The sequence below is a fragment of the Mycolicibacterium llatzerense genome, assembly GCF_025331195.1.
Lineage (GTDB): Bacteria > Actinomycetota > Actinomycetes > Mycobacteriales > Mycobacteriaceae > Mycobacterium > Mycobacterium llatzerense.
Genome location: NZ_LXOV01000001.1, coordinates 2224544 through 2282214 on the forward strand (window position 1 = coordinate 2224544; position 57671 = coordinate 2282214).

General features: G+C 68.2%; 50 protein-coding genes (2 of these 50 running past the window's edge). 21 read left to right on the forward strand and 29 right to left on the reverse strand.

Going from position 1 to position 57671, the window contains the following annotated elements; all coding sequences use genetic code 11:
* The 5 genes in view from A7G45_RS10970 to A7G45_RS10990 are tightly spaced (at most 18 nt apart) and all read right to left on the reverse strand, a layout consistent with a single transcriptional unit that may run on beyond the window.
* Positions 1–655, reverse strand: partial view of an alpha/beta hydrolase gene (locus A7G45_RS10970; protein WP_260936767.1) — the 5' portion only. Its footprint begins 353 nt before the window's first position; only the first 655 of its 1008 coding nucleotides appear in the window; the start codon lies at positions 653–655; the stop codon falls past the left edge of the window.
* Complete coding sequence (locus A7G45_RS10975; protein ID WP_260936768.1) at positions 656–1441, reverse strand: exodeoxyribonuclease III; 786 nt, start codon at positions 1439–1441, stop codon at positions 656–658.
* 10 nt (positions 1442–1451) lie between these two features.
* The gene (locus A7G45_RS10980; protein WP_260936770.1) at positions 1452–4793 is read right to left on the reverse strand and encodes an ATP-binding protein; all 3342 of its coding nucleotides are present in this window, start codon (positions 4791–4793) and stop codon (positions 1452–1454) included.
* Positions 4786–5454, reverse strand: coding sequence for a DUF4194 domain-containing protein (locus A7G45_RS10985; protein WP_043401156.1), 669 nt, complete (start codon positions 5452–5454; stop codon positions 4786–4788). Before A7G45_RS10985 ends, A7G45_RS10980 begins: the two co-directional genes overlap by 8 nt.
* 18 nt (positions 5455–5472) lie before the next feature.
* Positions 5473–6945: a DUF3375 domain-containing protein gene (locus A7G45_RS10990; RefSeq protein WP_260936773.1), complete on the reverse strand. Its 1473-nt coding sequence runs from the start codon at positions 6943–6945 to the stop codon at positions 5473–5475.
* A gap of 651 nt (positions 6946–7596) precedes the next feature.
* On the opposite strand from A7G45_RS10990, the gene gjpA (A7G45_RS10995) reads away from it, so the two are divergent.
* Together gjpA (A7G45_RS10995) and gjpA (A7G45_RS11000) are read left to right on the forward strand one after the other, a co-directional pair.
* The gene (gene gjpA / locus A7G45_RS10995; RefSeq protein ID WP_260936775.1) at positions 7597–9168 is read left to right on the forward strand and encodes an outer membrane porin GjpA; all 1572 of its coding nucleotides are present in this window, start codon (positions 7597–7599) and stop codon (positions 9166–9168) included.
* Between the two features lie 129 nt (positions 9169–9297).
* Entirely contained in the window at positions 9298–10785 is a 1488-nt protein-coding gene (gjpA, locus tag A7G45_RS11000; protein WP_260936777.1) for an outer membrane porin GjpA, read from the forward strand.
* Between the two features lie 68 nt (positions 10786–10853).
* Here the strand turns inward: gjpA (A7G45_RS11000) and A7G45_RS11005 are convergent, their stop codons facing one another.
* Positions 10854–11723 (reverse strand): N-acetylglutamate synthase, CG3035 family, encoded by an 870-nt coding sequence (locus A7G45_RS11005; RefSeq protein WP_260936779.1) that lies wholly within the window; start codon positions 11721–11723, stop codon positions 10854–10856.
* A complete protein-coding gene (locus tag A7G45_RS11010) occupies positions 11723–12316 on the reverse strand; it encodes a peptide deformylase (RefSeq protein ID WP_043401167.1) in 594 nt (197 codons plus the stop codon). Before A7G45_RS11010 ends, A7G45_RS11005 begins: the two co-directional genes overlap by 1 nt.
* 221 nt (positions 12317–12537) lie before the next feature.
* Between A7G45_RS11010 and A7G45_RS11015 the strand changes: the two genes are divergently transcribed.
* From A7G45_RS11015 to A7G45_RS11040, 6 genes are all read left to right on the forward strand, one after another.
* On the forward strand, positions 12538–12846 hold the full coding sequence (locus A7G45_RS11015; protein ID WP_029105136.1) for a nucleoid-associated protein NapA: 309 nt from the start codon (positions 12538–12540) through the stop codon (positions 12844–12846).
* A gap of 41 nt (positions 12847–12887) precedes the next feature.
* Positions 12888–13355 (forward strand): LytR C-terminal domain-containing protein, encoded by a 468-nt coding sequence (locus A7G45_RS11020; RefSeq protein ID WP_043401170.1) that lies wholly within the window; start codon positions 12888–12890, stop codon positions 13353–13355.
* A gap of 10 nt (positions 13356–13365) precedes the next feature.
* Entirely contained in the window at positions 13366–14085 is a 720-nt protein-coding gene (gene sodC / locus A7G45_RS11025; RefSeq protein ID WP_260936790.1) for a superoxide dismutase[Cu-Zn], read from the forward strand.
* Positions 14066–15214 (forward strand): glutamate--cysteine ligase, encoded by a 1149-nt coding sequence (locus A7G45_RS11030; protein ID WP_043987978.1) that lies wholly within the window; start codon positions 14066–14068, stop codon positions 15212–15214. The genes sodC and A7G45_RS11030 overlap by 20 nt, the downstream gene beginning before the upstream one ends.
* 2 nt (positions 15215–15216) lie before the next feature.
* The gene (locus A7G45_RS11035; protein ID WP_260936792.1) at positions 15217–15852 is read left to right on the forward strand and encodes an LON peptidase substrate-binding domain-containing protein; all 636 of its coding nucleotides are present in this window, start codon (positions 15217–15219) and stop codon (positions 15850–15852) included.
* A gap of 237 nt (positions 15853–16089) precedes the next feature.
* Positions 16090–17268, forward strand: a complete 1179-nt coding sequence (locus tag A7G45_RS11040) for a hypothetical protein (RefSeq protein ID WP_260936794.1) — start codon at positions 16090–16092, stop codon at positions 17266–17268.
* Here the strand turns inward: A7G45_RS11040 and A7G45_RS11045 are convergent.
* The 7 genes from A7G45_RS11045 to A7G45_RS11075 are packed head-to-tail and all read right to left on the reverse strand — an operon-like array spanning position 17261 to position 24189.
* A complete protein-coding gene (locus A7G45_RS11045) occupies positions 17261–18172 on the reverse strand; it encodes a class I SAM-dependent methyltransferase (RefSeq protein WP_260936795.1) in 912 nt (303 codons plus the stop codon). The two genes, A7G45_RS11040 and A7G45_RS11045, sit on opposite strands and share 8 nt — an antisense overlap.
* Positions 18159–18494: a monovalent cation/H(+) antiporter subunit G gene (mnhG, locus tag A7G45_RS11050; protein WP_043401176.1), complete on the reverse strand. Its 336-nt coding sequence runs from the start codon at positions 18492–18494 to the stop codon at positions 18159–18161. The genes A7G45_RS11045 and mnhG overlap by 14 nt, the downstream gene beginning before the upstream one ends.
* On the reverse strand, positions 18491–18778 hold the full coding sequence (locus tag A7G45_RS11055; RefSeq protein WP_260936798.1) for a monovalent cation/H+ antiporter complex subunit F: 288 nt from the start codon (positions 18776–18778) through the stop codon (positions 18491–18493). The genes mnhG and A7G45_RS11055 overlap by 4 nt, the downstream gene beginning before the upstream one ends.
* The gene (locus tag A7G45_RS11060) at positions 18775–19305 is read right to left on the reverse strand and encodes a Na+/H+ antiporter subunit E (protein ID WP_260936800.1); all 531 of its coding nucleotides are present in this window, start codon (positions 19303–19305) and stop codon (positions 18775–18777) included. The genes A7G45_RS11055 and A7G45_RS11060 overlap by 4 nt, the downstream gene beginning before the upstream one ends.
* Positions 19302–20891, reverse strand: a complete 1590-nt coding sequence (locus A7G45_RS11065; RefSeq protein WP_260936802.1) for a Na+/H+ antiporter subunit D — start codon at positions 20889–20891, stop codon at positions 19302–19304. Before A7G45_RS11065 ends, A7G45_RS11060 begins: the two co-directional genes overlap by 4 nt.
* Positions 20888–21358 carry a Na(+)/H(+) antiporter subunit C gene (locus A7G45_RS11070; protein ID WP_043401188.1) on the reverse strand — a complete coding sequence of 157 codons (471 nt, stop codon included), beginning with the start codon at positions 21356–21358 and terminating at the stop codon, positions 20888–20890. Before A7G45_RS11070 ends, A7G45_RS11065 begins: the two co-directional genes overlap by 4 nt.
* Positions 21355–24189 carry a Na+/H+ antiporter subunit A gene (locus A7G45_RS11075; RefSeq protein ID WP_260936804.1) on the reverse strand — a complete coding sequence of 945 codons (2835 nt, stop codon included), beginning with the start codon at positions 24187–24189 and terminating at the stop codon, positions 21355–21357. Before A7G45_RS11075 ends, A7G45_RS11070 begins: the two co-directional genes overlap by 4 nt.
* A 160-nt stretch (positions 24190–24349) precedes the next feature.
* Between A7G45_RS11075 and A7G45_RS11080 the strand changes: the two genes are divergently transcribed.
* The gene (locus A7G45_RS11080) at positions 24350–25363 is read left to right on the forward strand and encodes a VWA domain-containing protein (RefSeq protein ID WP_260936806.1); all 1014 of its coding nucleotides are present in this window, start codon (positions 24350–24352) and stop codon (positions 25361–25363) included.
* 15 nt (positions 25364–25378) lie between these two features.
* Positions 25379–25828: an SRPBCC family protein gene (locus tag A7G45_RS11085; protein ID WP_260936808.1), complete on the forward strand. Its 450-nt coding sequence runs from the start codon at positions 25379–25381 to the stop codon at positions 25826–25828.
* Between the two features lie 170 nt (positions 25829–25998).
* On the opposite strand, the gene A7G45_RS11090 is transcribed toward A7G45_RS11085, so the two are convergent.
* Together A7G45_RS11090 and A7G45_RS11095 are read right to left on the reverse strand one after the other, a co-directional pair.
* Positions 25999–26907, reverse strand: coding sequence for an ankyrin repeat domain-containing protein (locus A7G45_RS11090; protein WP_260936810.1), 909 nt, complete (start codon positions 26905–26907; stop codon positions 25999–26001).
* Entirely contained in the window at positions 26889–27290 is a 402-nt protein-coding gene (locus A7G45_RS11095) for a hypothetical protein (RefSeq protein ID WP_260936812.1), read from the reverse strand. Before A7G45_RS11095 ends, A7G45_RS11090 begins: the two co-directional genes overlap by 19 nt.
* A gap of 195 nt (positions 27291–27485) precedes the next feature.
* Between A7G45_RS11095 and A7G45_RS11100 the strand changes: the two genes are divergently transcribed.
* The 4 genes from A7G45_RS11100 (at position 27486) to A7G45_RS11115 (ending at position 31607) form a co-directional block, all read left to right on the forward strand.
* Positions 27486–27971, forward strand: coding sequence for a hypothetical protein (locus A7G45_RS11100; RefSeq protein WP_260936813.1), 486 nt, complete (start codon positions 27486–27488; stop codon positions 27969–27971).
* 223 nt (positions 27972–28194) lie between these two features.
* A complete protein-coding gene (locus tag A7G45_RS11105) occupies positions 28195–28482 on the forward strand; it encodes a hypothetical protein (RefSeq protein ID WP_260936815.1) in 288 nt (95 codons plus the stop codon).
* 45 nt (positions 28483–28527) lie between these two features.
* Positions 28528–30096, forward strand: a complete 1569-nt coding sequence (locus tag A7G45_RS11110) for a S53 family peptidase (RefSeq protein ID WP_377042054.1) — start codon at positions 28528–28530, stop codon at positions 30094–30096.
* Positions 30093–31607, forward strand: coding sequence for a zinc ribbon domain-containing protein (locus tag A7G45_RS11115; RefSeq protein ID WP_260936817.1), 1515 nt, complete (start codon positions 30093–30095; stop codon positions 31605–31607). Before A7G45_RS11110 ends, A7G45_RS11115 begins: the two co-directional genes overlap by 4 nt.
* Here A7G45_RS11115 and A7G45_RS11120 read toward each other — a convergent pair.
* Positions 31570–32319: an NAD(P)-binding protein gene (locus A7G45_RS11120; RefSeq protein WP_260936819.1), complete on the reverse strand. Its 750-nt coding sequence runs from the start codon at positions 32317–32319 to the stop codon at positions 31570–31572. The genes A7G45_RS11115 and A7G45_RS11120 overlap by 38 nt on opposite strands.
* Positions 32316–33590 (reverse strand): NADH:flavin oxidoreductase/NADH oxidase family protein, encoded by a 1275-nt coding sequence (locus A7G45_RS11125; protein ID WP_260936821.1) that lies wholly within the window; start codon positions 33588–33590, stop codon positions 32316–32318. Before A7G45_RS11125 ends, A7G45_RS11120 begins: the two co-directional genes overlap by 4 nt.
* An 88-nt stretch (positions 33591–33678) precedes the next feature.
* Between A7G45_RS11125 and A7G45_RS11130 the strand changes: the two genes are divergently transcribed.
* Positions 33679–34257 (forward strand): TetR/AcrR family transcriptional regulator, encoded by a 579-nt coding sequence (locus tag A7G45_RS11130; protein WP_260936823.1) that lies wholly within the window; start codon positions 33679–33681, stop codon positions 34255–34257.
* A gap of 14 nt (positions 34258–34271) precedes the next feature.
* Here the strand turns inward: A7G45_RS11130 and A7G45_RS11135 are convergent, their stop codons facing one another.
* The 5 genes from A7G45_RS11135 to A7G45_RS11155 are packed head-to-tail and all read right to left on the reverse strand — an operon-like array spanning position 34272 to position 40225.
* Positions 34272–36470, reverse strand: coding sequence for an AAA family ATPase (locus tag A7G45_RS11135; protein ID WP_260936825.1), 2199 nt, complete (start codon positions 36468–36470; stop codon positions 34272–34274).
* Positions 36467–37357, reverse strand: a complete 891-nt coding sequence (gene pssA / locus A7G45_RS11140) for a CDP-diacylglycerol--serine O-phosphatidyltransferase (RefSeq protein WP_043401210.1) — start codon at positions 37355–37357, stop codon at positions 36467–36469. Before pssA ends, A7G45_RS11135 begins: the two co-directional genes overlap by 4 nt.
* The gene (locus tag A7G45_RS11145) at positions 37354–38082 is read right to left on the reverse strand and encodes a phosphatidylserine decarboxylase (RefSeq protein WP_260936828.1); all 729 of its coding nucleotides are present in this window, start codon (positions 38080–38082) and stop codon (positions 37354–37356) included. Before A7G45_RS11145 ends, pssA begins: the two co-directional genes overlap by 4 nt.
* A 30-nt stretch (positions 38083–38112) precedes the next feature.
* Complete coding sequence (gene moeA / locus A7G45_RS11150) at positions 38113–39300, reverse strand: molybdopterin molybdotransferase MoeA (RefSeq protein WP_260936831.1); 1188 nt, start codon at positions 39298–39300, stop codon at positions 38113–38115.
* Between the two features lie 4 nt (positions 39301–39304).
* Entirely contained in the window at positions 39305–40225 is a 921-nt protein-coding gene (locus tag A7G45_RS11155) for an SDR family NAD(P)-dependent oxidoreductase (RefSeq protein WP_043401219.1), read from the reverse strand.
* A gap of 67 nt (positions 40226–40292) precedes the next feature.
* Here A7G45_RS11155 and A7G45_RS11160 point away from each other — a divergent pair, with 67 nt between their 5' ends.
* The gene (locus tag A7G45_RS11160) at positions 40293–41108 is read left to right on the forward strand and encodes an HAD-IIA family hydrolase (RefSeq protein WP_260936834.1); all 816 of its coding nucleotides are present in this window, start codon (positions 40293–40295) and stop codon (positions 41106–41108) included.
* 4 nt (positions 41109–41112) lie between these two features.
* On the opposite strand, the gene A7G45_RS11165 is transcribed toward A7G45_RS11160, so the two are convergent.
* A complete protein-coding gene (locus A7G45_RS11165) occupies positions 41113–42834 on the reverse strand; it encodes a DEAD/DEAH box helicase (RefSeq protein WP_043401225.1) in 1722 nt (573 codons plus the stop codon).
* A 30-nt stretch (positions 42835–42864) separates the two neighbouring features.
* Complete coding sequence (locus A7G45_RS11170; RefSeq protein ID WP_260936836.1) at positions 42865–43506, reverse strand: TetR/AcrR family transcriptional regulator; 642 nt, start codon at positions 43504–43506, stop codon at positions 42865–42867.
* Between the two features lie 112 nt (positions 43507–43618).
* Here A7G45_RS11170 and A7G45_RS11175 point away from each other — a divergent pair, with 112 nt between their 5' ends.
* A complete protein-coding gene (locus A7G45_RS11175) occupies positions 43619–46387 on the forward strand; it encodes a helix-turn-helix transcriptional regulator (protein ID WP_260936840.1) in 2769 nt (922 codons plus the stop codon).
* Positions 46388–46468: 81 nt separating this feature from the next.
* Here the strand turns inward: A7G45_RS11175 and A7G45_RS11180 are convergent, their stop codons facing one another.
* Both A7G45_RS11180 and A7G45_RS11185 read right to left on the reverse strand, forming a co-directional pair.
* Positions 46469–47935, reverse strand: a complete 1467-nt coding sequence (locus A7G45_RS11180) for a hypothetical protein (RefSeq protein WP_260936841.1) — start codon at positions 47933–47935, stop codon at positions 46469–46471.
* Between the two features lie 346 nt (positions 47936–48281).
* Positions 48282–48779, reverse strand: a complete 498-nt coding sequence (locus A7G45_RS11185) for a cupin domain-containing protein (protein ID WP_260936843.1) — start codon at positions 48777–48779, stop codon at positions 48282–48284.
* 137 nt (positions 48780–48916) lie between these two features.
* Between A7G45_RS11185 and A7G45_RS11190 the strand changes: the two genes are divergently transcribed.
* On the forward strand, positions 48917–49678 hold the full coding sequence (locus tag A7G45_RS11190; RefSeq protein WP_260936845.1) for a polysaccharide deacetylase family protein: 762 nt from the start codon (positions 48917–48919) through the stop codon (positions 49676–49678).
* 31 nt (positions 49679–49709) lie between these two features.
* The gene (locus A7G45_RS11195; protein WP_260938111.1) at positions 49710–50387 is read left to right on the forward strand and encodes a M24 family metallopeptidase; all 678 of its coding nucleotides are present in this window, start codon (positions 49710–49712) and stop codon (positions 50385–50387) included.
* A gap of 77 nt (positions 50388–50464) precedes the next feature.
* Here the strand turns inward: A7G45_RS11195 and A7G45_RS11200 are convergent, their stop codons facing one another.
* The gene (locus A7G45_RS11200) at positions 50465–55078 is read right to left on the reverse strand and encodes a PGRS repeat-containing protein (RefSeq protein ID WP_260936847.1); all 4614 of its coding nucleotides are present in this window, start codon (positions 55076–55078) and stop codon (positions 50465–50467) included.
* A gap of 826 nt (positions 55079–55904) precedes the next feature.
* On the opposite strand from A7G45_RS11200, the gene A7G45_RS11205 reads away from it, so the two are divergent.
* Complete coding sequence (locus tag A7G45_RS11205; RefSeq protein WP_260936850.1) at positions 55905–56240, forward strand: pentapeptide repeat-containing protein; 336 nt, start codon at positions 55905–55907, stop codon at positions 56238–56240.
* 77 nt (positions 56241–56317) lie between these two features.
* On the opposite strand, the gene A7G45_RS11210 is transcribed toward A7G45_RS11205, so the two are convergent.
* Positions 56318–57223 (reverse strand): SDR family NAD(P)-dependent oxidoreductase, encoded by a 906-nt coding sequence (locus A7G45_RS11210; RefSeq protein WP_260936852.1) that lies wholly within the window; start codon positions 57221–57223, stop codon positions 56318–56320.
* A 102-nt stretch (positions 57224–57325) separates the two neighbouring features.
* Here A7G45_RS11210 and A7G45_RS11215 point away from each other — a divergent pair, with 102 nt between their 5' ends.
* A protein-coding gene (locus tag A7G45_RS11215; RefSeq protein ID WP_260938114.1) for a TetR/AcrR family transcriptional regulator crosses the window boundary here: on the forward strand, positions 57326–57671 show its 5' portion. The gene runs 215 nt beyond the window's last position; only the first 346 of its 561 coding nucleotides appear in the window; it begins with the start codon at positions 57326–57328; the stop codon falls past the right edge of the window.

The window sequence follows — 57671 nt, forward strand, 5'->3', positions numbered from 1 at the left end:
TCGACGCGGTCGAATGCGCAGCGCGCGCGGTGTTGTTCAATTCCAGCAGGGGCGAAATGCCGACCACCCCTGCGGGACTCGGGAGCCCGTGCTTCGGAGCCTGCTGCGCGGTGGCGAACGCCAGGAATCCGCCGGCCGAGTCGCCGGCGATGATGACTTTGGCCGGATCGACGCCCCGGCTCAGCAGCTCGCGGTAGGCGCCGAGGCAGTCCTGGATCGTCGTCTCCAGATCGACCTCGGGGTACTGCCGATACTCGATGTGTACCAACGGCAATCGTGTGACGCGCGATAGGGCGGCGACGGCGCGCAGGTGGGTGTTCAGATCACCGAGGACGAATCCGCCGCCGTGGAAGTAGAGAATGACCCCGTCGGTGATCGGCGCGTCGACGTCAGCGGGCGAAACCCACTCGGCCGGCAGATCGTTCCAGGGTTCGGCGACCAATCGAACGCCGCGCGGCAGTCGACGCCGCTGCAGACTGGCGAGCCGGTTGACGTTGTGTCCCACCCGCACGATCCGGCGTGACGTGGCCTCGTACCCTGCCCTGGTCAGCGCGCGAATCAGGATGCGGGCCAAGAACAATGACGCAAAAAAGTGGATGATGCGGGCGCGCAGGCTGGCCGGTTCGGTGGCATAGACAATCGGGAGGGCTGCCATCTACTTCTCCAATTCCACGAGCACGGGTGCATGATCGCTGGGCTGCTTGCCCTTTCGTTCCTCGCGGACGATCTCGCCGTGAGTGACGCGGGCTGCGAATTCCGGTGAGCCCAGCACGAAGTCGATGCGCATGCCCTGCTTCTTGGGGAACCGCAGCTGGGTGTAGTCCCAGTAGGTGTAGACCCCCGGGCCCGGGGTGAACGGGCGCACCACGTCCGCGAATCCGGCGTCGTTCATGGCGCGGAACGCGGCGCGCTCCGGCTCGGAGACATGCGTCGAATCCTGGAACTCGGCCATGTCCCAGACGTCCTCATCGGTCGGCGCGATGTTCCAGTCGCCCGTCAGGGCCAGTGGCAACGACGGGTCGTCCGCCAGCCAGCCGGTCGCGGTATCCCGCAGGGCGGAAAGCCATTTCAGCTTGTACGGCAGGTGCGGGTCGTCCAGCGTCCGGCCGTTGGGCACATACAGGCTCCACACCCGGACCCCGCCGCAGGTGGCGCCGATGGCGCGGGCCTCGTCGGCGTCCTGCCACTGAGGTTGACCGGTGAAACCGACCTGCACGTCATCGAGGCCCACGCGGGACGCGATCGCCACACCGTTCCACTGGCTGAGTCCGACATGCGCCACTTCGTATCCCAGCGCCGCGAACGGCATGGTCGGGAACTGGTCGTCCTTGCACTTGGTTTCCTGCATGGCCAGCACATCGACGTCCGCGCGGGACAACCAGTCCGTGACCCGGTCAACCCGGGTGCGGATGGAGTTGACGTTCCAGGTGGCGATACGCATGACGCTCCGATCAGACGGGTTCGGGAACTTTCAGTTCCCGACGCAGGGCGGTGAAATCGGTGATGGTTTTGGTGGCGACATTGGCGACGGGCCGGGCATTGCGACCGGTGGCCTCGGACTTGGACACCATCACCACGCCGTCGATGTACGGCTGAATGGTGGTGGCGTTCTGCACCGTTGCGACGATCACCAGCTGGAAGCCGAACTTGCGGAACGCCTGCAGGGCCTGCGAGGCGAACTGCGGGTCGGATTTGGAGAACGCCTCGTCGAGCATCAGCTGCGCGAAAACCGGTTTGTTGTCGCCGCTTTCGGGGTTGGCCAGGTTGAAGCTGAGCGCGCCGGCCAGGCAGAAGGCCATCAGCTTCTCCTGCTCGCCGCCGGAGTTGTCGCCGGCGTTGCTGTGCGTGCGGATCAATTCGTCGTTGGCGACATCCCACTCGGCACAGTCGAACGTGAAGCGGTTACGCACGTCGAGTGCGTCGCGGGTCCAGGCCCGGTCCTCGGGGTTGTTGCCGGCCAACCGGTTTCGCAAGCGCAGGATGTCGGCGTACTGGTCGAGGATGGCCTTCTTGTCGCCCAGCCCCACCTCCGCGATGCGCCGCGAGATGGCCTTGACGATGTCGGTCAGCTCGGAAACAGCGACCATGCTGCGCGGGTTGGCGCGCAGCGTGAGTCGGGTGCCGCGGTTGAATTCCACTGCGCCCAAACCGGTGTTGACCCGATCGATCTGCTCGCTGATCCGCCGGGTCTCCTGCTCGGCGACGCGGTGCAGCGTCAGGATCGCGTCGGGCGCCTGTTCGGTGATCAGCCGCATCATGCGGTCGTAGGCGTCGGGTAGCTCGCGCTCGTCGATGTGGCGGCAGACCGCGACGTAGTCGTAGATGCGCTCGTCGAAGTCATCCGAGTCGTTCGGGATGGCGTCCGGGAACGAGGTGTCGAACGTCGCGACGATCCGCGACAGTTCCTCGTAGGAGCGCCGGCGGCTCTCGGTGAGCTGGTCGCGTTCGCGGCGGATGGCCGCGAACAACGCCTCGCGGTGCGGCTCGGGGTTGAGCAGTTCCAGCGGCACCGGAACGTCAGCGGCGTAGCGGCGCAACAGATCTGTCGCGTGCTCCGACACGTGGGCGGGGGACAGCCGGTCCTGCAGGTCCATCAGCTTGGTACGACGGCCGTCGAGATCGTCGCGCCGGGTCTGGATGGCGCCGCGCCGGGTCATCAGGGTCTGGATGTCGACCCAGCATTCCTCGGCGCGGGCCGACAGCGCCTCGATGTCGGGGTGGTCGGCGAGCAGCAGGTCGTACTGTTCGCGGAGCCGGTCGGCATGGCCTTCGGCGGTGTCGGTGTCGATCTGGCTCCACTGCGGGAACTGCTCGTACACGGCCTTACAGGCCGCCGTCCGGTCGCGCCAGCGTTGCCGCTGCGCCGCAATCTCATCCGCGGCGCGACGGGCGGCGCCGAAGGCCTCCTCGGCCTCGGTGAGTTCGGTGTGCAGCGCCTCCAGCTTGGAGCTGATGTCGCCCTGATAGATGTACTCGGACGGCTTGATCGGGCGCCGGTCGTCCTTGATGGCCAGCCGGTCGGAGTCCTTGTACAGACCCGTATCGGTGACGGCGCGGCGGAACCGCACGAACACGTCGGGGGTGTCCACGCAGATGTGGTCACCGGCCGCGGCGATCACATCTACGGCCTCGGCGGCGCAGGCATGCTTCGGCTTGACCAGGAACAGCTTGCCCGCCAACGTGTTCGGTTCTGCCTCGCGACCGGAGGAGCCGGCCCGGACGTGGTGCAGCGCCAGGCGTCCGCGCATGTTGGTCTCGTTGACGAACCGCAGCACCTTGGCGTAGTGCTGATCCGGCACCAGCAGCCGCAGGCCGACCGAGCGCAGCACCTTCTCCACCGCGAGGCGCCACCGCGTGTGCTCGGGCTGCAGATCGAAAAGCTCGGCGACATAGGGTAGTTCGGTGGGGTCGATGCCCACACCCGCGCAGATTTGGTCGCGCATCGTGACCGCGGACTCGGGCAGCGCCGAGCCCACGTGCTCGACGCGCTTGAGCTCCTTGGCCGCGTTGTCGCGCAGGATTCGCGCCGACTTCTGCGCGTACTCGGCGTCGGTGGAGGTATCGCGGCCCCACTCCAACTTGCCCAGCATCTCGGTGGCCTGCCGGGTCAACTCCTCGCGCAGATTCCAGAATTCGTCGGCGCTGTCGGGCACTTCCACGCCAAGGGCCGCGACCATCTCCTCGTAGCCCGCGCGCCGGCGGGCCACATCGTCGGCCTGCGCCTCGGCCGCGGTTACCTGCGACTGCAGCGGGGCGACATTCGCCGACGCCCCGTTGATCTGGGCATTGAGCGAATCGCCCTCGGCCTTGGCCAGATTCAGCTGCCGGGTCAGGTCGGCGTTCTCGTGCTCCAGCTGGTCGATGGTCGCGTCGAGCGTCTCGATCTCGGCGGGACAGTGCCGCAGCCGGACGTGGTCGGTGTAGGCCCGCACCATCGGCAGGTCGACCAGATCGATGATGCCGAGGTCGGTCGACTCGGAGGCGTAGCGCACCTGGATCGCCTCGATGTCACCGAGGATCTTGCGCTTGCGCTGGGCCACTGCGAGCAGTTCACGGGCCTCGACGAGGGGATCGATCTGCTTGAGGGCCTCGGGCAGCCGGGCCAGGCTGTCCGGTTCGTCCAGCATGAACTCGCGGACGAACTGCTCCAGTCCACCAACGCTTTTCAGTGACTTGGCCTTGCCGAGCAGCTGCTGCGCGGCGTCCGAGGCCCGGATGCCGATCGAGGCGTACAGCTGCGCGAGGTACTGCGACTCGACCTTGGTGGTGAACCGCCAGCCGTTTTCCTTGAACACCCCGGTGTCGAACCGGCCCGCGGCCCACCGGTTGCACACGTCTTCGATGTCCAGATCGCCGTCGCCGATGACGAACCGGCTCGAGGAGTCCGAACGTGATTCTCCGGTAAGCCATTTGAGCACCAGGCCGGTGATGGTGCGGCCGGTGTTGCTGGTGTAGCTGACCGCGACCGCGGACCACGTGGTGCCGTCGCCGCGCAGGTACATGACCTGACTGGTGCCCGCGTCGCTGCGCTGGCCCCACGCGCCGCGGACGTACTTGTCGACGGTGCGGCGGCCGGCGCTCGAGCCGGCTGCGGTGTTGTCACCGGAGGCGTTGAAGTTGCGCCGGTTGAACGGCAGGAAGCCGAGTGAGATGGCGTCCAGCAGTGACGATTTGCCGCTGCCGGAGGCGCCGGCGACCAGCGAACCGCCGGCACTGAACGGAATGGTGTGGTAGCCGTCGAACACACCCCAGTTGATGATCTGGAGCCGGGACAGGTGGAACTGCTCAGACATCTGTATCGGATCCCCCAGTGCCCGTGAGTTGTTCGAACTGCTGTTGCAACTCGGTGATCACCGAGGCCGTCATCACTGCGGTGATCACCGGGCTCACGGTGTAGCTGTCTTCGTCGTCGCGGCTGCGGCGCAGGATGTCGAGACCGGTGAGACGCGCGATGGCGGCGTCGATCCGGGCGGTGAAAGTCACGGCGTCGCGGTCGGTTTCGTTGAGCACCCCGGTGAACATGCCGTGCATTTCGTCGCGGCTGATCAGGAAGCTCTGGTCTCCGCCGGCGCGCATCATCTGCGCCAGGTGCAGCGCCAGAATCGAGTCGTAGGTGCCCAGCGGCTCGCGCCGCAACACCTTGATGCCCTTGGCGGACTCGTAGCGGGCCTGCTCGATGAACGCGATGTCGACGCCTTCGGAGATGCGCAGCTGCAGGTCGAGTTCGGACAGCCGCACCGATAATTCGTTGCGGTACTCCAGGATCCAGCTGTAGATGTCGCGATCGGATTCGCTGCTGATGTAGCGGCGGGTCAGCAGGTGCTGCAGTGCCCAGCAGGCTCGGTCCGGCATGGCGCTGACGTCGCCGTCGAACCGGGGCCGACGCTGCTGCGCCACCCGGCTGGCGCCGTCGACCTCGGGAAGCGAGGCGAAATCGATTGGGCTGTCGGTCATTATTGGCCTCCGCCAAGGCTAGTCATGTAAGGCTCCCGCCACCGCAACTGGCTCGGTGAACATCAGATACGGCACCTCGATCTCGCGGTCTCGGCCGTCGAGCGAACGGAAGCGCACCGACATGGTGTTGTCACCCGGGTCGCCTGCTCCCGAGGGTTGCTTGAGGGCCCACGACCACAACACGATGACGTGGCCCAGGTATGCCGAATCGAGCAGTGCGACGGCCTCGGCCAGCGACACCGGTCGGCGGGCGACCGCGGAATTGAGCATCTCGGACATCGCCGGTGCATCGACCTGGGTGGTCAGCGCCGCGAAGCTGGACAGGTCGACGTCGCCTTGTGCCGCTTCAGCCTGCCTGGGTGCTGACAGGTCGCCGATCTTGAAGCTCAGCGCGCCGATCGAGCTGATGGCGTGACGCGCCAGCGGGACCTCGATGTCCAGCCGGGAGTCGGTCAGTGACGACTTCAGCAGCGTCCGGGCCGCGCCGATCGCCTCGTTGAGCTGCCGGGCGACGCCGCGGCTGGACTCCATGGTGCCGACCGCGGTGAACCGCTTGACCCGCTGCGCGCAGCGCTGCTGGATGCGTTCGACCTCGTCGATCTGATGTCCGATCAGCTCGAAGAACCCGGCCATCACCTTGCGCATCGCCGGGTCCAGTTCCGGGAGGGCAGAGGCGACGGTGGCGATGTCGGTCTCGAATTCGGCGCGCTGGTCGGGGTCGTTGATCATCCGCAGGAACGCCCGGTGCGAATCGCGGCCCGCCGAATCCCACGCCGCCTGGTAGTCGGCGTACATCTGGCGCTGCCGGTCGCGGTACTCGATGTTGGTGTCGATGGGATCGTCCAGCGCCTGCGTGGCTTGCTCGATCATGGTGCCGTACAGCCCGATGTCGGTGATCAACCGTTCCATCTGCAGCGCGATGGCGCGGGCCTCGTCGTACATGTCGGTGACGTCGGGCTCGGGTCGCAGGCCGGCTTCCAGCTCGTCGAGCTCGCGGTGCAGCGCGGCGATGTCGGCTTCGATGCCGGCCCGGATGCGGTCGGGGTCATTGCCGGCGCGGGTGGCGATCTGGCGCATGCGGGATGCGATGCCGCTGATCGAGCCGCCCGTGGCGATGCTGTCGCCCCGGCGCATGCCGCGGACGAAGTCGAGTGCGCGGCGCGCGTCCTGGGTCAGGTAGCAGACGTTGCGTTCTGCTCCGGCACGGTTCTCGGCCACCCGATGCAGCCAGCCCTGGCTGGCCCACAACTTGATCAGGGCGAGGCCGGACTGGCCGAGCTGGTCGTCGGTCTCGCCGAGGGTCGCCAGATCGCGTTCCAGCCGGACCACCAGCTCGGTCTCGGCGACCATGCCGTCACTGAGGTGCCGTTCCATCAGGGTGGCGTACACCCCGAGGTTGTTGGTGGCCAGCAGCCGGACTGCGCGCGAGCCCTGAACGTCACGGTTGAGTTCGAGCAGCTCGGCGGCCGACAGCGCCGCATTCTCTTGCACCCGCAACCCCTGACCAACCTGACTCTTCGGTGAGTTCCACCGCCGGTCCAAGATACTTGGCGAACTGCCGGTCGGCGTCAGCGGTGGCTCCGGTTTGAGGCCCGAAAGGTGCTTGCTGATATTGCCGGGGACACCCCGTCCCACATTTGGTCTCAGTATGTGGACACTGGCCGGTGCCCGCACCGCCGTCGGCGCGGGCGGGTGCAGCAACTGCTCCGAGACGCCGATCCGGCCCGTATCCGATTTGCTCGGGACGGGTACGGGACGTCCCGGACGAGCCTCACCGGCCGCGGTTGGTGGATGTGAGATCCGAGTCACGATCACGATGTGGTGTGTTGCCGGTCACGACGTAAATATGGCGCCTGAGCATTACTAATCGGAATATATCGGGGTGGTGGGCGCGTGCGCTCGGGGCCTCGCGGAGCGGTCGCTCAGCCACGTAAATGGGTTTGCCGACTGGCCATTTGCCTGGAAGGTTAGCCGGACTATTAATGGTGGTTTACCGGCTAAGACCGCGACCGGCATGGCATGGGCCGTGAAGTAACGGTGGTCGCTATTGATTCGTTACGACTTCGTCAAAAACCCTGGATTAACTGAGTTACTCGTCGGTAAATTACCCGCCAGTAAGCAGACAACTGGAGGAGTTTGTTCATGAATGTTGCGGTCCGTCGCCATACCAAGGCGGGTATCTGTGCAGCGACCACGGCGGCCATCGTGGTCAGCCCGCTGCTGCCGTCGATGCCTGCCGCCGCCCACCTTCCGGCGCTGCCTTCGGTCAGTACCGCGGCAGTGCAGCTGACCGCGGCGTACAACCCGCTGCAGCCATGGCTCGCCGCGTTCAACACCGCGTCGGAGAACGCGAAGCGCATCGGTGCCGAGGTTTCCGAAGCGCCGGCGGTGCTGCTGCAGCAGTTCCTGGCGAACCAGATCAGCCACGTGGGGGCGATCCTGCAGAACCCCGGCAACATCGGCGCCGTGATCCAGGACGTCGGCCAGAACGTGAAGTCGGCGATCACCGCTGCCACGCTGCTGGGGACCAAGCCAGAAGACTGGACCATCGCCGATTCGAATGACATCTGGCACGGGCTGGTGGCACAGATGATCCCGAACATGCTCCCGACGGCGGGCAACCCGCAGGCGTCCGCGATCGTCACGCAGGTGGTCAACGTGCTGGCGTCACCGCTCAGCGGCGTCCTGATGGGTCTGGTGGGTCCGGGCATCAGCCCGGTGGTGGCGCTGGTCAACAGCATCACCAAGATTGCCACCTCGCTCGCCAGTGGTGACGCGATGGCCGCGGCGCAAGCTGCCATCAACATCCCGGCTGCCATGGTGAACGGCTTCCTCAACGGAGCCAACCTCAACCTGGATGTGCTGGCACCGCTGATCACCAAGACCATGCCCGCCGGCAACGAGCTGCAGAAACTCAACATCCAGTTCGGCGGCCTGTTCACTGCCGGCGTGACCGGCATGGACATGAGTGGCATCGGTGGCTCGATCCTGAACTCCCTCGGGCTGACCGCTCTCACGTCGCTTGCCCCGAACGATCCTCTGACCATCGCCGGCCAGGGCATCGGGCCGATCGGTGCGCTGGTGAACCTCAGCCACCTGCTGGCCAAGGCCATCGGCTGGAGCGGCACCGGTAATCCGCTGGCCCCCAAGGCGCCCGACGCGAATCCGACTGCCGCCACCCAGGTGTCGGTGACCAAGGCGGCCACGGACAACTCGATCACCTCGATCCCGCAGCCCGCGTTGTCGGTGACCCCGGTGAAGGCCGTCGCCCCGGCCGCGGCCAAGCCGGAGACCCCGGTCAAGGCAGAGACGCCAGTCAAGGCCGAAACCCCGGCCAAGGCGGAGACCCCCGCAACTCCGGCCACGCCCGCGACTCCCGCGACCCCGGCGACCCCGGAGACGCCTGCCACGCCAGCGACCCCGGCGACGCCCGCCACACCGGCGACGCCGACGAAGGCCGATGACCACAAGTCGGACACCAAGTCGGACTCGACCAAGCCCGACTCGACCAAGTCGGATACCAAGTCCGACACGAAGTCGGAAACGAAGTCCGAGACCAAGAAGTCCGAAACCAAGGCGAGCAAGCAGAAGTCGGAGAAGCCGAAGCCCGTCAAGAAGCCGGCTCCGGCGAAATCCACTGCAAGCCAGGGTGGTTCGACTCACGGTGCCGATAGTGGTGCCGGCTCGCACGCCTCGGGCGCTTCGAGCAAGTAGTCAGCAGTCGGTGGGTCTCCCTGCTCGGGGGAGGCCCACCGATTCCCGCCAGAACTCTCCGTCAGTCAACCGAGCGCTTTGTCGTGCCCACATCAACCCCAATCAGCTCGGAAAGAAGGAGTCGTTCTCATGGATTCAGCGGTCCGTCGCCATACCAAGGCGGGTATCTGCGCAGCGACCACGGCGGCCATCGTGGTCAGCCCACTGCTGGCGTCGACACCCGCCACGACCCACCTGCCGGCGCTGCCTTCGGTCAGCACGGCCGCGGTGCAGCTGACCGCCGCGTACAACCCGCTGCAGCCGTGGCAGGACGTATTCGAGACGGCCGGTGCCAGTGCGCAGAGACTCGGCAAGGAATTCGCCGCGGCGCCGGCCGTGCTGCTCCAGCAGATTCTGGCCAACCAGGTGAGCCACCTCGGAGCAATTCTGAAGAACCCGGGCAGCATCGGGACGGTGCTCGGTCAGGTGGTGAAGAACGTGCAGTCCGTGGTGCAGGCCGCCACGCTCCTGAACACCGACTACAACACCGGTCAGGCCTTCGGATCGCTCGACGGCTGGCACTACATGGCTCTCAACATCATGCCGAAGTTGCTCCCGACGGAGAACGACCCGCGGGCGACGCAGGTGATCACCCAGGTCCTCAACTTTCTTGCCTCTCCGCTCAGCGGCGTCCTGATCGGCTTGGCGGGCCCGGCGATCAGCCCGGTGGTAGCGCTGGTCAACAGCCTCACCGCGGCCGGAGCGGCGCTGTCCGCCGGTGACGCGATGGCCGCACTGCAGCACGTGATCAACATCCCGGCGAAGGTGGTCGGCGGTTTCCTCAACGGCGCCAACCTCAACCTTGGCGCGCTGGCGCCACTGATCAACGGCTCCGGACTCCTGACCCATGAGACGACCCTGCACGATCTGAGCATTCAGTTCGGTGGGCTGCTCACGCCCGGCGTCACCGGGGTGGACCCCGTCACCGGCGCCGCCAACAACATCGGCGGTTCGATCCTCAACTCGCTCGGTCAGGTCGTCACCACCGGCGTCATGGGGTTCCCGCTCGACCTGCCGATCGCCGGCCAGGGCGTCGGACCGATCGGTGCGCTGATGTCGCTGGGGCACATTCTGGCCAAGGCCATCGGCTGGAGCGGTACCGGAAACCCGTTGGCCCCCAAGGCACCCGCCGTGAATCCGACCGCCGCCACCGAGGTGTCGGTGACCAAGGCGACGACAGACAACTCGGTCACCTCGATCCCGCAGACTGCTCTCGCGGTGAAGCCGGCTACCCAGGTGAAGCCCGCCACCCAGGCCGGCTCGGAGACTCCCGCTACGCCCGCGAAGTCCGACAACCTGAAGCCGGAGACGACGAAGCCCGAGGCGACGAAGCCCGAGACGACCAAGCCGGAGACGACCAAGCCGGAGACGACGAAGCCGGAGACGACGAAGCCAGACTCGACCAAGTCGGACACCAAATCGGACACCAAGTCCGAGACCAAGAAGTCGGAGACGAAGTCCGAGACCAAGCCGAGCAAGCAGAAGTCGGAGAAGCCGAAGGCCGCGAAGAAGCCGGCCCCGGCGAAATCCACTGCAAGCCAAGGTGGTTCGACCCACGCAGGTGCCGACGCGCACTAGCTAGAACCTGCCGAGACTACGGTTTCTCGTGTGCCGACGATGTCGCGCGAGAAACCGTAGTTTCGGCGTCACAGCAATACGTACCTGGCGCGGTGATGCAGCCGGAAACCCATCGACTCGGCCAGCGCTATCGCCGCTGCGTCGTCGTCGGGGACCCGAACGTAGGCGTGCGTCGCACCGCGGCCCGCAGCCCAGGCGAGCATCTCCGCGCAGACGGCGCGGCCCAGTCCGCGTCGACGCTCCGACTCGAGCACGACGACGTCCGACAACCCCGCCCACACCCTGCCGCCGGGCGCCGTGGTCACCGCGACACGCCCGATCGCGACATCGTCCACCGTGGCGAACGCCACTTCTCCGTCGACGACGGCGCTCAGTACCTCGGCGGGCACGTCCGCCCCGTGAATCCGCAGCCACTGGTCGTCGGGGTGCGACGGCAGCGCGGCATCCGAACCGCCCGACAAGGCGATGGTCAGCACCCGATTCGGCTCCACGCCCTCGGCGCGGACCGGCAGCAACCGTTCCGGCAGCGCCACCCACGGTTTCAAACCGAGTGCGGCATACCAGTCGGCGATCGCCGGCAACGCCGTCAGATCCGACGAAAAGAGCAGCGGCACAGCCGAGTTGGTTCGCTTGGTCGGTCCACCCGCCCGCAGCAGCCAGCCGTCGATCCAATGTTGCTGGGTACCCGGCCAGGCCAGGGCGGCGGCATGCTCGACCGCGCGAATCTCCGAATTGCGCACCGGGGCGTGCGACAGCTCCCGGACCGCCATCACGTCAGTCGGGCTGATCTCGACGCGCTCACCCGATTTGGTGCGCACCACCACGAACGGGGTGAGTGCCTCGATGTGGCCGACGACGTCGGTGAAGGCCTCAACCTCCGACTCGGGCAACCGGTAGCGAAGCGAGACGCGGCTACCGACGCGCCCGCCAGCGGGCATCAGTGCCCGAACGGGTCGTCGACCTCGCCCGGCATCCAGCTCAACCCGGGCACGCCCCACTTGTTCGACTTCACCATCCGCTTGGCGGCGCGCGCGTTACGGCCGATCAGACAGTCGAGGTACAGGAAGCCGTCGAGATGCCCGGTCTCGTGCTGCAGCATGCGAGCAAACAGTCCGGTGCCCTCCAGCTCGACCGGCTTGCCCTCGGCGTCCACGCCGGTGACCTTGGCCCAGGTGGCGCGGCCGGTCGGGAACGATTCGCCGGGGACCGACAGGCAGCCCTCGTCGTCGTAGTCGGGGTCGGGCATGGTCTCGGGGATTTCCGAGGTCTCCAGCACCGGGTTGATGACCACGCCGCGCCGGCGCTCGGTCTGGCCGCGGTCGTCGGCGCAGTCGTAGACGAACAACCGCAGCCCGACACCGATCTGATTGGCCGCGAGGCCCACGCCGTTGGCCTTGTCCATCGTTTCGTACATGTCGTCGATCAGCGCGACGACATCGGAGGGAAGGGATCCGTCGGCGCCGACGGTCACCGGAGTGGTCGCGGTGTGCAGAACAGGGTCACCGACGATGCAGATTGGACGTACAGCCATGAGGAGCAATCTTAGGCGGACGACGATCCAGCGTTGAGGCGCCAGCCGCGTTGAGGAGTCCGGCAAATGTAACCGTGATCCGACTCGCGGGTAACGATCACGGCTCAATACCGTCCGCCGTGGTTGAATGTTCGCCGAACCACCTGGTGTGTCCCAGATCCGTTGTGACGTACGAAACAGGCTGGCATATACCGAGATCAGAGAAAGGGTCCAGGGGCGAAATGGACGGCGCTATGGCGCGTACTGAGCGATCCGGGGACGACTCTGAGCTCGCCGACGGGTTGACCCGCCGCGAACACGACATTCTTGGTTTCGAACGTCAGTGGTGGAAGTTCGCGGGTTCCAAAGAGGACGCCATCAAGGAGTTGTTCTCGATGTCGGCGACCCGGTATTACCAGGTGCTCAACGCACTGGTCGATCGACCTGAGGCGCTGGCCGCGGACCCGATGCTGGTCAAGCGACTGCGCCGGCAGCGGGCCAGCCGGCAGAAGGCCAAGGCTGCGCGTCGGCTCGGTTTCGAAATCACCTAGCTTTTCTGCCCTGAGGGTCCGCCTCGATAAGGTGGGGAGCAATGAATCAGCGAGAGTCTTCCGGACTACCCCTGCGCGCCATGGTCATGGTGCTGCTGTTCCTCGGTGTCGTGTTCCTGCTCGTGGCGTTCCAGTCACTGAGTTCGGACAGCAGCTCCGAGTCGAGCTCGTCGAGCAGCTCCAGCAGCGCCGCGTCCGCCAGTGCGACGACGACGTCGACGACGCCCGCGCCGGCCAAAGCCGACGTGAAGGTCTTCAACATCTCCGAGGTTGCCGGCGCGGCGCAGACCGTCGCCAACAAGCTGCACGAGGCGCAGTGGAACGTGACGGAGACCGATAACCTGAGCGTGGACGCCCCGCCGGCCGCCACGACCGTGTATTTCGGTGACGCGGCCGGGGAGAAGGAAGCCGCCGAGGCGGTCGGCAAAATCCTCGAGGCGCCGGTCGAACCGCGTATCCCGGCGCTCAATGACAAGGGACCGGGCGTGATCGTTTTGGTGACCGGTTAGGCTCTCGGGCATGCCGATCTCAGCTCCGATTCGCTTCCTTGCCGCCGCTGCGGTCATCGCGCCCGTGGTGGCTGCGTGTGCCCCTCCGGGACAGGTTCCCAGCTCCGTGCCCGGCACCACGCCGGCGGTCTGGACCGGTGTCGAGCACGCCCCGCAGGGCCATGGTGAGAAGGCCGGCGAAAAGGCTGCCCCGCAGGCGGCGCCGATCGGCGAGAAGCTGGTTGCCGAGCTGAAGACCCCCGACGGTGCGACGGTCGCGACCGCTGAGTTCCTGTTCAACGGCGGCTTCGCCACCCTGACGGTCAAGACGACCGAGGGCGGCGTGCTGACACCCGGCTTCCACGGTCTGCACATCCACTCGACCGGTAAGTGCGAGCCGAACTCGGTCGCACCGGCCGGCGGCGCGCCCGGCGACTTCCTGTCCGCCGGCGGGCACTACCAGGCTCCGGGTCACACCGCGCACCCGATGAGCGGCGATCTGGCCTCGCTGCAGGTCCGCAATGACGGCACCGCGCAGCTGGTGACCACCACCGACGCCGTCACCGCCGAGCAGCTGCTCGCCGGCAACAAGACCGCGCTGATCATCCACGAGAAGGCCGACAACTTCGGCAACATCCCGGCCGATCGGTACGCCCAGATTCAGGGTGCCGTCCCGGGCGCCGACGAGACTTCGATGAATACCGGTGACTCCGGCAAGCGCGTGGCGTGCGGTGTCATCTCTGCCGGGTAGCGCGGACAGCCACACCCCACCGCGGATCGATTTCGCCGGGTCGCCACGACCGACCCTCGGCGTCGAATGGGAGTTCGCTCTCGTCGATGCCCACACGCGTGACCTGAGCAACGAGGCCGCCGCGGTCATCGCCGAGATCGGCGAGACACCGCACGTGCACAAGGAATTGCTGCGCAACACCGTCGAGGTGGTCACCGGCGTCTGCGACAACGTCGGCGAGGCCATGGACGATCTGCGCTCCACGCTGAGTCCGGTACGCCGGATCGTGCGGGAGCGCGGCATGGAGCTGTTCTGCGCCGGGACACACCCGTTCGCGGAATGGGAGAGCCAGCAGCTCAGCGAAGGCCAGCGCTACGCCGAGCTGATCAAGCGCACCCAGTGGTGGGGTCGGCAGATGCTGATCTGGGGCGTGCACGTCCACGTCGGGATCTCGTCGGCGCACAAGGTGATGCCGATCATCACGTCGCTGCTGAACCACTACCCGCACCTGCTGGCGCTGTCGGCGTCGTCGCCGTACTGGGACGGTGAGGACACCGGCTACGCCAGCAACCGGGCGATGATGTTCCAGCAGCTGCCGACCGCGGGCCTGCCGTTCCATTTCCAGAAGTGGTCGCACTTCGAGCGCTTCGTCTACGACCAGCGCAAGACCGGCATCATCGACCACATGAACGAAATCCGTTGGGACATCAGGCCGTCGCCGCATCTGGGGACCATCGAAGTCCGGATTTTCGACGGCGTGTCCAACATCGCCGAGCTCGGTGCGCTGGTTGCGCTGACGCACTGCCTGATCGTCGACCTGGACCGCCGGCTCGACGCCGGCGAGCAGTTGCCGACCATGCCGCCCTGGCATGTACAGGAGAACAAGTGGCGCGCATCGCGTTACGGGCTGGACGCCGAGATCATCCTCGATGCGGACAGCAATGAGCGGCTCGTCACCGACGACCTGGATGACCTGCTGAACCGGCTGGAACCTGTTGCGGCATCGCTGAATTGCGCCGACGAGCTGGCCCGCGTCGCCGATATCTACACCCTGGGCGGGTCCTATCAACGGCAGCGCCGCGTCGCCGAGGAGACCGACGGGGACCTGCTGCAAGTCGTCGACGCGTTGGTGTCGGAGCTGGAGTTGTAGCCGTGGCCATCACGCCGATGTTCCCGCTGGAATCCGCGCTGCTGCCCGGCGACGAACTGCCGTTGCGGATCTTCGAGCCGCGGTACGGCGAACTGGTGCGGGACTGCATGGCCGCCGCGGAGCAGGTGTTCGGTGTGGTGCTGATCTCGGCCGGCCGTGAGGTCGGCGGCGGCGAAGCCCGGTGCTCGGTGGGGGCGCTGGCGCGCATCGACCGGTGTCAGCCGCAGGGGACCGGCCGGTACATGTTGAGCTGCAGTGTGACCGATCGCATCCGAATCCTGCAGTGGCACAACGACGATCCGTATCCGCGCGCCGAGATCGAGCGATGGCCCGACGAGCCGGGGCCGGTGGTGCCCGAGTCGTCGATCGTGGCGATCGAGGATCGGATCATCGCGCTGTTCGAACGCATCGCCTCGATTCAGGGCGCGCGGCTGCGGGACCGGGGCTCGATCCTGGCCAGGACCGTCAAACCCGATGTGGGACAACGCCTGTACGCTCTGGCTTCCCTATTGCCGATCGGTCAGGCTGACAAGTATTCGGTGCTGGCTGCGCCAAATGCGGCGGCCCGGCTGGACGCGCTCGACGAGGCGGTCGAGAGCATCACGGCGATGGTGGAGTTCCAACTGTCGGAGGAATGACAGGGTTCGGCACTTCCGTGCAGCCAGGGTGGTGCCACACCCCCTATCCTGGACACAGTTCATGCGTTACGGGGAGGGCTAATGACGGGTTGGCAGGGGAGCGGTTACAACGGTCCCAACCCAGGTGGGGGCGCCGGTAGGTCGTCCGACGAAGAAGAGACGGCGATTCACCAGACCAAGCCACCGGCCGCGCCGGGGTGGCCAGGGCAGACGCCGCCACCGTTGAGCCAGCCTCCGGTGAGTCAGCCGCAGACACCGGCATGGGGCCAGCCGGCCGCGCCGCAGACCGGTGGCTGGGGCCAGGCGCCGAGCGCGCCAGGTGCCGCGCCGCAGGGGTGGGGGACCCCACCGGCGGCGCCCGGAGCTGGACAAGGATGGCCGGGTGCGCCCGCAGCGCCCGGTGGCTACGGCGCCCAGCCGTTCGCCACCCCGCCCAAGAAGAACAAGGTGCCGCTGATCATCGCGGCCATCGTGGTGGTGCTCGTCGTCGTGGGTGGCGGCATCTACTACGTCTACGACTCGTTCGGCTCGGGTGGCAGCGGCGAATCGAGCTCGGCCAGCGAAGTGGTCAAGGGCTACCTGGAAGCGCTGTCGAACGGTAACGCCGAGGCCGCGCTGTCCTTCAGCAGCGACCAGCCGGCCTCGAAGGAGTTCCTCTCCAGCGACGTGCTGAAGAAGCAGATCGCCGAATGGCCGATCAGCGAGATCCGCATCCTGAACGAAGACAAGACCATGGAATCCATCGGGCGCGGCGATGTCCATGTGGCGGCCAAGTTCGGTGACAAGAACTCCGACGCCACGATCAACGTGAAGAAGGAAGGCGGCAAGTGGCAGCTGGCCCATGCCGCCATCAAGCTCGATCTGTCAACGTTGAGCAGCTCCAACAACGCCGCAGAAAAGACGATGACGGTGTTCGGCAAGGAGATCAGCGACGAATCCGCGATCTACGTGTTCCCGGGCTTCCTGGAGCTCGGCAGCACCAGCCCGTACGTGTCGGTCACCAACACGAAGCCGTTGCTGCTCGACGCCATCGGAGGATATTCGTCGAGCTCCTACCTGCAGCCGAAGTTCGCGCTCAACGACTCCGGCACCAAGACCATCACCAAGCTGCTCGACGCGGCGTACGGCAGCTGCTCGTCGTCGCGCTCGCTGGTCCCGCCGTCACCGTGCCCCGTGAAGATCAGCGACCGCGAACTGGTCGACGGCACCGTGACGTGGAGTCAGCCCGACATGAGCGCCGTCAAACTCGGTGATCTGGACGAATACCGGATGGAGGTCCGGATCAGCGGTGAGGTGCACTACCAGGTCAGCGGCCAGGGCCGCCGCGGCGGAACCACCAGTGGCACGGTGACCTCGTACGTCACCGGAACCAGCGCCGACGTCAGCGGCGAGCAGGTGAAGCTCAAGTTCAACTGAGCTTGGCGTCGACGAACTCGCTGCCCACGTCCGGCACCTCGCCGGCGATCTCGGGCTTGTAGCGGGCGGTGACCTCGGCGGAGGTCTCGAACCTGGTCTGCCAGCCGTGGCGGGTCAGCCACTCGGCGATGTCTTCGCGCGGTTCGATGTAGAACAGGTCGCTGACGTCGAAGATCGGCTTGCCGCTGCGGGCCGCTTCGGCGCGGACCGCGTCCATCCGCTCCTCCCGGATGCGCTGCTTGGCCGCGCTGAAGTACTCCGGGCCGAACCCTTCGACCGCGACCCGGCTGCCGGGTGCACTGAGCTCATGGAGGCGGTCGAACAGCAGGTCCTGGGCTTCGGCGGGCAAGTAGGGCAGTAGCCCTTCGGCGAGCCAGGCCGTCGGCTGAGTGGGGTCGAAACCGCTCTGCCGCAATGCTTCCGGCCAGTCCTGGCGCAAGTCGATCGGTACGCCGACGTGCCGGGCGACCGGCTCGACCCCATGGGCAGCCAGGGTTTCCTCCTTGAACGCCAACACCTTCGGCTGGTCGATCTCGAAAACCACGGTGCCGTCCGGCCACGGGAGCCGCCAGGCGCGCGCATCCAATCCGGCGGCCAGGATGACCACTTGCCGGATGCCATCGGCGCCGGCCGAGGCGAAGTACTCGTCGAACCACTTGGTGCGGGACGGCACGTACGCCATCAGCATGCGCATGCGGCCGGCCTGCGCCGGACCGGGGTCGGCCGCGGTGAACGGTGACGACCAGCCCCGTGCGATCGCGGCGTCGACGAAGATCCGGGCACAGGGATCGTCGAACAACGGGCGCTCCGAACCGGATTCGGCGGCCCGGGCTGCCGCCACGCCCAGGGCGGTGGCGCCCACGCTCTCGGTGATGTCCCAGGAGTCGTCGTCAGTTCGCGCCATGGTCTTCCAATTCGTCGCGGATCAGTAGGTCGTCGCGGAAACTCTGCTCACGGTAGGCCAGTTGGCCGACTCGGTTGGCCACTACCGGCGCGGTGATCAGGGTGAACAACCCGGCCAGGATCAGCATGCCCACGTCGGCGTGCCCGCGCAGCCGCAGCGCGGCGCCGGTCAGCACCAGCAGCAGTCCCAGCACCTGAGGTTTGGAGGCGGCGTGCATCCGCGTCAAGGTGTCCGGGAAGCGCACCACGCCGATCGCGGCGGTCAGCGCCAGTGCCGAACCGCAGAGCACCAAAGTGCCTGAGACAACGTCGAAGAGATTCATCGTGGCGGCTCGGCTTCAGTGTTGGTATCGGTATCGCGGACGCGGAACCGGGCCACGCTGACCGAGCCGACGAAGGTGATCAGGGCCAGTGCCGTCAAGCTGTAGGTCGCCGTGGTGTCGAGGCTGTAGGCCGCCCAGGTGCCGATGCCGCACATGGTGACGGCGACGAACGTGTCCAGCGCGACCAGCCGGTCGAGGGTGCCGGGACCGGCCAGCAGCCGGAACACGGTGATGGCCGCGGCGGTGACGAGCATGACCGCGGCGATGATCCAAATGGTGTTCATGCGGGGTCCGCTTCCACTGGCTGCCAATGGGATTCACGTTCGAACGAGGCGATCATCAACCGCTCCACTTCGGCGATCTGGCGGTAGAACTGCTGTACCGCACGTTCGGACCCGACGTCGAGGACGTGGACGTAGATGAACCGCCGGGCCTGATCGATCTCCAGCACGATCGAGCCGGGGATGAGGTTGATGACGTTGACCGCGAGCGCCAGCACCAGATCCGACTTGAGCTCGAGCCGGGCCCGCAGCACCGCGGTCAGCGGAGGCGGACCGGGCCTGATCGCCAGCCAGGCCACCTGGACCGACGACAGCACCAGATAATAGGCGACCTTGAGGGCCAACCACGCCAGTGACAGCGGGTGCAGCCGGCCGGCCACCGGAACCTGCGGCAACGGCAACAACACGGTGATCAGTAGGCCCACGGCGAGGCCGCCCAGGACGTTGGCGACGGAGACGTTGCCCCACAACAGAATCCACACGGCCATCAGCCAGACCAGGATGCCGGCGCGCGGTAACCACTGCCTCATGGCGTCAACACCACCGAGACGTACTGGCCGCGGTCGGCGACCTGGTCGGCAGCGCGTTCGGCGAACCCGAAGATTGGCCCGGCGAACACCGTGAGGGCCAGCCCCACCACGATCAGGACCGCGGTCGGAGCCAGCATCCCGACAGGCATCCGGCCGACGTCCGCCCGATCGTCGACGGCCACGTCCGCCGTCGGCACCAACAGCCCGGCCGGCGCCCCCGTCACCAGGCTTTCGGGCGCGTCGGCGCGGGCGCGCCAGAACGCGAGCGTCCACACCCGCGCCATCACGTACAGCGTCAGCAGGCTGGTGATGACGGACCCGGCGACCAGCGCCCAGGCCAGGACCGACGCGCTCGTCGCGCCGGCCTGCAGCAACGCCACCTTGCCGATGAACCCCGAGAACGGCGGGATACCACCGAGATTCAGTGCGGGGATGATGAACACGAAGGCCAGCAGCGGGCTGGCCGCCGCCAGTCCGCCGAGGCGCTGCAGCGTCGACGCGCCGGCCTGCCGCTCGATCAGTCCCACCACCAGGAACAGCGTGGTCTGCACGACGATGTGGTGCGCGACGTAGTAGATGGCGCCGGCCATGCCGACCCGGTTGGACACGGCGATGCCGAACACCAGGTAGCCGATGTGGCTGACCAGGGTGAAGGACAGTAGCCGCTTGATATCGCTCTGGGCCATGGCGCCGAAGATGCCGATCAACATGGTCAGCAGCGCCGCGACCATCAATACGTTGTCCAGTGCGCCGCCCGGGAACAGCAGGGTGTGGGCCCGAATGATCGCGTACACACCGACTTTGGTGAGCAGGCCGGCGAACACCGCGGTGACCGGCGCCGGGGCGGTGGGGTAGGAGTCGGGCAGCCACGCCGACAGCGGGAACACCGCCGCCTTGATGCCGAACGCCACCAGCAGCACCGCGAACAGCGCCGCCCGGGTGCCCGGCGTGATGCCGTCCAATCGGTTCGCCAACTCGGCCAGGTTGAGGGTGCCGGTGGCCGCGTAGATCAGCGCGATGCCGATCAGGAAGATCACCGACGACACCATGGACACCATGACGTAGCCGATACCGGCGCGCACCCGCTCCTCGCTGGCGCCGACGGTCAGCAGTACGAAGCTCGCGGCCAGCAGGACCTCGAAGCCGACGAACAGGTTGAACAGGTCGCCGGCGAGGAACGCGATACACACGCCCGCCGACAGCACCAGGTAGGTCGGCAGGAAGATCGACACCGGCTGCTCGTCGCCGCCGTCGCGGATACCCTGCCCGATGGCGTACCAGACCACCGCCAGCAGCACGATCGCGGACACCACCAGCATCAGGGCCGAAAGCCGGTCCACGACAAGGACAACCCCGAGCGGTCCCATCCCGGGTTCGGTCTGGCCCCAGCCGCCGACGTGGACCGCGACGGTGCCGCAGTGGTCGACGACGTAGACCAGGGCCGCGCAGACCGCCGTCATCGCGGTGAGCGCCACGAGCGCGATGATCTGCTGCAACCGGGGACGGCGTCCCGCGAACAACGTCGCGGCGGCGCCGAGGATCGGGATGAGAACAGGAAGCGGCGCCAGCACCGCGCCCGTCGTCACGCCGGCTCCGATTCGGTTGGCAGCGCGTCGAGTTCGGCGGGTGCGTCGGTGTCGGTGACGACGGCCGGCTCGCCGCGGTCTTCCTCGACCGCCGGGGCGTCGGTGGACGACAGCTCCACCAAGCGGCTGTCCTCGGGGTCGTTGCCCACCTCTTCGACGGTGGTCAGGCGGTAGGCCCGGTAGATCAGCGCCAGCACGAACGCGGCGACGCCCATGGTGATGACGATGGAGGTCAGGACCATGCCCTGCGCCAGCGGATCGGCGGTCCCGGTCTGGCCGTGACTGGTACGGCCGCGCACCGGCGGATTGCCGGACTCGCCACCCATCACCAGGATCAGCAGGTTCACCGCGTTGCCGATCAGCAACAGGCCCAACAGCATTCGGGTCAGGTTGCGCTCCAGCAGCAAGTACACACCGGTGCCGGTGAGGCCGCCGATGAGCACCAGGGGAACGAGATAGGTCGTCATCGGGTGGCCACCTCACGTGGTGCGTACAACTCTTCGTCGACTTTGGCGCCCAGGCTGCGCAGGATGTCCAGCACCAGGCCGACGACGATGAGGTACACGCCGAGGTCGAAGAACAGCGCCGTCACCACCTTCACCGAACCCAGCAGGGGCAGCGTGAATTTCACCACCGCGCTGGACAGGACGGGCGCACCCAGCAGCAGCGAGGCCGTCGCGGTGCCGGCGGACAGGGTCAGGCCGGCGCCCAGCACCTTGCCTGCGTCCAGCGGCAGCGTCTCGCCCAATTCGTAACGGCCCCCGGCCAGGTACCGCAGCACCAACGCCAGGCCGGCCGTCAGGCCACCGGCGAAACCGCCGCCGGGAGTGTTGTGCCCGGCGAAGAAGAAGTACACCGACAGCACCATGATCAGCGGGAAGATCATGCGTGTCGCGACCTCGAGGACCAGGGAACGGTGCCGTGGATCGCGCAGATCGCTGCCGCGCAGCCAGGTGGTGTCGGGCGTCGACGGATGGTCTTTGGGGACCCGGGGCGCCGATCCGAAACGCCTGTGCCGGAACACCATTGACGCCACGCCGGTCGCGGCGACCAGCAGCACCGAGATTTCGCCGAGCGTGTCCCAGGCCCGGATGTCCACCAGCAGCACGTTGACGGTGTTCGCACCGTGCCCGCGGTAGTAGGCCGCGTCGGGTAGCAGTTCGGCCAGCGGCCGGGTGTTGCGTGCGGCCATGGCGTAGACCGCCAGCGCGGTGACCGACGAGCCGACCGCCGTGGCCAGCAGCGCGCGGGGGAGCCGGTGCCGCTTCATGTGGGTGGCGTCGGACTCGGCGGGCAGGGTGCGCAGCACCAGCAGGAAGACCACCAAAGTCAGTGTCTCGACCAGGAATTGGGTGAGTGCCAGATCGGGCGCCCCGTAGAAGATGTAGAGCGTGCCGCAGCCGTAGCCGGTGACACCGACCACCAGCACCGCCGCCAGCCGGTTGCGCATCACCGTCGCACTGATCGCCGCTGCCAGCACGATGAGGCCGACGACCACCTGGATCGGCGAGTTCCACCACCGCAGCTCGGGGTGGTCGCGCTCGCCCAGGAGCAGCACCGCGATGGGCAGCACGGCGAGGGTGGACAGGATCATGGCCTGGGTCGTCGGAATCGATCCGCGCTGGGTCAGTGCCGTCAGCCGCACGGCGAACCGGTCCGCGCCCCGGATCGCCGCGTCGTACATCCGGTCGGCGTTGCCGAGCGGGAGATAGGGCACCCGGAACCGTTCCAGCCGGTGCCGCAAGCCGAATGCCGCCGCGCCGGTGGCGACGATCGCGGCGGACAACGCCAGCGGGAAGTTGACACCGTGCCACAGCGCCAGGTGATACCCGGAGCTGCCCGGCATGGTCGCCGTGTAGTCGGCGATGGCGTGGTCCAGCGCGTTCGGCAGCAGTCCGAATCCGAGACCGGCGACCGCCAAGATGCCCGGCGGCAGCAGGAAACCGAGGCTGGGGCGGTGCATCTCCGCGACGCGAATCGTCGGATTCGGCAAGCCTTTTCGGGCGAACGCCCCGTACAGGAACCGCAGGCTGTAGATCATGGTGAACACCGAGCCGAACGCCACGGTGGCCAGCACGAACGGGGCCGACGCGCCCAACGTCGGGCTGTGCCACAGGGTTTCGAAGTCGGCTTCCTTCGCGACGAAGCCGAGGAACGGTGGCAGCCCGGCCATGCTCGCGGCAGCGGCGACGGCGATGCCCAACAGCACGGGGCTGCGCCGGCCGAGCCAGGCCAGTTTCCGGATGTCACGGGTGCCGGTGGCGTGGTCGATGATGCCGACCACCATGAACAGCGCGGCCTTGAACATGGCGTGCGCGCACAGCATGGCCAGCCCGGCCAGCATCAGATCTCCGCCGCCGGCCCCGACCATCACCGTGATCAAACCGAGCTGGCTCACCGTGCCGAACGCCAGGATCAGTTTGAGGTCGTACTCGCGGACGGCGCGCCAACCGGCCAGCAGCAGCGTCGCCAGCCCCAGTGCCACCACCGTCGGCCGCCACGGCTGGTGATCGGCGAAACCGGGCGTCATGCGGGCGATCAGGTACACGCCTGCTTTCACCATGGCCGCTGCGTGCAGGTAGGCGCTGACGGGCGTCGGTGCCGCCATGGCGCCCGGCAGCCAAAAATGCATCGGCACGATGGCCGACTTGGACAGCGCACCGATCAGCACCAGCACGACGGCCACCGACGAGGTGGTACCGGTCGGCGCGTTGGCGACGAGGCCGGACAGCCGGTAGGTGCCGGCGAGCGTGCCCAGCATGATGATGCCGGTCAGCATGGCCAGACCGCCGGCCGTGGTGACCAGCAGCGCCTGGGTCGCGGCGCGCCGGCTGGTGGCGCGTTCGGCGTAGTGGCCGACGAGCAGGAACGACAGCACGGTCGTCAGCTCCCAGAACAGGTACAGCAGCAGCGTGTTGTCGCTGCACACCAGTCCGAACATGGCGCCGGAGAACGCGACGAGCTCGGCGGCGAAGCTGGGCAACCGATTCTCGGTGTGCCCGTCGGCGTGGTGGAAGTACTCGGCGCAGTACAGCAGCACGAGGGTGCCGACGCCCAGCACCAGCACGGACATGATCGCCGCCAGCGAATCCAGGCGCAGCGTGATGTCCATGTACAGCTGCGGCACCCAGTCGATGTGCAGCGTCTGCTCGCCCGTGCCGGGCCAGTTCAGGGTCAGCCAGACCAGCGAGCCGGCGGGCGCCAGGGCAAGGGGATAGAACGCCTGCCGTCCCCAGCGCCGTACCAACAGCGGAGCGAGCACAGTGGCGATAGCGTGCACGTACAGAACGGTGAGCATGGGCCTCCGGCAGGTGTCGGGGACGGTCCGCGGCCAGCTTACGGGGCGCCCACCAGTGCCGTGGTCTGGCGGTTCTCGCAGGCCACAGGCCCGCTACCGGGTGCACACTGCACCGACTCCTACACTTTTCACTTATGGTGACGAACGCGACGGGGCGCCGATGAGTCTTCCGGGAATCGGATCGGTGTCGTTGTCGGGCTTCGCCCACCCCTGGTTGCTCCTGACCGCACTGCTGCCCATCGCGTTGGTGGCGGTATATCTGGCGGCACAGCGCAACCGTGCCAGCCGACTCCGCAGTTATGCCGGAGACCAGCCGCGCACCGATGTGGTGCCGCTGCAGCCGACGCGCTGGCGGCACGTGCCGATGGTGTTCTCGGTGGCTGCGCTGCTGTCCCTGACCGTCGCGCTGGCGGCCCCCACCCACGAGATCAAGACTCCGCGCAACCGTGCGGTGATCATGCTGGTGATGGATGTCTCACGATCCATGACCGCGGACGACGTCTCGCCGACGCGGTTGGCGGCGGCCAAGGATGCCGCCAAGCAGTTCGCGAAGAAACTGACCCCCGGCGTGAACCTGGGGCTGGTCACCTTCTCCGGTAACACCAACCTGCTGGTGTCGCCGACACCGGACCACCAGGCGACCATCACTGCCCTCGATCACCTGTCCGTGGACGACGGCACCGCGACCGGCGACGGCATCTTCGCGGCCCTGCGTGCGATCTCGACGCTGTCCGACGTGCTCGGTGGCAGCGGTAACACCGACAAACCGCCGAAACGCATCGTGTTGCTGTCCGACGGCGCGGAGAACCGGCCGGGCAACCCGGACAGCCCGCACGGCGCGTACACCGCGGCGCGGACCTCGAAGGAGTCGGACACCCCGATCTCGACGATCGCGTTCGGGACCAAGGGCGGCAAGATCAAGGTCGACGACCAGAGCGTCAACGTTCCGGTCAACGACACCACGATGAAGCGGGTCGCCGAGCTGTCCGGCGGGCAGATGTACACGGCGGCGAAGATCGAGGACCTGAACAAGAGCTACGACGCCATCCAGCAGCAGATCGGCTACGAGATCATCCGCGGGCCCGGTGGGACAGCGTGGCTGCGGCTGGGTGTCTTCGCTCTGACCTGCGCGGTGATCTCCGCGCTGTTCATCAACCGGCGGTTGCCGACTTAGGGTTGAATATGACTTGTGGACAACGAAATTCGAGTCGTCAGCGCAAGTCGTGACATCGCCGCCCCAGCGGCGCGGATCTTCGAACTGATCGCCGATCCCGCCCAGCAGCCGCGCTGGGACGGCAACGACAACCTGGCGGAGGCGCCCGCCGGCCAACGCGTCCACGCGGTGGGCGACGTGTTCGTCATGGGTCTGACCCTCGGCGCCAACCGGGAGAACCACGTCGTGGAATTCGTCGAGGGGCGGCGCATCGCGTGGAAGCCGTCCGAACCCGGACTGCCGCAGCCGGGGCACCTGTGGCGGTGGGAGCTCGAGCCCATCGACGACGGGCACACCCGCGTCACTCATACCTACGACTGGACCGCATTGACCGACGAGAAGCGGCTGAACCGGGCCAGGCGGACGTCTGCCGACTGGCTGCAGGCGTCATTGGCCCGGCTCGCGGCGCTGGCCGAAGGGCAGTGACCACTGCGTGGGGGTGATGGTCCCCTTGCCGCCACAACTCCCTCACCAGCTACGGCGCGGTTCCCGTCAACACGTCAATTGTGTATTGCGTCAACGGTTTTAGCGCCGGTGCAGCGCCGCGATGACGGTTGCTTCAGCCGCTCCCTCCGCGAGTTCCAGGTGACGGTTGGTCACCTCGGCGCCCGCGGCGAGCAGCAAGTCGATGATCTCGATGACTTCGGCGCGTCGAATTTGCGGCGTCCGGCGTGCATCGTCGCCCATTGGGACAGCAGGGCGTCGAGTCCAGGCCCAGGTGCAGCACCGGCGGCGATGAGTGCCGCGACCGTTCTCGGCATCAACCGCAGTGCGGCGCGGCCGATCGGCCGCACGCCGTCCGCAGCCATCGCGTCGACGTCACCTCCGGCGTCCGTCAGGCAATGCACCACAGCCGGAAAGGTGTCGTCAAAGCGGTAGTCGGTTGCGTGCATCGGTGTGGCGCCCTCGGAGTCGACGACGTCGGGGTCGGTGCCGCTGCGGAGCGCAACCGTCAACGCGTCGACCACGCACCAGGCCGCCATCCGGTGCAGGATCGTGGTGAACCTGTCGCCGCGGGCCGACACTGCAATGCGCCGGCCTGGATCGGCGCCCGCGGCGAGGAGATCCAGCGCAGCGTGCGGGCGTGCACCACCCAGTGAATACCAGAGCGGGGACGCGCCACAGTGATCGAGCGGGTCCGGGTCCATGCCAATGTCGAGCAAGACGTGCACCGGCCGGACACCGAACCCGCCGTGCGCCGCGATGAACAACTCGAGCACATCGACAGGCAGCGGCGCGGTCCACGCCACGTGTGAGACGCCGAGGGCCGTGGCCACCTGAAGCGCCCCTTCCCGGCGGCCCGGGGGCAACTGATACCAGGGCCAAGGGCCCTCCCCGCAGGCGAGGAAGTCCGCGACGCTCAGGTGCTCCTGGCCGACGATGTGTCGGCCGTAGTCGTCGTAGTCCGTCGCGAATATCAGGTCGTCGCCGTCGCGGTAGACCACCACTTCGGTGCGGTCTTCGTGGTAGCGGGTCAGCTCTCGCATCACGCCAGGTCTTGCCAAGCGCACTCATCAGGGCCGGCCGGCTCGGCGATGAATCGGTCGAGTTCGGAATGGCCGCGATAGCCGTCGGCGACGACGTGACAGTCTTCGCCGTAGTGCAGCCAGAGCCGTCGCAAAGAGTCGGAGGGCATCCCGGGTGTGCGCAGTTCCTCTACCGAGGCGCGGGTCCGGCGCCGCGCAAATTCGCGGGCCTGCTCGAGGGTCGCGAATCCGGAGACCTCACGGGGATCGTCTGGTTCTCCTGTGCGTGCCATGTCGAAAACCAGGACGCGCCATTCGGGAGGCTGAACCCGCCCGAATCCTGGATCGGCGAACGACCGGCAGCGCCCGGGCGGGTCGACCGACGGCGCCGGCCCGGACCGTTGGTCGGGAGGGTTTGTCACGGTGTCACGTCTCTCCTGCTGGCGCTCCGGGATGGTGAATAGTGTCGACAGCCCGGTTGGATTCCGATTGGACCTAGCGCGGCGGAGCCGTGCTCGAGCCGGTGACGATGGTCCCAACCCGCTTCCAAATCGCAGGCCATATCGTCGCGTGATGATCTGTGCCCGCACTGCATTTGAGCTGGCTGGACCGGGCGAATGAGCAAATGGGAGACGCAACGACAACGGCGGTCGTTCGTCATCGTCGCCCTACTGGTGCTGGTTCCACTCGCGAGTTGCGGTCCGGTCGTGCTGGGCTGGTGGCTCGGTGGCCGCAGCGGTGCGGTGGTCGGAGTTGGTGTCGGCGTGGTCGTCGCGGTGGCGGTGCTGGTCTTCACCTGGATTGGTTATGCGCTGTTGCTCGGTGGCGACGGTACTGCGGCCGACGACGACCGGCGGTGGCTGCGCTCGCGCCGGCCGGGACCGAAACCGGTGCCGGTGTTCGAGCTCCAGGGCTGGTACGTGTTCGATGACGGTAGCCATTCGGCCACTGTGACCAGCCGGGTCGAGGCGGCAACCCGGCCGTCCCGCGCCGAGGCCGAAGCGATCTTGACCGCTGCCGCCGAATCCGCACAGCGGCAGTTCCGGGGCGAGGTGTGTGCGTTCCACTTCGTGGCGATCGAGGTCGATGGCCGGCCGGTCTGACCTGGACAGTCAAATCGGGACGGTCGGCGAACTCTGTGGCGACCGACGGTCCACGGAATGTTTGCCAGAACGCCCAGGTGTCCCGGTTATGGGCTAGATGTCCCGACACTGAATCATCCTGATCGGTATGCTGTGGGAAGCGAATCGGGATTACGATCGCGATGCCCGTTTCTTCGTAGCTAAGGCTGTCGGGGCGAACGGAATGGACAAAAGGAGAACCGGTATGACCACCGTTCGTAACTCGACCCGCAAGAAGATGGTGGCCGGCCTCGCCGTGACCGCCGGACTCGCGATGGGCCTGCTCGCCTCCTGTGGCGAGAAGGCGAAGGAAGAGCCGACCACCACGACCACCACCACCACCACCACGACGTCGGCACCGGCCTCGTCATCGCCGGTGACCCCGAGCGAGAAGGGCGGGCCCACCAAGGGTGGCAACTCGTTCTCCCCGTCGGTCAAGGCTCCGGGACCGCAGACCGCGTTGCCGGGCAACGTCGTCACCGCTCCGCACTAGAACGGGAGCCCCATCCCAGTAGGTCGCCGATGCGCCGTACGGCGCATCGGCGCAGTACTGGTAGCAGCCGGGCTGACGGCGCTGGCGTCCGCGGGCCCGCCTGCTGAGCGGGGTGGACAGCTGGCACTGTCGGGCCCACTGGCGCATCTGCTGACGGCCTCGGTCGATCTGGGGCCGTCAGCTGCAGCGCACGTCGAACTCACCGCTGCGCTGACGCGTGCCACCCGGCCCGACGGGCTGATCGAATGGGCAAGGGACGCAGGGCTTTCGGTGCAGTGGCGCCCTGGCGACAACTGGGCCACCGTCGAAGGCACGGCGCGCGCCATGGCCGGAGCGCTGGGCGTCGACGTCCGCGACTACCGCGGGCGCCGCGGGCAGACCTTCTATGCGGCGACCAGCCAACCGGAGTTGCCGCCGTCGTTGGCCGCCGAGCTCACCGGATTCGGCAGGCTTCTCGGCTTCACGCCGTTCCGGGAGTCGCGGCCGCTGATCGTGTCCCGCGACGTTCCCGCAGGCGGACTGACCGCGCAGGATCTGCGCCGGGCCTACAACGTCATGCCGCTGACCGATCAGGGGTACACCGGCAAGGGCCGCACCATCGTCATCTTCGGTTTCGATGGCTTCGATCAATCTGATCTCGACAAGTTCGCCGAGCTGAATCAGCTGCCGCGCTTCACGCCCATCGTGGTGGGGGACATGCCGTCCGAGCGCACCGGCGAGACGACGATGGATCTCCAGATGGCCCACGCCATCGCCCCCGATGCCCAGACCGTCTACGTCAATGCCCGGCCGACCGTGTCCGGCGACGGCGCCTACCGCAAGATCGGCGAGATGATGGCCGACGCCGACCGGCGGTTCCCCGGCGCCGAGTGGAGCCTGTCGATCGGCTGGGGCTGCGACAAGATGCTGACCGCAGCCGATCTGGCGCCGGTGCGCTCGGCGCTGTCGCGGGCACACCGCAGCGGCACGACCGCCTTCGACGCGAGTGGCGACCTGGCCGGGCTGGAATGCAAAGGCGGGCAGGACTGGTCGGCACCGCCGAGCATCGACGACATCGGATTGGATTCGGTGGCCTCGGTGCCCGAGATGACGGCCGTCGGCGGCACCACACTGTCCACTGACGAACACGGCCAGTGGCTCGGTGAGCTGGCCTGGTTCGACGTGCCGCTGACCCATGGGAGTGGCGGCGGGACGTCCGCCCTCTTCGACCGTCCGGCGTGGCAGCGGGGTGTCCCGTCGGAACGCGGACGCAACAAGCGGCTCATCCCCGACGTCTCTGCGGTCGCGGACTTCTTCACCGGCGCCCGCATGGTGTTCGGCGGCGAAACAGTGCTCGCCGGCGGCACCTCGATGTCTGCGCCGGTCTGGGCCGGGATGGCTGCCGTGATCGACCAGTACCTGCTCGACCATGGCGGACGACTGCTCGGCGATCTGAATCAGCTGCTGTATCGGGTGCAGCGGGCCGGTCGGCTGTCGGCGCTGCACGACGTCACAGTCGGCGGCAACGCGGTGGCGATGGCTGGTCCCGGCTTCGACTCCGTCACCGGTCTGGGCACACCCGATGTCGACAGGCTGGCGCGCAGCCTGCTGGTAGCGCAGGGGACGTCCGGATGAGCCGCATCGGGTTGGTGAGTTCGCTCTTTCCGCAGCTTCCGGCGCGCACCCACCGGTCGTTCCAGATCGGACTGGCAGTCTTCTTCGTCGCGCTGGTCGGCGCGTCGGCGCTGCGGCTGCTCGGCCTGTTCATCTCCACTGTGGCCGTGGGGATTCCGCTGCTGTTCGCGCTCTACGTCCGGCAGCTCGATTACCACGGACCGGAGCGGGCTCGGGTGTTCGTCAGTGCGGGTCTGGGTATCGGATTCGGCGTCGCGTTCGCCTTCGGGTCCGGCGCGGTGGTTGCGCGCGCATACGGCGTCCCGCTCGAGAGTGGCGTTGCCGCAGTGCATCTGCGCACGGTGGAGGCCGGGCTCTCGGCGGTGGAGGCCCTGGTGGTGATCGCGCCCACCTTGCTCATCCGGCTGTTCAACTCAGGCGATCGAAAGTCGTTGTACGGCTATGTGATCGGTGCGACCGGCGCGCTGGGCGTGACGGCCGCGACAACCATGGTCCGGATGTTCGCCCAGCTGGATTCCGGGCTGGTCGACCATGACCAGCCATTGGCGGACTTCTTCATCGAGGCCGCGATTCGTGGCATCACCATCCCCATCACGGCAGCTGCCGCAGCCGGAATGCTCGGCGCCGCACTGTGGTTCCGGCCCCGCGGCCGGCGGGTCTGGTTGCGCGTGCTGCTGATCGCAATCGTTCCGGTGCTGGCACACGTGTGGCTCGGTGACGAGGACTCAGCAGGAATCTCGCAGTGGGCGAAGATGGCCTGGCACGTGGGGTTCACCCTGCTGGGGTTATTGCTGCTGCGGCTGGTCCTGCAATTGACGTCGCGGCACGAAGGCACCGACGACGCGGCGCCGAGAACAAGCACGATGACCACGCGACGGCTGGTGGCTACCTGGACCACAGTGATCATCGTGGTGGCCCTCGGGCTGGTCGGGACAGCCGCTGCCACAACGAAACCGGTCGCTCGTTACCAGTGTCCGCCGAACTGTGGTCACCCGCTGATGGGTAAGCCCGTGGTGACCAACCCCAGATTCACCGCACCCGACGGCGCCTTCAGCGTCTCCTATCCGGCACCGGGTACGGCGTACTCGGTGACCATGAACGACAACGGTGTGACGGCGCAGTACACCGGGGGCAGTGGCGGGGTCATGCGGCTCTGGGGTGAACCGGCACGGGGACGGGACGCCAAGGACATCACCACGACACTGCTCACGGATGCATTCCCGGATTCGCGGGTGGCCTACGAGCTGCCCAACACCTTGGTGGGCTACCAGCCCGGATACGGCGTTGCTGCCGACGACTGGCCGGACGGCCAGAACGTGGTCGCCTCACGGACCCGCATCCTGGTCATGGTGGCCGTGAAAGACGATCTGGCGCTCGTCGCCGCCGCAGCGGGGCCGTTCCAGGAATTCGGCCCCGGGTCCGGCCCGCCGACGGGGGCCAGCTTGGAGCTGGCCGCGGATATGGGCAAGTATGTCAACAGCTTTCAGTGGCGGGACGAACCGCCGCGCTGACCAACTCCCGCCCCGGTCGCTGGACCAGGTGATCGACCGGGACGAAACGGCTTGTGCGACGGCGGAAGTCGGCGGTGCTGCTTTGCCAGGCGTTGGTGTAGTTCTGTTGGGCGGTTGGTGTCGGTTCGACGGCGGCGAAGCCGAAGTCGCGGGCGTAGGTCACCGATGCGGCGATGTAGTTCGCCTGGGACTCCAGCACCTGCTCTACGGAGTTGTGCCGCACGCTGATGTTCGGGCCGAGCATCAAGTAGCAGTTCGGAAAACCATGGACGGACGTCCCCAGATAGGCGACGGGCTCACCGTTCCAACTTTCGGCCATGGAGACGCCGTCGGCGCCGAACAGCCGGTCGGTCAGCGGCAATTGGCGGGTCTCGGAGCCGGTGTCCTGGTTGTCGTCGGGAAAGTATTTGTCCGACAGGCTCGAGATCGCACGGAAGTGACGGGGCGTGATTCGTCGCGCGGTCCGGATCGCCGGCTCGGCCGGAGCGTCGGTATCGACGACGACGTGGGCCGCCGTCCGCTCGCCGGTGGCGGTCGTGATGTGCCAGCGCTGCCGAACCGCCTGCCAGTGCAATGCGGCCACTTCGTCGTCGGCGTGGTCGATCAGCGTGACGTCGGCGATGCCGGACTGGTGCAGCCGGACGGCTGCCGCGAGGGCGCCGACGCCGGTGCCGATGATCGCGACGTGGTTGTGGGGGATCGGCTGGTTCATCGGTGGTCCTTCAAAGCAATGGGGGAGTTCAGGTCGGACGGCTGAGTGGGCAGCCATTTGCGGTAGCGCGCAAGGGCTTTGCGCTGAACTTGCTGGTCCACGATGAGGGCACACAGCGGGTACGTGCGCCCCGTCGGTTCGGCACCGCGGGTGATCTGCCGCATCTGGTAGCGCACCAGCGCCATGCTCGCCGCCGAGGCCAGTGTCTTGTCGGACCACGTCACCGGCTTCAGGTGCGCGACAGCTTCGTCGCCGTGGCTCCAGCGGTTGGGCAGGTCCGGCGTGACGGCAATGGCGGTGCCCATGCCGACGATGTCGATGCCGTTGGCCAGCACCGTGTTCGCGGTGTCCTGGCGGGTGATGCCGCCGGTGAGCATCAGCGGGATGCGGCTGGTCTTGGCGAGTTCTGCGGCCAGCTCGAGGAAGTACGCCTCGCGGGCCGCGGTGCGGTTGTCCGTCGGGCGGCCGGTCATGGCCGGGCTCTCGTAGCTGCCGCCGGACAGTTCGACCACGTCGACACCGAGCGGTTCGAGCATCGCGATGACGCGCACGGCGTCGTCGGCGTCGAAGCCGCCGCGCTGGAAGTCGGCGGAGTTCAGCTTGACGGCGACCACGAACTCCGGGCTCACTGCCAGCCGAATCTGCCGCACGATCTCCAGCAGCAGGCGGGCGCGGTTCTCCAGCGAGCCGCCCCATTCGTCGGTGCGGGTGTTGACCAACGGCGACAGGAACTGCGACAGCAGATAGCCGTGCGCGGCGTGCACCTCGACGCCGTCGAAGCCGGCCTCTTCGGCACGGGCCGCAGTGGTGACGAAACGCTGGATGGTGGCGCTGATCTGCTGCTGCGTCATCGCGCTGGGCCGGCCGAACCGCTTGCTGTGCTTGCCCATATCCACCGCGACGTCCGACGGGCCCCAGACCACGCCGGGCATGTTGGCGTTGACCTGGCGACCCGGGTGGCTGATCTGCATCCACATCTTCGCGCCGCCCTGCTTGCCGGCTTTGGCCCAGTCCTTGAAGGGCGCCAGCGGCGAGTTCGCGTCGAGGACGACGCCGCCCGGTCCGGTGAGCGCCTCGGCGTGGACCATGACATTGCCGGTGATCAGGACGCCCGCGCCACCCGTGCCCCAGCGGCGGTACAGCGCGATGAGCCGATCGTCGGGAGCCTGTCCGGCTCCGGCCAGCCCTTCCTCCATCGCGGCTTTGGCGATGCGGTTTCGGAGCGTCTGACCGGATGCGAGGGTGAAGGGGGTGAAGAGTGTGGGAGACATCGGCTGCCTTCGGGTCGGTATGATGTAAACGCTGCTCACATTTATATGGGGCAATGTAAACAGTGTCAACATTTGTGAGGCAGGACTCATGACGCCGTCGAAAGCGACGTACCACCACGGCGATCTGCGGACCGCGCTGGTGCACTCGGCGCTCGCGCTGCTCGAGGAGGGGGGCGCCGCGGCGCTGTCGATGCGCGCTGTCGCCCGCCACGCCGGGGTCACCGCCGCTGCCCCCTACCGGCACTACCAGGACCGCGACGCCCTCATGTCAGCCGTGGCGGCCGTCGGCTATCGCGAGCTGGCTCAGGACCTGGTCGCGGTCAGCCCGTCCCCGTCGACGACGGACGAGATCGCCAACGTCGCCATCGCCTACGTCCAGTTCGCGCTCCGGCGTCCCGCCCTGTTCCGCGCCATGTTCACCGAGCAAGGCGACGCAGGCAGTCCCGAGCGCGCCGAGGCGGTTACGGCGATTTCCACCTACCTCCGGGCCAATATCGCCCGGGTGTTTGCGGACGCGGATGCCGACGCATTGAGCGACGCCGTCTGGGCCTTGGTGCACGGCCTGGCGTTCCTGTTCCTGGACGGCAAGTTCGACAGCGCGGATACCGGTGAGCTGGAACGCCGCGTCCGCGCCGCGATCCATGCGGTCCTGAACCTGGCCGAGTAGTGGGCGGCAATCGCCTACCGGCTCTCGGCGAACTCCCGAAGTGATTGCACCTGAGCGGGATCCAGCGACGGCCGCACGGTATCCCGAGCTTTGGCGACGTCGTCCGCGGTGACGGCGGCCGCGTCGATGGACCGGCGCATCGCGGTCAGTGCGGCCTCGCGCAGCAGGGCTACGCAATCAGCGGCGCTGTAGCCGTCGAGGTCGCCGGCCAATTCGCCGAGGTCGACGTCGGGCGCCAGCGGAATGGATTTGCCTGCGGTACGCAGGATTTCGCGACGGGCGTCGGCATCGGGCGGCTCGACGAACACCAGCTTCTCCAGCCGGCCCGGGCGTAGCAACGCGGGGTCGATGAGGTCCGGCCGGTTGGTGGCGCCCACCACCACGACGTTGCGCAGGGGATTGATGCCGTCGAGTTCGGTGAGCAGTGAGGCCACCACGCGATCGGTGACGCCCGAATCGAAGCTCTGCCCGCGCCGCGGCGCCAGCGCGTCCATCTCGTCGAGGAACACCAGCGACGGCGCGGAATCGCGTGCGCGCTGGAACAATTCGCGCACGGCGCGCTCGGAGGAGCCCACCCACTTGTCCATCAGCTCGGCACCCTTGACGGAGTGCACCGACAACCGGCCGGAGCTGGCCAGGGCACGCACCAGGAATGTCTTGCCGCAGCCGGGTGGCCCGTAGAGCAGCACGCCGCGTGGCGGTTCCACGCCGAGCCGCTCGAAGGTGTCCGGGTGCTGCAGCGGCCACAGCACTGCTTCTGTCAGCGCCTGCTTGGTGGCCACCATGTCGCCGACGTCGTCGAGGGTCACCGACCCGACGGCGACCTCCTCGGTCGCCGACCGCGACAGCGGCCGGATCACCGACAGTGCGCCGGTCAGATCGTCCTGGGTCAATGCCGGTTCGGCGCCGTCGGAGCTGGCGCGGGCAGCCGCTCGCAGCGCGGCTTCCCGCACCAGCGCGGCCAGGTCGGCGACGACGAATCCCGGTGTGCGCTCGGCGATCTCGTCGAGGTTCAGCTCCTTGGCGGGCACCGACCGTAGCAGCACTTCCAGCAGGGCCTTGCGGGTGGCGCCGTCGGGCAGGGTCAGCCCGAGTTCGCGGTCGCAGAGGTCGGGGGCGCGCAGCCGGGCGTCCACGCCGTCGGGCACGGCGGACGTCGCGATGAACGCCACACCCCGGCTGGCGACGGCCTTGCGCAGCTCGGTCAGGATCAGCGTGGCCACGGGCTCGGCGACCGCCGGCAGCAGGGCGTCGACGTCGGTGATCAGCAGAACACCGCCGCCATCGCGGACAGAACTCACCGCAGCGGCGACCGCGGCCAATCGGTCCTCGGCCCGCAAGGCCCCGACCTCCGGACCGTCGAGTTCGACCAGGCGACGCGTGCGGCACACCGCGCGCACCAGCGTGGCTTTGCCGACGCCCGCGGGTCCGGACACCACCACGCCGAGATTGGCTGTGGCGCCCAATGTTTCGAGTAACTCGGGCTCGTCCAGAGCCAGCTTGAGCCACTCCGTCAGCCGGGTCACCTGGGCCGACATGCCTTTCAGATCGTCGATCGAAAGAGCTTGGACTTCAACGGTTTCCGCCGGGGAGATCACGGGCTGCGTGGCCGCGGTGACGACGGTTACGTCACCCCAGGAGACCACCGAATTCGGTTGCACGCTGACCGGGCCGGCGGGGTCCACGCCCGTGACGGTGAGCAGCTCCGAGGTCCAGGTGATGCCGACCTGGGTGGCCAGCGCGGAGGTGGCCGCAGACGTCGAGGTGCCCGGACCCAGGTCCCGCGGCAGCAGCGAGACCGTGTCGCCGATCGTCATCACCTTGCCCAGCAACGCCATTCGCAGGGTCGCGGGCGATATCGAGCCACTGGCCAGCCGCGAACCGCTGACGGTCACCGACCGGGCGCCGTACACCGTCGCCGGGGACACCAGCACCGGGGCGTCGGCCCGCACGCCGGCATTGGACAGGGTCACGTCGTCGAGCAGCGCGGTGCCAGGGGGAGTCCCGGTGGCGGCCACGCCGACCACCGCGCAGGTGGTGCGGGTACCGGTCAGCGACACCGCGTCCCACTCGCGGATGCCCAGGGCGGCAATCGCTTCGGGGTGCAGCATCACCACGCCGCGACGGGCGTCGAGTGCCGAGGTGTTGAGTCGGGCGGTGAGCTGAAGCTGCGCGCCGGTCGGGTCGGAAGCAGGCTGCAGGGCCTGTGTCATCGCCGCGGACCCGGCCTACGCAACCGGAGCCGGGCAGTGGAGCGGCGGTGCTGGCGGTCGGTGCGCCGCGGCTGCGCACGGCGGATGGCCCGGCGCGCCTGCCGCTGCTCCTTGGGTTTGTCGTCCCACACCTCGGGGTGCTCGCGCAGCCACGCCTTGGTGCGGATGGCGAACGGGATGTGCAGCACGTATGCCACGATGATCACCAGGATGACGATGTAGCCGTACATCACCGAGGCAGCGACCAGGATCGCGAGCAAGGCCAACAGCGGCAGCACCATGTTCGGCGGGATGGCGAAGGTGTGCACCTTGCGCATCGGCACGGTGCTCACCACCAGCAGCGAGACGCCGATCAGCCAGACGCAGATGAACACCTGACCCCAGTGCGAATCCCACCACGGGCCGGGGAACTGCATCTTGGCCGCCAGCGGACCGATGGCGCCGATCGCGCCGGCCGGGGCCGGCATGCCGGTGAAGAACTCCTTCTCGAACGCCGGGCCCTCCACGTCGAGCATGGCGTTGAACCGCGCCAGCCGCAGCACGATGCACACCGCGTACAGCAGCACCACGATCCACGCCAGCGGCGAGGTGTTGTGCTCCAGCAGGGTGGCGTACACGATGAACGCCGGTGCCACACCGAAGTTCACCGCGTCGGCCAGTGAGTCGATCTCGGCGCCCATCTTCGACGTGGCGTTGAGCATGCGGGCCGCGCGCCCGTCGAGCGCGTCGAGGATCGCGGCACCCGCCAGCAGCGCCATGGCCTCGGTCGGACGGTGATCGAGGGCGTACTTGACCGCCGTCAGACCCAGGCAGATGGCAGCGACGGTCAGGGCGCTGGGGACCAGCTTCCGCAGGCTTACCTGCGGAGTCTTGATCCGGGGTTTCATGCCGGCGACCCGCTCGGCAGTTCCGCCAGCACGGTCTCGCCGCCGACCGCGCGCTGCCCGACCTCGACGCCGATCACCGACCCCTTGGGCAGGTAGGTGTCCAGGCGCGAGCCGAAGCGGATCAGGCCGTACGTCTCACCCAGCGCCAGGTGCGCACCCGGGTGGGTGTTGCACACGATCCGGCGGGCCACCAGACCGGCGAGCTGCACCGCGACGACGTCGTGGCCGTCGGCGGTTCGCAGCCAGATGCTGTTGCGCTCGTTGTTCTCGCTGGCCTCGGCCTTGTCGGCGGACAGGAACTGGCCAGGCTTGTACTTGACGGTGATGACCTCGCCGGCCACCGGCGCGCGCTGAACGTGCGCGTCGAACACCGACAGGAAGATGCTGATCCGGGGCAGCGGCTCGTCCGAGAGGTTCAGCTCGGCGGGCGGCACGGCCTCGTCGATCAGCGTCACCTGACCGTCGGCCGGGGCGACGACGACGCCGGGCCGGCTCGGTGGTGTCCGCGACGGATGCCGGAAGAACCCGGCGCATGCGGCGGCCGCGGTCAAGCCGGCCACCCGGAGCCACGGCGTGCGGGCACCGAGCGCGGCGACGCCGAGGGCACCGCCGACGAACGGCAGCCCGGCCGGGTGGATCGGGGGAACGGTCGAGCGGACCAGATCGACCAAACGAGACAGTTCGGAATCTGGAGTGTCAGCTGGGGGGCGCGCAGGTCTGGCCATCGGGACTCGATTCTACGGTTTAGGGGGGCTCTAACTGAGATCCCAGACGGGCACGGGAGATCCGGCTGCCAACTCGACGACGTCCTCGCCGATGTCCAGCAGGCAGTTTGCCGTCGCCAGCCACCGGAGATGGTGCGACGCCGGCGGGCCGTAGCTGCTCACTTCGTCATCGGTGCCCACGACGCCGCGGCGGAACTGCCGTTTCCCGGCGGGGGACGTCAGCTTCTCGGTGAGGGTCGCTGAGCGGCGCGGCCTTTGGGCCGTCAGCCCCATCGCCGCGCGCAGTGGCGGCCGGATGAACACCTCGAACGACACCAGCGCCGAAACCGGATTACCCGGCAGCGTGATGATCGGGGTGCCATTGACCGTGCCTGCACCCTGCGGCATCCCGGGCTGCATGGCGACCTTCACAAACTCGACATCTCCGGAGAGGGCGTCCTTCACCACCTCGTAGGCGCCCGCGCTGACGCCGCCCGTCGTGACGATCAAGTCGACGTCTTTGGCGTGACCGGCCAGGGTTTCCCGGAACAGCGCGACGTCATCGGACGTCGCGGGTGCGGTGATGACGTCGGCTCCGGCTTCGCGCAGCGCTGCGGCCAGCATGACGGCATTGGACTCGTAGATCTGGCCGGGCTGCAGCGGGGTGCCCGGCGTGACCAGTTCGGTTCCGGTGGACAGCACCAGAACCCGTTGCCGCGGAATCACTTTCAGTTCGGCGAAGCCGAGGGCCGCCGCCAGGCCCAGTGCCGCGGGAGACAGCACCTCACCGGCCGGCAGCACCGTCATCCCGGCGGTGACGTCCTCGCCGGCGCGCCGGATGTGCCGGCCCTCCGAACTGGAGGAGAAGATCGAGACGATGTCCGTCGCCGCGTCGGTGGATTCGACGGGAACCACCGCGGTGGCGCCGGCCGGCAGCATCGCGCCGGTCATGATCCGGTGCGCGGTGCCGGGCGCCAAGGTCAGCAGGTCGGTGCGACCGGCCGGAATATCTTCGGCGACAGGCAGTTTCACCGGGTTCTCGGCAGAGGCCGCGGCCACGTCGACGGCCAGCACGGCATAGCCGTCCATGGCCGAGTTGTCGAAACCGGGCAGGGACAGCGGCGCCACCACATCGTCGGCAAGGGCCAGCCCCAGGGCGTCGGCCAGCGGCACGGTGACGGCCGGCCGGGCGCTGATCAGGCCGGCGACGACCTGCTGATGTTCCTCGACAGTTCGCATCGGGCTAGATCGCGAAGGTGACGCCGGTGAGTTCCTCGGACACCGTCCACAGCCGGCGCTGGATGCCTGCATCGTGCGACTGCGCGCTCGACTGGACCAGCACCGGGTGGCCGACCAGCTGCCGGATCCCGGACGGGCCGTAGTACTCGCCGCCGCGGGCGGCCGGGTCGACAGCGGCCCGCAACGTGGCCAGGGCGCCGACCTCGGGGCTGTTGGCGACCAGCCCGCTGATCTGGTTGAAGCCGGGCAGGCTGGAGCCGGGGATGTGGCGCATCAGCTCGGTGTTGGAAATGCCGGGATGGGCCGCGACCGAGATGGTTTCGGCGTTGGTGGCCACGAGCCGGCGTTGCAGCTCGTAGGCGAACATCAGGTTGGCCAGTTTCGACTGACCGTAGGCGGCGACGCGGTTGTAGCGGCGCTTCTCCCACTGCAGGTCGGTGAAGTCGATCTTCCCGAGGATGCGGTGGGCGATGCTGCCGAGCGTCACCACCCGCGAGCCCGCGACGGGCAACAGGTTCTCGATCAGCAGGCCGGTGAGCGCGAAGGCACCCAGATGGTTGGTGCCGAACTGCAATTCGAAGCCGTCGGCGGTGATCTGCTTGGGCGGGTACATCACGCCGGCGTTGTTGATCAGCAGGTCGATCCGCGGGTACGCGGCCCGCAGGTCGTCGGCCGCGGCGCGGACCGAGGTCAGCGAACCCAGGTCCAGCTTCTGCACGGTGACGTCGGCGTTCGGGGTGCTCGCCCGGAGTCGGGCGGCTGCCGCGTCGCCCTTGGCGGTGTCGCGCACCGCCATCACCACGCGCGCGCCCTGGCCGGCCAATACGCGCGCCGTCTCATAGCCCAACCCGGTGTTGGAGCCGGTGACGATCGCCACCCGCCCCGTCTGGTCCGGCACGTCATTGGCGGTCCACTTGGTGGTCATGGCCGAAGACACTACCGAGCGGACCGCCTGAGTTGCGCGGGAGCGGCGGGCGTTTACTGTCGGCAGCATGGCAATCGGCGGGGTCCTCTTCGACATCGATGGTGTCTTGGTGACCTCGTGGCGTCCGATCGACGGTGCGGCCGAAACTCTGCGGGCGCTGGAGGAGCGTCAGATCGCCCGCTCGTTCCTGACCAACACCACCACCCGGACCCGCCAGCAGATCGCCGAATTGCTTTGTGCCGCAGGCATTGACGTCGCATCCGACGAGGTCGTCACCGCCGCGGTGCTGACCGCTGACTACGTGCGCGACCGTTACCCGGGTGCCCGATGTTTCCTGGTCAACAACGGCCAGATCGGTGCGGACATGCCCGGCGTCGATCTGGTGTACGCCGCCGACTTCGCTGGACCGCAGCAGCCCGACACGCCCGACGTGGTGCTCCTCGGCGGCGCGGGACCCGACTACACGCATCTGACCCTGAGTTGGGTCTACGACTGGATGGCCCGCGGCGTCCCCGTGGTGGCGATGCACCGCAGCAATGCGTGGAACACCGCCGACGGCCTGCGGGTGGATACCGGGCTCTATCTGGCCGGCCTGGAACAGACCACCGGCTATCAGGGCACCGCCGTCGGCAAGCCCGCACCGGCCGGGTTCCTGGCCGCGGCCGCGCGGCTCGGCGTCGAGCCCGAAGAGATGTACATGGTCGGCGACGACCTCAACAATGACGTGCTCGCGGCCCAGGTCGTCGGGATGACCGGCGTGCTGGTGCGCACCGGCAAGTTCCGGCAGGACACGCTGGACCGTTGGGCCGCAGACGAATTCGCGATGCAGCCGAACTACGTGGTCGACTCGGTCGCCGATCTCCCGGAGTTGCTCGGGCTTTAGAGATTCAGGCCGTCAGCTCGCGCTGCATGTTCCGGAGCGCGGCGATGCGGTCCTGCAGCTGCTCGCGGGTCGCGGCAGCCACCGGCGGGCCGGGGTGCCGGCGCCGCAGCTCGTTGTGAATCCAGCCGTGGGGCTTGCCGGTGCGGTGATGGAACGCCGCCACCAGCAGGTTCAGCTCCTTGCGCAGCTCGCGGAGCTGGCCGTGCGTGGTCAGCGGCGGCTGCGGGACGCCCGGGTTGGCGGCGGCCTTGGCGCTGCGTTTCTGCAGCTGCTCGTCCTGGCGCTTGCTCAGCAGGTCACGCATCTGGGTGGGGTCCAGCAGACCGGGGATACCGAGGTAGTCGGCCTCCTCGTCGCTGCCGGCCTCCGTCGCGGTACCGAACGACGAACCGTCGAAGATCACCTGATCCAGCTCGGCGTCCGAGCCGAGCATCTCGAAGCCGTTCTCCAGCTCCGACTTCTCGTCTTCCTTCTTCTGCGCCTGCTCGAGCAGCTCGTCGTCGAGCCCGTCGGACACGCGGTGTGGCTTGCCCAGCACGTGGTTGCGCTCGCGCTCCAGCTCGCTGGCGAGCTCGAGCAGGTTGGGCACCGACGGCAGGAAGATGCTGGCCGTCTCACCCTTCTTCCGCAGGCGCACGAACCGGCCGATGGCCTGCGCGAAGAACAGGGGAGTCGACGCGCTCGTGGCGTACACCCCGACCGCCAGCCGGGGCACGTCGACGCCTTCGGACACCATGCGGACCGCCACCAGCCAGCGGCTGCTGCTCTCCGAGAACTGCGAGATGCGCGCCGACGCCGTCGGGTCGTCCGACAGCACGATGGTCGCTTCCTCGCCGGTGATGGAGTGCAGCAGCTTGGCGTAGGCGCGGGCGGTGGTCTGGTCGGTGGCGATGATCATGCCGCCGGCGTCCGGGATGTGCCGGCGGAGCTGGCCCAGCCGCTTGTTGGCCGCCGCGATCACGGCGGGCATCCATTCGCCCTCAGGGTTCAGCGCGGTGCGCCAGGCGCGGGCGGTCTGTTCGGCGTTGAGCGGTTCACCGAGGCGGGCCGAGTGCTCCTCGCCGGCGCTGTCGCGCCAGCGGGCCTCACCCGAGTACGCCATGAACACCACCGGCCGCACCACTCCGTCGGCGAGGGCGTCGGAGTAGCCGTAGGTGTGGTCGGCCACCGACTGCTGATGGCCGCTGCCGTCGGGTTCGTAGTTGACGAACGGGATGGGGCTGTCGTCGGACCGGAACGGGGTCCCGGTCAGGCAGAGACGTCGCGTCGCGTCGTCGTAGGCCTCGCGGATGGCCTCGCCCCAGCTCTTCGCGTCGCCGCCATGGTGGACCTCGTCGAAGATCACCAGCGTCTTGTGATTCTCGGTGCGCACCCGGTGCCTGGTCGGATGGCTGGCCACCTGGGCGTAGGTGACGACGATGCCGTGGTAGTCCGAGGACGTGTGGCCGACCGAGTTGCTGAACTTGGGGTCAAGGGACATGCCGACGCGAGCCGCCGCTTCGGCCCACTGGGTCTTGAGGTGCTCGGTCGGGACGACGACCACCACCTGGTCGACGGTGCGCTCCGTCAGCAACTCACCGGCGATCCGCAGGGCGAAGGTCGTCTTACCTGCACCAGGGGTCGCGACAGCAAGAAAATCCCGCGGCTTGGCGGTCAGATACCGCACCAAAGCCCGACGTTGCCAGCCCCGTAAAGCCTGGGTGCTGGGCGCTGCATATGCCCGCACCCGAAGACTCCTCCTTGGTCGAAGGGCAGTTTAGGGCAACGGGTTTGGCGGATGCACATTTGTCCGGCGTGTCCCGGCGCGCCCCTCGGTGGTGTCGCCGCGCGAGGTCGTGATCAGCCGTGTCACCGCGTCGCAGACGATCGCCTTGCGCTCGGCATGGTCGTCGACGCCGATCACGGTCAGCAAGGTGGGGCTGAGGTTGTGCCACATCGACGCGATGGTGAGTACGAGCGTGAAGAGCACCGGCGCGGGAAGCTCACTGGTGAGCTTGCCGTCGGCCTGGGCGGCGGCGATCGACGCAATCTGCTCGTGCATCGTCTCGCCGGGAAAGCCCGAGCTGGAATCGTCGGCTCGCTCGAGCCGGTGCCAGGCGATCAGCCGGCCGACCTCGGGCTGGCTGGCATAGACGTCGATCAGATGGGCCGCGTAGCCGGGTAGGTCGTCGGCCACCACCGGGCTGTCGGCGAAGAACCTCTGCGTCATCGCCGCCCACACGGCGTCGAACAGCTGATCTTTGCTGCCGAAGTAGTGATAAATCTGCGCCTTGTTCGCGCCTGCGTTGGCGGCGATGCGATCGACACGCGCTCCGGCGATGCCGTACTCGGCGAATTCGGCAGTTGCCGCGCAGATGAGCCGCGCCCGAGTGGCGTCGGAATCTCGCGGGTGCCCCATTTGCGAGATCTTAGCGACCCCGGCCAGTTTGCTAACTAACCGGATAGTTGACAGCGCCGTGAGGTCTGCCTAACGTTCCGAATCGGGTGGGACGTGGGTCACAGGAGGTGGTGTGGTCGCCGAGCCCTTTCCGCAACGGTCGGCCACGCTGACGCCGGAACTCGTCGGTCGCGGTGAACAACTTTCGAGGTTGATGTCCGCGATCAGCGACACCCCGCGCGGTCACACGGTGGTGGTGTCCGGCGCTGCCGGGTCCGGCAAATCCGCGCTGCTCGAGGTGGCCTGCCGGCATGCCCGGTCCGTCGGTTTTCGGGTGCTGTCGATCGCCGGCACCCCGGGCGAATCGAATACCCCGTTCGCCGGTGTGCACCAACTCGTCCACGCGCTCGGCTGCTGGGGTGGTGAGGCCCACCAGTACCAGCGGGTCATCGAAACCGCCCTGCAGTCGCCGAGCGGGGAGCAACTCCACACCGTGCGGGTCGCCATGGCCCTGCTCGGGCTGCTCGACGCCGTCGAGAAGCGGCAATCGGTCCTGGTCTGCATCGACGACGGGCAGTGGCTCGACGAACCGTCGCGCACCGCGATGATGTTCGCCGCCCGCCGCAGCGCAGGCCGGTTGTTGACCGTCGTGCTGGCGATCCCGGCCACGGCCGGAAAGGTGTTCAGCGGTGACGGCCGCTCTGTCGAGATCGAATTGCGGCCGCTGGAGCGCGACGATGCTGCCGCGCTGCTCGAGCGGCAGCCGTACGTGCCGCGTGGACTGCGGCGAGAGCAGGTTCTGACCGCGGCCGCGGGTAACCCGGCAGCCGTGATCGCCTTCGCCGAGACAGCCGCGGCCGATGTGCTCACGGCGGGGCCGGCCGCCGAACCGTTGGCGCTGCCCGCACCCAGCCTCGGTATCTTCAGTCGCCGTCTCGCGCGGTTACCCGCGCCGACCCGCGCCGCGCTGCTCGTGCTCGCGTCGGCCTCCGAACAAGATCTGCGGCACCTGATGCCCGCGGCGCTCGCGGATGCGCACACCCTCGCGCCGGCCGAGGTCGCCGGGATCATCCGGGTGGAATCGAGCCGGGTGCGGTTCCTGGACCCACTGATGCGGTCGGCGGCCTATCACCGGGCACCGTCGGCGGCGCGCTCGGCGGCGCATCTTCGTCTGGCCGAGGCCCTGGTGGCGCTACCGCACCGGCAGGTGTGGCATCGCGCGCAAGCGGCGCTCACACCCGACGACGCGCTGGCCGCGCAGTTGGCCGACACCTGCGACGAGGTACTGCGCCGGGATGGCTATCTGGCGGCCGCGACCGTCATGCACCGCGCGGCGATGCTGACCAGCGATGTCGGCGAGCACGCCCGGCGTCTGGTGCGGGCGGCGCCCCTGGCGCGCAACGCCGGCGATCCCAACTGGTCCGCGGAGCTGAGCCGGCGCGCCCTCAACGGTGTCGACGACCTCATATCTCAGGTACGCGCCCATACGGAGTTGGGGTCGGCGCGCTGCTGGGACGCCAACAACCAGCAGGTGCTGGACATGTTGCTCAAGGCGGCCGGCCTGGCTGTCGATATCGCCCCCGCGGTCGCCTGGGAGTCGCTTCGGGTCGCCGCGACGGTCACTTTCATCGCCGACGATGCCGCGGGGCGGTGTGGCGTCGCACGCCTGCTGAGGCAGCTGGAGGACGCCGAGCCGCCGGCCTCGGTGTCTGCGCGCGCCGACAGCGTCTGGATCCGAACCGCCACCGACCCGCACCTGGCACATCTGCAGTTGCCGGACATCATCGGGCTGGCCGGTCAGGTCGGCGACTCCGTCGGGCTCACCGCAGTCGGTGCGTCGGCCTGGCTGGCCGGGGAACCGGACCTGGCGGTGCGCTGCCTGCGCGGCGCGCACACCGGTGCGCTGGCACCGCGCTTCGGCGGCTTGGCCTCAACGGCGCTGTCCTGGGCTTTCGTCGACTCGGGCCGTTGGGACGAGGCCGTCGAATCGGCGACCGCGATGAGCTCTTCGGCGGCGGTCGCCGATGTGCCCGTGGTGGCCCGGATCGCGGACCTGGTGATCGCCACGGTGGCTGCCCGGCGCGGGCAGGCCGCCACCAGCCGTGCGCGCCTGAAGTCGGCCACCGAATTGGCCGACTTCCGGGACCGGCCCGTGCTGGCGGCGTGGATGCACCACGTCGCGGGTTCGATCGCGCTGGCCGAGAACCAGAACACCACCGCCTACGCCGAATTGTCGGAGCTGTTCGACGAATCCGGATTGCCGCTGCACACCTGCGCGTCGTATCTGGCGCTGGCGGACTACGCCGAGGCCGCCGTGTTGACCGGGCGAATCGATCAGGCCCGCGAGCAACTGACCCGGATTCTGCGGCATCTGCCCAGATCCGTGTCACCGCGGTTGACCCAGCTGGTCGCTCATGCGGACGCCGTACTCAATCCAGACACCGCGGGTGCACGCTATGCCGAGGCGCTGTCCGATCCGGCCGGCAGCCGTTGGCCTTTCGAGCGGGCGCGGCTGCGCATCAGCTATGCCGGATGGCTGCGCAGGCACCGCCGGCGACGGGACTGCCAGCATCAGCTGGCCGCGGCACTGACCGTCATGCAGGATCTCGGCGCGGCGCCGTGGGTCGAGCTGTGCGCCCGTGAACTGCGGGCGGCCGGAGTGCGTCCGCGTTCGTCATCGGTGCAGACCGATGCGCTGAGCTCGCAGGAACACAACGTGGTCTACCTCGTCAGCGAGGGGTACACCAATCCGCAGATCGCGGCCATCTTGAACCTGTCGGTGCGGACGGTGTCCAACCATCTGTATCGCTCGTTTCCCAAGCTCGGCGTCACCAGCCGTCATCAGATTCATGACGTGGCGCGCCCGGCGACCTGGACGACGGGTCTTTCCGCGCTGACCTGAGAACCGCCGTCGGCCCCAAATGGCCCCAAATGGAAAGTCGGCGGCGACGGAGAATCCGCCGCCGCCGACTGGTCTTACGCGTCAGGCCGCGCTGTGCGACTTCGACTTGGTCTTCGAGTCGGTGTGCGAGCCCTTGGCACTACCGCCCTTGGCGCCCGAGTCAGATCCGGACGCCGAGCCCGAGGTCGAACCTGCGCCCGCACCCGAACCCGAGTCGGAGCCCGACTTGCCCTGATGGCCCTTGCGACCGGGGGTGGTCGTCTTGGTGCCATCGCTGCCCGACGCCGAGCCCGAGCTGCCGTTGCTGCCGGCGTTGGAGCTGCCGGAGCTGGAGTTGGAGGTCGAGCTGCCGGAGCCGGAACCGGTCTTGGTGTCACCGGCGGAGGTGCCGGACTTGGTGCCGCTGTCGGTGGCCGAGCCGGTCGAGGTGCCGGTCTTGGTGCCGCTGCCGGTGGCCGAGCCCGTCGAAGTGCCGGTCTTGGTGCCGCTGTCGGTCGCCGAGCCGGTGGACGTGCCCTCGCCTGACGTTCCGGTAGCCGAACCAGTGCCATCGGTGGCCGAACCGCCGGCTTTGGTGGTGCCCTCGGTCGTCGTACCGGTGGACTCGCCCGTCGACCCGGTGGTCTTGACCTTGTCGGTCGCGGTGTCCGTCGTCGTCACGGCCTTCGTCGTCGCGGCGGTGCTCAGCGTCACCGTCGCGGCCGTGGTGGACGGCACCGAAGCCACATCGGAGACGGCCTTGGTGGCCGTCGTCGTTGCGGCGGTCGCAGCCGGTGTCTTGGTGGGGGTGATGTCGGTGAGGATCGACTTCACCACGGCGACGATGGCCTGCACCGTGCCGGCGATCGTGGTGCCGCCGGGGACGGTTGCCCCGCCGCCGAACAGGCCGCCGCCATAGATGTTGAAGCCCGGGATGTCGAGTCCCAGCAGGGCGCCGAGGTTGGGTCCGTAGCCGCCGTTGAGCAGGCCGTCGATGATGGTGGCCGGTGCCTGGATGACGGCGGTCGCCAGCTTGCCGAGGTCGCCGGCCTTCACCGCGTTGATGACGTTCTGGGTGGCAGTGCCCACGGCGCCCAGGGTGCCGGCGACCGGGCCGATGAGGCCGACGCCGAGCTCGAGCATGAGGTTCGGCAGATCGTTGGCGATGTTGATCATGCTCTGCAGCGGCTGCGAGATGAGGTTGCCCAGGGCCTTCGGCAGGGGCCCGATCGGATTGATGGCGGCCATGACGGGCAGCAGGATCGCGAGCTGGAGGTTGTTCAGCGCGCCCTCGATGTTGGCCTTGCCCAGGTCGCCGACAGCGGCCCCGAGGTAGCCGGGGACCTTGGTGGTCAGCGCGGTGACCACGGCCTTGCCGCTGTCGCCGAGGGCGTTGACCAGACCGGTCATGGTGCCGACCTGGTTGGTCAGAACCTGGCGCAGGATCGGGAACAGGCCCATCTCCATGTAGGACTTGACGTCAGCCTGCAGGTTGCCGACGGCGGTCCCCAGCACCTGGCCGTACAGGTCGAACGGACTGCTGGTCAGGTTGACGGCGGCGGTCGACATTGCATGACTGATCGAGGGGATCGACGGCACGTGGGCCATCGGTTGGATCGGGGCGACTGCGATGGCTCCCGCCGTCAGCAGTGTGGCTCCGGAAAGGACGGACGATCGAACGGCGGCGTGCAAGATGGTTTCCTCTCATTCGCTGCAGCCGGTCCATGGCGCAGCGTGTACCTGACTAAACCGTCGGTTCGATCACGGATCGAGCAAAAATTGACGGCAACGCACATCATGGGATGTTTGTGTTACTGGCCGGTAGAGACAAATGACTCAATGTGCACAGCAGCGGTGCAGGAAGACGCAGAAAACGACCGCGCACGCGAGCGTGCGCGGTCGTGGGTCAGCGGTGTTACTCGACGAAGAAGTTGTCGTGCTGGATGAACCACTCGCGGCGTTCGTCGTCCGTCATCTCGGCGAGCTGGCCGAATCCTTCGAAGTACGCCTCCCGCGGGGCTCCCGGAGCGAACAGCATCAGCACCGATGCGGGCTCGTCGGCCTCATTGCGGAAGCCGTGGACGCCGCCTGGCGGGACGTAGAGAAAGTCGTTGGTGCCGGCTTGCACCCAGTCCGTGCCGTCGTACAGCGTCATGGTGCCGGACAACACGAAGAAGGCCTCGGACATGGCACGGTGGAAATGCGGTCCCGGGCCGCCGCCACGCGGGGCGATGTCGACGCGGTACAGGCCGTAGTCGCCCGCGGTCTTCTTCTGGTTCGCCAGGTAGTGGTACTGGATCACGCCGTGGGAGTCGTAGTCGGCCGGCTCGTCACCGCGCCGCAGCGTGGCACTGACTTCTGGCTGATCGGATGTGTACCGGGCCGGGGGATAAGGCGGTACTACCAACGACATGATCGACTCCTGTGGCCATCGAGATCGGAGACGGCTGCTCGGTTCCCACAATAGGGCGGTCGTACCTTTCGCAGTTCTCGGCAAACTGACAGGCTCTCGACACTCGTTGTTCAGAGTCCCGGCCTAGCGTCCGAGCGGTGATAACCAGACGCGCATTCCTGGCTGCTGGGGCTGCTGCCGCCGGTTCGCTGGCATTTGCCGCGCAGGCGTCCGCCGCACTGGATCCGGCCGCCGTCGCGGGCCAGTACGCGCGCCGGGTGCCGACCCAGTGGGGAATGGCACTGCCCGGGATCGTCACGTCGATCCCGCCGAACGGCCGGCAGATCGCCCTGACCTTCGATGCCTGCCGCGGTGGAGTCGACGAGGCACTGCTCGACACACTGCAGCGCAACAACGTGCCGGCCGTGCTGTTCCTGAACTCCCGGTGGGTCGACCAGCACCCCGACCGGGCGGCACAGCTTGCGGCAAATCCGCTCTTCGAGATCGGAAACCACGGCACCCGGCACGTGCCGTTGTCGGTGAGCGGCCGTGCCGCCTACGGCATCGCGGGCACGCGGTCGGCTGCCGAGGTCGTCGACGAGGTGTGGGGCAACCAGATGAAGCTCACCGCACTGACCGGGAAGGCGCCCACCTGGTTCCGTCCGGGCACGGCCCACTACGACGACGTCGCCGTGCAGATCGTGCATGACCTCGGGCTACAGCCGCTCGGCTTCAGCGTCAACGGCGATTGTGGCGCGACGCTGCCGGCCGCTCGGGTGCGCGCGAATGTGGTTGGTGCGCAACCTGGTTCCGTCGTCATCTCCCACATGAACCATCCGGGCTCGGGTACCGCGGCCGGCTACGCCGGGGCCATCGCCGATATGCGGGCGGCCGGTTGGGAGTTCGTGCGGCCCGCCTAGCATCGGTGCGGTGGAGAAGTTTGACGAGGGCATGCGGGCCGCGCGGCTTCTGGATGCCCAGGACAAGGCGGCGGAACTGTTCGTCGCCATCGAAGAACGCGGGCTGATCCGGCCCGGCGTCGGCGAGCGTCAGGTGACCGACGAGATCCGTGATCTCGCGGCCGAAATCCTCGGCGTCACCCGGCACTGGCACAAGCGGATCGTGCATGGCGGCGAGAACACGCTCGCGACGGCGCGGGAGAACCCGCCCGACCGGGTGATCGCCGACGACGACATCGTGTTCGTCGACCTCGGCCCGCTCTTCGAGGAATGGGAAGCCGACTTCGGCCGTACCTTCGTGCTCGGTGACGATCAGCGAAAGTTGGCCTTGCGCAATGACTTACCGAAAGTGTGGGAGGCGGCGCGGGCGCACTTCGAGTCGACTCCGGATATCACCGGCGCGCAGTTGTTCGACCACGTCGTCGGGTTGAGTCGAGCTGCCGGCTGGGAATTCGGTGGCGCGATCGCCGGACACCTCGTGGGGGAGTTTCCGCACGAGAAGATCCGTGGCCACGAGATCGACTCCTATGTCGCACCCGGCTCGGACCTACCGATGCGGCGGATGGATTCCCAAGGGCGGCAGTGCCATTGGATTCTGGAAGTGCATCTCGTCGAGCCCGGTCGGCGATTCGGCGGGTTCCAGGAGGAGTTGTTGGACCTGCGGAGGTGACAGCAGCCGGAGGCAGTCCTGAATAGACGAATGCGGTGTGGCGCCGATTGGCGCCACACCGCATTCGGCATCTGTGGCTAGATCAGGATTCCGGTGCCGCCGGCCGGATTGCCGGTGCCTCCGGTACCGCTGGCGCCGGTGCTGCCCGTAGCACCGTCGCTGCCGTCGTGGGTGCCGTGGCCGCCGTTGGCGCCGCCCGAACCGCCTGCGCCCCCGGCACCGCCGGCAGGACCGTTGCCACCGGCGCCGGTGCCCGCACCAGTGCCGCCGTTACCGCCGTTGCCGCTGGTGCCACCAGTGCCGCCGGCACCGGCGTTGCCGCCGTTGCCCCACTGGGTCACGTTGTCGTTGTAGCCCTTGCCGCCGTCACCACCGGTGCCGCCGGTACCACCGACGCCACCGTTGCCGCCGGCACCACCGACGTTGTCGCCGGAGGTTCCGCCGTTGCCGCCGACGCCCGCTGCGCCGCCGTGGCCACCGACACCGCCCGTGGAACCGGCATTGCCGTTGATGAACGGAGTGCCGTTCGCGCCGGTCTGGCCGTCGCCACCGGTGCCACCATTGCCGCCGATGCCGCCGGTACCGCCGGCACCGTCGAGGCCGTTCGCAGAGAATCCGCCGGCACCACCGGTGCCACCGGCACCGCCTGCACCGCCGGTGCCACCGAAGCCACCGCCGCCGCTGATACCGGCCGAGTTGTTGGACCCGAATGCCGGGAGCCCGCCGACACCGCCGGACCCGCCGGTGCCGCCAGTGCCGCCGGCACCGCCTCCGCCGCCGACGCCCGAGACGGTTCCGCCGGCGCCGCCGACGCCACCGTTACCGCCCGCGCCGGCATTGCTGCCGGACAAGCCGGTGGCACCCAGCGAGGCCCCGATGGTTCCGTTGGCGCCGTTGCCGCCGGTACCGCCTGCGCCGCCGGCGCCGCCGTTACCGGTCAGGCCACCCGAGCCGCCGGCGCCACCGTCTCCACCGCGGCCGGCGGTGCCCAGGATGGTGAGGGCGTCGAAGCCGTTGCCGCCCCGACCGCCGTCACCTCCGTTACCGCCAACGCCGTTGGCGGCCTGGTTGGCGCCGGCGCCGTTGAAGCCGCCTGCCCCGGCGCTACCGGCGGTGCCACCGGTACCGCCCGTGCCGCCGTTGCGCTGGATCGAGGAAATCCCGTCGGAGCCCGCACCGCCGGTGCCGCCGTTTCCGGCGTTGCCGCCCTTGCCGCCGTTGCCGACGGTGCCATGAGCTGCGGCGCCGCCCTTGCCGCCGCCGCCGCCGTTGCCGCCCGCACCACCGGAACCACCGGTGAAGCCGCCGAGGACGCCCGAACCGCCGCTACCGCCGTTGCCGGCATTGCCGCCGGTCCCGCCGCTGCCGCCGTTACCGGCGTTGGTGCCGCCCGCACCACCGGTGCCGCCCGCACCACCGTGTCCGCCGTTGGGGCCGTTTTCGCCAAGTGCGGCAAGGCCATTGGCGCCCTTACCGCCGGTGCCGCCGGAACCACCGTTACCGCCGTTGCCGTCGGTGCCGCCGGAACCACCGTTGCCGCCGGCGCCGCCGTTGCCCGCGACGCCGACCGCGGTGATGGTGTCGAAGCCGTTGCCGCCCTTGCCGCCGTTGCCACCGTTGCCACCTGCGCCGTTGGCGGCCTGGTTGGCGCCGTTGCCGTTGAAGCCGCCGGCACCTGCGTTACCGGCATTGCCGCCGTCACCGCCCTTGCCGCCGTCGGGGATCAGCGACGAACTGCCGTCGGAGCCATTGCCGCCGTTGCTGCCGTTACCGGCCGCTCCGCCCTTGCCGCCGTTGCCGACGGTGCCGTGCGCCGCGGCGCCACCCTTGCCGCCGGCGCCGCCGTTACCGCCGTTGCCGCCCTTGCCGCCGCCGCCGAGAGCGCCGCCGCCGAGGACACCGGATCCGCCGCTGCCGCCGTTACCGGCCGCGCCGCCGGTCCCGCCGCTGCCGCCGTTGCCGGCCTGGGTGCCACCCGCGCCACCGGTGCCGCCGGCACCACCATGGCCGCCGTTCGGGCCGTTCTGGCCAAGCGCGGCAAGGCCATCGGCGCCGCTACCGCCGATGCCGCCCGCGCCGCCGTTACCACCGTTGCCGTTGGATCCGCCGGAACCACCGTTACCGCCGGCGCCACCGTTGCCTGCGACGCCGATCGCGGTGATCGTGTTGAACCCGTTACCGCCCTTGCCGCCGCTGCCGCCGTTGCCGCCCGCGCCACTGGCGGCCTGGTTGAGGCCCGCGCCGTTGAAGCCGCCGACGCCCGAGGTGCCCGCGTTGCCGCCGTTACCGCCCTTGCCGCCATCGGGGATCAGCGACGAGCTGCCGTCCGAGCCGTTGCCGCCATTGCCGCCGGTCCCGGCCGCACCGCCCTGGCCGCCGGCCCCGACGGTGCCGTGTGCTGCGGCGCCGCCCTTGCCGCCGCCACCACCGTTACCGCCGCTGCCGCCGTTACCGCCGCCGCCGAGGGCTCCGCCGCCGAGGACACCGGAACCACCGGAACCACCGTTGCCGGCGCCACCGCCGGCGCCGCCCGTGCCGCCGTTGCCGGAGTTGGTGCCACCGGCGCCACCGTTGCCGCCGGCACCACCGTGGCCGCCATTCGGACCGTTTTCGCCAAGCGCGGCAAGACCATTGGCGCCGTTACCGCCGGTGCCACCGGCACCGCCGCTACCACCGTTACCGGCAGTGCCGCCGGAGCCACCGTTACCGCCGGCACCGCCGTTGCCTGCGACGCCGATCGCGGTGATGGTGTCGAAGCCGTTGCCGCCCTTGCCTCCGTTGCCACCGGTAGCGCTGGCGTTACCGGTCGCGGCCTGCTTCTTGCCGCTGCCGTTGAAGCCGCCGGCACCCGCGGTGCCGGCATTGCCGCCGTCACCGCCCTTGCCGCCGTCCGGGATCAGCGAGGAGCTGCCGTCGGAGCCGTTGCCGCCGTTGCCGGCGTATCCGGCAGCGCCACCGGTGCCACCGGCGCCGACCGTGCCGATGAACCCGACCTTCTTGCCACCCTTGCCGCCGACGCCGCCGTTACCGCCGTTGCCGCCGTTCCCGCCGCCGCCGAGGGCTCCGCCGCCGAGGACACCCGAGCCGCCGTGACCGCCGTTGCCGGCCTTGCCGCCGGCGCCACCCGTGCCGCCGATGCCGAAGATGTGGCCGCCGTTGCCACCGATGCCACCGATGCCGCCGTTGCCGCCGGTCTGGCCGTTGCCACCGTTCTGGCCAAGCGCGGCAAGGCCATCGGCGCCATTGGCACCGTTGCCGCCCGCGCCGCCCTTGCCGCCGTTGCCGATACCGCCCGCGTTGCCACCGTTACCACCGTTAGTCGGGGTGAAGATGCCGAAACCCGAGTAGCCGTTGCCGCCCGAGCCGCCGTTGCCGAAGCCGCGGGCGTTGCCGCCGTTGCCGCCGGTAACTCCGGGAAGGCCACTCGAGTAGCCCTTACCACCGTCACCGAACCACAGGCCGCCGTTGCCACCGTTGGGGTTGATCACGTTGCCGTTGGCGCCGTTGCCGATCAGGTACTGGCCGGCCAACAGGTTGATCCCGGTGTCGACCACCCAGCCGATGGGGCTGTTGATCCAGCTCTGCACGCCGAAGTGCACGTTCCCATAGATCCAGTTGGCGACCAGCACAGTCGGGTCGACGAACGTGGGTAGGACGATGGTGGGGACGGCGAGGGGGCCGACAGCTGCCAGAGGAGCGGGCGCGGCCAAGGGGTTGACGGCGCCCAGCGGAGTGGGCTTGGCCAACGGGTTGGTGGCCGGTGGGGCGCTCGCGGCCACGGAGGCCGGGGCGGCCGGGTGCATTCGCTTGTTGGCGCCGCCGTACTCGACTTGGCGGCGCACCCAGGCCATCACGGCCCAGACGCCGGGCATCTGGTCAGGGTTGGTCGGTGTGTGGGGGACCAGCATGGCGCCCAGGTTGACCGCGGACAGCAGGCTGCTGATCGGGTTGAACGCCTTGGTCGTCGGAGCGGTGATGACCGCCCCGGTTCCCGGTGCGGACGGGGCCGACGGGCCGCTCGGACCGGTCGGGGTCGTGGCGCCGGCCGGGTTGGTTGTGGTGTTCGGTGTCGTCGGCTTGGGGCCCGATTCGGTGGCTTTGTGCCCGCCGGTTGGGCCGTCGGTGACCACACCGGCCGTCGACCGCGGACCCCGCGCGGGGCGGGTACCCGGGGTGCCCGCGTTGGAGCTGCCGGTCGTGGCGCTCGAGGTGTCGCCGGCGGTGCTGGCGTGTTTTGGCTTGGTGCCCGGAGCGGGTTTTACCTTGGGACCCTTCGCCAGGTCGCTGAGCGCTTTTCTGGCATCGTCCGCGTACTGGCGCATGCGGTCCTGCGCCTGCTGGCGTGGGGTTCGCGGGGTGTCGGTCGTGCTGCCGGTGCCGCCGGAGGCCGGCGTCTCACCGGGCTGGGGCTTGGGCTTGGTCGGCGGCTTGGGCTTCGTCGGGCTCTTGGTCTTGCCGTCCGTGGCCTTGGAGGGGCTCGAGTTGCCCGACTTGGCGCCGCTGTCGCCGCTCGAGCTCTCGGTGTTGACGAGCCTGATGTCCGCGGTCACCGACTGCATCGTCGGCGAATCGGGACCCAGCAGCAGCATCACACCCGCGCTGGCGAATGCCGCGCTCGTCAATCCCGCAGCCGCGAGCGGCCCCGCTGCACTCCACCAGCTGTTCGTGCCCACTGCCCTGTGCTTGCCCACGATCCTCCTCGCGCGTCGGGTGTGAGATATGACACCCCGGTAAATAAACGTGAGGAGACTAACACCCGTAATCGAAAGCTGTGAACATCTTGCGGAAAGTGTGTGTCCGTTCATATCGGCGGACCGCGGGTACTGGGATCAACTTGAAAAAGGCATTCTCACCTGCGGAAAAGTCGGCTGTCGTGCATATTTTGGCGGGTTACCGAGCTGGTGACCGCAGCCTCCGTGGCCGTGGTCGACGGGGGTGGCGGGATGGTGTGGAGAATATATTTAGAACACGTTCATTTCGGTTGTGGTCAACCGATCGGGCGCCTTTGGGCCGCTGGGAACGGTCGTTCGACGGCGCCAGGTGGGCCTGTGGTCGCGCTGCGGGCGCACATGTTCAGCCTGAGGCCCGACGGGTTCTATGGCGAGCGGTTGGACCTGGCACGGCGGTTGTTTTGCCGGGATCTGACAGCAAATGGATACTCGGCCTCTGCGGGTTACATAATTGCCCGGTCGCGTAAATACTCTGTATGGATCAAAATTTGCCACATCAGTTGTATTTACGACGTGCGCAAGCGAGGGTTTGACAATTGCGTTCGAAATTGATTCGCATCGTCAATATCGAACGCACTCGGGATGGCTATGAATATCGTTGGTAATTACTGAGATTGGCTGATCTTGTAGTCGCGTCGTTCGGCTGATCCGCCTGATGGAACTCTGATCGAGCATATGTTTCGGGGATACGCTCAAGTTAGTAGCGTTATTTGCCGAATTCCTTTTCAATCGCTGGCAAACTGTCTACCCTTGGTTTATCAATATTCGGGCTAGCGAAGGAGAAGTCATGTCGATGATCCGTTCAACCGTCCTCTTGGGGGCGGCAGTAGCCGGTGCTGGCGCAATCGCGCTGCTCGGCGCAGGCGCTGCGTCCGCCGACTCCGGCATCAACCTCGGGCCCGGCAGCAACGACGGTGTGCTCAACGGCGGCGCCTTCAACACCGGCGTCCTCAATTTCGGTGTCGGGAACAAGGGCATCCTCAACCTGGGCAACGGCAATACCGGCGTCGCCAACATAGGCAATGGGAGCACCGGCATCGTCAATATCGGCAACGGGAGCGGCGGCGTCGTCACCGTGGGCGACGGGCGCAATGGCCTGCTGAACATCGGCTACCCCCACTAGCAGCCCTTCGGTGTCCTGGAGCCCTGTGGGTCTGTGCGAAACCCCTTGTCGCACAAACCCACAGGGCTTTTCCATGGTCAGACCGGGAATGTCACCCCGGTCAGTTCTTCGGACGCCGCCCACAGCCGCTGCTGCAACTCGGTGTCATGTGACTGGTCGCTCGAGCCGACGACCTTCGGGTGGCCCGTCTGCTGGAACAGTCCGTCCGGCCCGTAGTACTGGCCGCCGTATGCGGCCGGGTCGGTCGCGGCGCGCAGCGTGGGCAGGGCGCCCATCGCGGCACTCTGGAAGAGCCGTTCTGCGATGGGTGTCACGACGGCGGGCGGCAGCGGCACGTGGCGAGCCAACTCGGTGTTCGATCCGCCCGGGTGCGCGGCGAGCGCGACGGTCTCCGCGCCGGTCAGTCGTCGCTGCAGTTCGTACGTGAAGAGCAGGTTCGCGAGCTTGGACTGGCCATAGGCCGCCACCCGGCTGTAGCTGCGTTCCCATTGCAGATCGTCGAAATGGATGGCGGCGCGAATCCGGTGGCCCAGGCTGCTGACCGTCACGACGCGGGAGCCGGGCACCGTCAGCAGCTGGTCGAGCAGGAGGCCGGTGAACGCGAAGTGGCCCAGGTGGTTGGTGCCGAACTGCATCTCGAAACCGTCTGCAGTGGTCTGCTTCGGCGTCCACATCACGCCGGCGTTGTTGATCAGCAGGTCGATCGCCGGGTACTCCGACTTCAGCTGTTCTGCGGTCTCCCGGACCGATTGCAGTGAGCTGAGGTCGAGTTCCTGGAGGGCGACGTCGGCGTCGGGGGTGGCCTGGAGGATGCGGTTGACGGCGTCCTTGCCCTTGTCGAGATTGCGGACGGCGAGTACGACGTGCGCACCCTTGGCGGCGAGTGCGGCTGCGGTCTCGTAGCCGAGCCCGGTGTTGGCGCCGGTGATGACGGCCGTACGTCCGGTCTGGTCGGGAATGCTGGCGGTTGTCCACTTGGTCATGACGGTTCCTCGGTAGCCTGGGCCTCATCCGGGGCGAGCGCCCCGGAAGTTTCACATATCCGGAACGGTAGCCCCGTTTAATTTGTTCCCGGGAGCATGATGATCTGCAAACCGAAGCGGCCGCTGCGTGCTGACGCGGCCCGGAACAGGGCGCGCGTGCTGGAAGTCGCCTATCAAACCTTCGCTGACGAGGGACTTTCGGTGCCCATCGACGAGATCGCCCGGAGGGCGGGCGTCGGTGCCGGCACCGTCTACCGACACTTCCCGACCAAGGACGATCTCTACCGTGCGGTGATCGAGGATCGGTTGCAGTCGGTCATGGATGTCGGTCGGGCATGTTTGGCGTCGGACGCTCCGAGTGACGCGCTGTTCGATTTCTTGCGGTCACTGGTCCAGTGGGGAGAGACCGATCAGGGCCTCGTCGACGCGCTCGCCGGCCTCGGGATCG

Bases quoted from the DNA above. Each gene is read 5' to 3' on its own strand.
- A7G45_RS10975 (WP_260936768.1), bottom strand. From the start codon at position 1,441: ATGCGTATCGCCACCTGGAACGTCAACTCCATCCGCACCCGGGTTGAC.
- A7G45_RS10980 (WP_260936770.1), bottom strand. From the start codon at position 4,793: ATGTCTGAGCAGTTCCACCTGTCCCGGCTCCAGATCATCAACTGGGGT.
- A7G45_RS10985 (WP_043401156.1), bottom strand. From the start codon at position 5,454: ATGACCGACAGCCCAATCGATTTCGCCTCGCTTCCCGAGGTCGACGGC.
- gjpA (WP_260936775.1), top strand. From the start codon at position 7,597: ATGAATGTTGCGGTCCGTCGCCATACCAAGGCGGGTATCTGTGCAGCG.
- gjpA (WP_260936777.1), top strand. From the start codon at position 9,298: ATGGATTCAGCGGTCCGTCGCCATACCAAGGCGGGTATCTGCGCAGCG.
- A7G45_RS11005 (WP_260936779.1), bottom strand. From the start codon at position 11,723: ATGCCCGCTGGCGGGCGCGTCGGTAGCCGCGTCTCGCTTCGCTACCGG.
- A7G45_RS11010 (WP_043401167.1), bottom strand. From the start codon at position 12,316: ATGGCTGTACGTCCAATCTGCATCGTCGGTGACCCTGTTCTGCACACC.
- A7G45_RS11015 (WP_029105136.1), top strand. From the start codon at position 12,538: ATGGACGGCGCTATGGCGCGTACTGAGCGATCCGGGGACGACTCTGAG.
- A7G45_RS11020 (WP_043401170.1), top strand. From the start codon at position 12,888: ATGAATCAGCGAGAGTCTTCCGGACTACCCCTGCGCGCCATGGTCATG.
- sodC (WP_260936790.1), top strand. From the start codon at position 13,366: ATGCCGATCTCAGCTCCGATTCGCTTCCTTGCCGCCGCTGCGGTCATC.
- A7G45_RS11045 (WP_260936795.1), bottom strand. From the start codon at position 18,172: ATGGCGCGAACTGACGACGACTCCTGGGACATCACCGAGAGCGTGGGC.
- mnhG (WP_043401176.1), bottom strand. From the start codon at position 18,494: ATGAATCTCTTCGACGTTGTCTCAGGCACTTTGGTGCTCTGCGGTTCG.
- A7G45_RS11055 (WP_260936798.1), bottom strand. From the start codon at position 18,778: ATGAACACCATTTGGATCATCGCCGCGGTCATGCTCGTCACCGCCGCG.
- A7G45_RS11060 (WP_260936800.1), bottom strand. From the start codon at position 19,305: ATGAGGCAGTGGTTACCGCGCGCCGGCATCCTGGTCTGGCTGATGGCC.
- A7G45_RS11070 (WP_043401188.1), bottom strand. From the start codon at position 21,358: ATGACGACCTATCTCGTTCCCCTGGTGCTCATCGGCGGCCTCACCGGC.
- A7G45_RS11075 (WP_260936804.1), bottom strand. From the start codon at position 24,189: ATGCTCACCGTTCTGTACGTGCACGCTATCGCCACTGTGCTCGCTCCG.
- A7G45_RS11080 (WP_260936806.1), top strand. From the start codon at position 24,350: ATGAGTCTTCCGGGAATCGGATCGGTGTCGTTGTCGGGCTTCGCCCAC.
- A7G45_RS11100 (WP_260936813.1), top strand. From the start codon at position 27,486: ATGAGCAAATGGGAGACGCAACGACAACGGCGGTCGTTCGTCATCGTC.
- A7G45_RS11105 (WP_260936815.1), top strand. From the start codon at position 28,195: ATGACCACCGTTCGTAACTCGACCCGCAAGAAGATGGTGGCCGGCCTC.
- A7G45_RS11115 (WP_260936817.1), top strand. From the start codon at position 30,093: ATGAGCCGCATCGGGTTGGTGAGTTCGCTCTTTCCGCAGCTTCCGGCG.
- A7G45_RS11120 (WP_260936819.1), bottom strand. From the start codon at position 32,319: ATGAACCAGCCGATCCCCCACAACCACGTCGCGATCATCGGCACCGGC.
- A7G45_RS11125 (WP_260936821.1), bottom strand. From the start codon at position 33,590: ATGTCTCCCACACTCTTCACCCCCTTCACCCTCGCATCCGGTCAGACG.
- A7G45_RS11130 (WP_260936823.1), top strand. From the start codon at position 33,679: ATGACGCCGTCGAAAGCGACGTACCACCACGGCGATCTGCGGACCGCG.
- A7G45_RS11135 (WP_260936825.1), bottom strand. From the start codon at position 36,470: ATGACACAGGCCCTGCAGCCTGCTTCCGACCCGACCGGCGCGCAGCTT.
- pssA (WP_043401210.1), bottom strand. From the start codon at position 37,357: ATGAAACCCCGGATCAAGACTCCGCAGGTAAGCCTGCGGAAGCTGGTC.
- A7G45_RS11145 (WP_260936828.1), bottom strand. From the start codon at position 38,082: ATGGCCAGACCTGCGCGCCCCCCAGCTGACACTCCAGATTCCGAACTG.
- moeA (WP_260936831.1), bottom strand. From the start codon at position 39,300: ATGCGAACTGTCGAGGAACATCAGCAGGTCGTCGCCGGCCTGATCAGC.
- A7G45_RS11155 (WP_043401219.1), bottom strand. From the start codon at position 40,225: ATGACCACCAAGTGGACCGCCAATGACGTGCCGGACCAGACGGGGCGG.
- A7G45_RS11160 (WP_260936834.1), top strand. From the start codon at position 40,293: ATGGCAATCGGCGGGGTCCTCTTCGACATCGATGGTGTCTTGGTGACC.
- A7G45_RS11170 (WP_260936836.1), bottom strand. From the start codon at position 43,506: ATGGGGCACCCGCGAGATTCCGACGCCACTCGGGCGCGGCTCATCTGC.
- A7G45_RS11180 (WP_260936841.1), bottom strand. From the start codon at position 47,935: ATGTCGACCGCCGCCGTCAACCTGACCAGCAGTCCGTTCGACCTGTAC.
- A7G45_RS11185 (WP_260936843.1), bottom strand. From the start codon at position 48,779: ATGTCGTTGGTAGTACCGCCTTATCCCCCGGCCCGGTACACATCCGAT.
- A7G45_RS11195 (WP_260938111.1), top strand. From the start codon at position 49,710: ATGCGGGCCGCGCGGCTTCTGGATGCCCAGGACAAGGCGGCGGAACTG.
- A7G45_RS11205 (WP_260936850.1), top strand. From the start codon at position 55,905: ATGTCGATGATCCGTTCAACCGTCCTCTTGGGGGCGGCAGTAGCCGGT.
- A7G45_RS11210 (WP_260936852.1), bottom strand. From the start codon at position 57,223: ATGACCAAGTGGACAACCGCCAGCATTCCCGACCAGACCGGACGTACG.